The sequence below is a fragment of the Methylobacterium ajmalii genome, from assembly GCF_016613415.1.
In the GTDB taxonomy this organism is placed as follows: Bacteria; Pseudomonadota; Alphaproteobacteria; order Rhizobiales; family Beijerinckiaceae; genus Methylobacterium; species Methylobacterium ajmalii.
The window spans coordinates 1-50146 of record NZ_JACWCT010000129.1; the positions used below are offsets into that span (position 1 = coordinate 1).

Here is a 50146-nt window from a genome sequence, read left to right on the forward strand (position 1 = left end):
GCCGCCTCACGCTGTTTCCTGCCTGTGGCCTGGGCGTCTATCAACCCCAAACGACGAAGCGGGCTTCGAGCCCGCCTCTCGTCCATCAACCCCGAATGACGAATGACCAACTTCTTCTACGGCCCGTCCTACTCGGATGCGCTTCGCGCCATGCTGATGTGGGCCGCCGACGACTGGAAGGCCAAGGGCAAGACCGGCAAGCCGAAATACGTCCACATGGGCGGCAACCACCCCTATCCGAACTCGCCCAAGGAAGCCGGCGAGGCGATGGCGAAGGACCTCGGCTTCGAGGTGCTGCCGGCGATCGTCTTCGCGCTGGCGCCCGGCGACTACACCGCGCAGTGCCTCACCGCCAAGAATGCGGGTGCGAACTACGCCTATCTCGGCAATACCGGCGGCTCGAACATCTCGCTCTTGAAGTCCTGCAAGTCGGTCGGCACCGACATCCAGTTCATGGGCAACGTCTGGGGCATGGACGAGAACGCCGCCAAGGCGGCCGGCGAAGCGGCGAACGGCGTCGTCTTCCCGGTCCGCACCGCCGCGGTGAGCGGCAGCACCGCGCCCGGCATGGCGATGGCGGCCGAGATCTCGAAGGTGTCGGACGCCGCCGGCACCGCCTACCGGCCGGTGCACTACTATACCGGCATCTGCGCCGCCCTCTACATGACCGAAGCCCTGGCCTGGGCCAAGGACAATGGCGGGCTTGCCGGCCCCAACGTCCGCAAGGGCTTCTACCAGAAGAAGGACTGGGTGCCGGCCGGGATGGAGGGCGTCTGCGTCCCCTCGACCTGGTCGCCCACCGACCATCGCGGGATGATGGAGGTGCACATCTACCGCGCCAAGGTCTCGGGCCCGACCGACGGTGCGCTGCCCGACCTGATCAAGGCCGGCACGATCAAGCTCGAGCCGGTCAAGACCGTGACGCTGCCGCGCAAGAGCGAGTGGCAGGGGTGGTGAGGATCGCCGCTGGCGGGTGATCCGCCCGTAAACCCTCCCCCAACCCAAGTCGGGCTTGCCAGATTTGGGCACTTGGATGCGGAACTCGGGCTTGCCCGAGTTCCGCCGGGGGAGGTTTCGACGTCGCATCTCGCTGAAACGAAAGCCTTCCGATGTCGCAGGTCATGACCCTGGAGCGCCCGACTTCCGACGCCGCGCCGGCTCCCCTCCTCAGCTTGCGCAACGTCGAGGTCGTCTACGACGACGTGATCCTGGTCCTGCGGGGCCTGAGCCTCGACGTGCCGGCGGGCTCGATCACGGCCTTGCTCGGGGCCAACGGCGCCGGCAAGTCGACCACGCTGAAGGCCATCTCGGGCCTGCTGCGCTCCGAGGACGGCGAGGTCACCCGCGGCGAGATCGTGTTCGACGGCGCCCGCATCGACGGCATCGAGCCCGACAGGATCGTGCGCCGCGGCATCTTCCAGGTGATGGAGGGCCGCCGCATCGTCTCCGACATGACGCCGATGGAGAATCTGCGCCTCGGCGCCTTCTCGCGCCGCGACCGCGAGGTCGGCCAGGATCTCGAACGGGTCCTGACCTACTTCCCGCGCCTCAAGGAGCGCACGGGGGCCGCCGGCTACCTCTCGGGCGGCGAGCAGCAGATGCTGGCGATCGGCCGCGCCCTGATGGCCCGCCCCCGCCTGATCCTGATGGACGAGCCCTCGATGGGCCTCTCGCCGCTCCTGGTGAAGGAGGTCTTTTCCATCATCCGCCAGATCAACCGCGACCTCGGCGTCACCATCCTGCTCGTCGAGCAGAACGCCCGCGCCGCCCTCTCGGTGGCCGATCGCGGCTACATCATGGAGCAGGGCAAGGTGGTGCTCGATGGCACGGTCGAGGAGCTGCGCACCAACGAGGATGTGAAGGAATTCTACCTCGGCGGCGCCGGCGACCAGCGCAAGAGCTTCCGCAACCTGAAGAGCTTCAAGCGGCGCAAGCGCTGGATCTGACGAGGCGTCCCCCCGGGTATCGCTCGGCGGCCCCGGGGGGCGGGGGAGACGGCGTGCGCCGCCTCACGCCTGCCGCGCCAGCAGCCGTTCCGCCCGGCGCAGGTGCGGCCGGTCGAACATCTCGCCGTCGATCCCGACGACGCCCATGCCGGGCGCCTGCGCGAAGGCGGCCACGACCTTGCGCGCCTGGGCGAGTGCCGCATCGGTCGGCGTGAAGGCATCGTTGATCACCGCCACTTGCGCCGGATGGATTGCCATCTTGCCGGTGAACCCGTCGCGCCGGGCGGCGCGGCATTCGCGGGCGAGCCCATCGAGGTCGCGAAACAGGGCGTTGATGGTGTCGATCGCATCGACCTCGGCGGCGGCCGCCGCCATCAGGGTCAGGTTGCGGGCAAGCTGGAACGGCCCGGTCCAGGCGCCGTCCTCGCCCCGGTTGGTCTCGGCGCCGAGATCGGCCGAGAGATCCTCCGCCCCCCAGGTGACGCCGGAGAGCCGCCGGCTCGCCTCCGGCAGGCTCTGGAGCGCGAAGACGGCGCGCGCCGTCTCGGTGGCGATCGGCAGGATGCGGGTGGCGCCGTCGGGCAGCCCGTGTTCGGCCTCGTGGACGGCGAGGCGGGCGCCGAGCTGCGCCACGCTCGGGCCGCCCTCGGCCTTCGGCAGCATGATCCCGTCGGGCGCGTGCGGCATCACCGCGGCGAGGTCGTCCTCGGTGAGCCCGGTATCGAGGGCGTTGACGCGCACGTAGAGCTTCGGCCGGCCGGCGACCGCCCGCATCCGTGCGAGGAAGCCGGCGGCGACCTCGCGGGCCTTGCCCTTCTCGGGCAACGCGACCGAATCCTCCAGGTCGAGGATCAGGGCGTCGGCCCCGACCTCCAGGCCCTTCTCCTGCTTGCGGGGCGAATCGCCGGGGACGAACAGCAGAGAGCGCATGACGAAAAGCCTATTCGATCTCGTTGACAGGTTTTATCCCACCCGCGACCTCATCTTGAGGTGCTGCTGCTTGCAGCAGCCCCGAAGGAGGGCTCCAGCTCGCTCCGAGACTTCTGGAGCCCTCCTTCGAGGCTCGCTCCGTTCGCACCTCCGGATGAGGTCGCGGGTGGGACGGACAATGGCCGGTGCGAGCCGAACCCGCGCTCAGGCCTCCGCGACCGGCCGCTTGCGCATCATCGCCTGGCGGCGGCATTCCGCCACCAGGATGCCGTCCTGGTTGTAGGCGCGGTGGACGAGGTCGACGATGCCGGCGGTGGGCCGCGAGCGCGATTCACGCTTGGCGGCGACCTCCGTCGTCACGCTCACGGTGTCGCCCTCGAAGAGCGGGGCGGGAAAGCGCGTCTCGGTCATGCCGAGGTTGCCGATGGTGGTGCCGACGGTCGTGTCGTTGACCGAGATGCCGATCATCAGGCCGAGCGTGAACAGCGAGTTCATCAGCGGTTTGCCCCACTCGGTCTCGGTCGCGCAGAAATGCGCGTCGATGTGGAGCGGCTGCGGGTTCAGCGTCATGTTGGAAAACAGCATGTTGTCCATCTGCGTCACCGTGCGGGTGAGGCGATGGCGGAGCGTCGCGCCGACCTCGAAATCCTCGAAGTACAGCCCGCCGCGCGGGTGGGTCGAAGCCGGAATCGTGCTCACGCGGCGTCCTCCGTGGTCAGGGTGATCAGGCGGGCGCCCTCGGCGACCTGCTGGCCGGCCTCCGCCAGGACCTCGGCGACGGTGCCGTCGCTGGGGGCGGTGAGCGCGTGCTCCATCTTCATCGCCTCGACCACCGCGAGGCGCTGGCCGCGCACCACCGCGTCGCCGGGGGCGACCAGCACCGCGACGAGGCGGCCGTGCATCGGCGCCTTGATGGTGCCGCCCTGGTCGATGTGGTCGAGGTCGACCGCGAAGGGATCGGGGGGGGAGAGCGCGATCTGCCGGCCCTCGGCGAGGACCAGCACGCCGGGCGGAGCCTGCACCACCGTGACGTCATCGGGCTCGGGGCCGGCGGCGCCGTATTCCACCGCGAGGCCGGTCGGGCCCCAGTGCAGGACGGCCTCGGCCGGCTCGCCCTCGAGCACGAACGGGAAGACTTGGCGGCGAGCCTCTCCGAGCTGGAACCCGTCCGCCGCGTCCCAGGGCGAGCCGGTGCCGGCGGGGGCCTCCCGCGCCACCAGCGCCCGGAGTCCGGCCCGGATCGCGGCGTCGCGGTGCGGGCTCGGTGCCGTCAGGGTCGCGAGATCGCGGTCGATGAAGCCGGTGTCGAAGCGGCCTTCGCGAAAATCCTGCGACTCGGCCAGCGCCTTCAGGAAGGCGACGTTGGTCTTCGGCCCCGCCACCAGGGTGCGGCCGAGCGCGCCGGCCAGCCGGTCCAGTGCTTCGTCACGGGTGGCGCCGTGGGCGATCACCTTGGCGATCATCGGGTCGTAGAACGGGGTCACCCGGTCGCCGGCGCGCACGCCGGTATCGACCCGGATGCCCTCGCCCGACGGCAGGGTGAGCGCCCGCAGGGGGCCCGTCGAGGGCAGGAAGCCGTGATCCGGGTCCTCGGCGTAGAGCCGCGCCTCGACGGCGTGGCCGTGGATCGCGAGACCCGCCTGGTCGACCGGCAGCGCCTCGCCGGAGGCGACGCGGAACTGCCATTCCACGAGGTCGTGCCCGGTGATCGCCTCGGTCACCGGATGCTCGACCTGGAGCCGCGTGTTCATCTCCATGAACCAGAAGCCGTCGGGGCGCAGGCCCTCGCGGCCGTCGGCGATGAATTCGACCGTGCCGGCGCCGACATAGCCCACCGCCTTCGCCGCCTCGACGGCGGCCCGGCCCATCGCCGTTCGGACCTCATCGGGCATGCCGGGGGCGGGCGCCTCCTCGATCACCTTCTGGTGGCGGCGCTGGAGCGAGCAATCGCGCTCGAACAGGTGCACGGCGTTGCCGTGAGAGTCGCAAAAAACCTGGATCTCGACGTGGCGCGGCGACAGGACGTACTTCTCGACCAGCACCCGCGGGTCGCCGAAGGCGTTCTGGGCCTCGCGCTGCGCCGAGGCGAGGGCGTCGGAAAAGCCCTCCGGCCCCTCGACCCGGCGCATGCCCTTGCCGCCGCCGCCGGCCACCGCCTTGATCAGCACCGGATAGCCGATCGCCGCGGCTTCGGCGGCGAGGAAGTCGGGCTCCTGGCGGGCGCCGTGATAGCCCGGCACCACCGGCACGCCGGCTTCCGCCACCAGCGCCTTCGCCGCATCCTTGAGGCCCATGGCGCGGATGGCGGAGGCCGGGGGCCCGACGAAGACGATGCCGGCCTCCGCGCAGGCGTCGGCGAAGTCCGGCCGCTCCGACAGGAAGCCGTAGCCCGGATGGATGCTCTCGGCCCCGCTCGCCCGGGCGGCTTCGATGATGCGGTCGATGCGCAGGTACGAATCGGCGGCGGGGGCCGGGCCGAGCAGGAAGGCCTCGTCGGCGAGCGCGACGTGCATCGCGTCGCGGTCGGCCTCGGAATAGACCGCGATGGTGCGCATCCCGAGGGCCCGGGCGGTGCGGATCACCCGGCAGGCGATCTCGCCGCGATTGGCGACGAGGACGGAGGCGAGGCGGCGTGTGGTCATGCTGTCCTCACATCCGGAACAGGCCGAACCGGGTCTCCGGCACCGGCGCGTTGAGGCAGGCCGAGAGCGACAGGCCGAGCACCCGGCGCGTCTCCTCGGGCAGGATGATGCCGTCGTCCCACAGCCGCGCCGTGGCGTAGTAGGGCGAGCCCTCCTCCTCGAATCCGGCGCGGATCGGCGCCTTGAACGCCTCCTCCTCCTCCGGGCTCCAGGCGCCGCCCCCGGCCTCGATGTTGTCGCGGCGGACGGTGGCGAGCACGCTCGCCGCCTGCTCGGCGCCCATCACCGAGATGCGCGAGTTCGGCCAGGCGAACAGGAAGCGGGGCGAGTAGGCCCGGCCGCACATGCCGTAATTGCCGGCCCCGTACGAGCCGCCGACGATCACGGTGAGCTTCGGCACCGCGGCGGTGGCGACCGCCGTGACGAGCTTCGCCCCGTTCTTGGCGATGCCGCCGGCCTCGACCTCGCGCCCGACCATGAAGCCGGAAATGTTCTGGAGGAAGACCAGCGGGATGCGGCGCTGGCAGCACAGCTCGATGAAGTGCGCGCCCTTCAGCGCGCTCTCCGAGTACAGGATGCCGTTATTGGCCAGGATCCCGACCGGCATGCCGTGCAGCCGGGCGAACCCCGTGACCAGCGTGGTGCCGTAGAGCCGCTTGAACTCGTCGAATTCCGAGCCGTCGACGAGGCGGGCGATGAGTTCGCGGGCATCGTACTGCTTGCGCAGGTCCGTGGGCACCAGGGCGTCGAGGTCGCCCGCCCCGTAGGCCGGCTCGACCGAGGCCGCGATGTCGAGGTCGGGCCGCTTGACGGTGTTGAGCCCCCCGACGATGCGGCGCAGGATCGCGAGCGCGTGGGCGTCGTCGGTGGCGTAATGGTCGGCGACGCCCGACAGCCGCGCGTGCACGTCGGCGCCGCCGAGGTCTTCCGCGCTCACCACCTCGCCGGTCGCGGCCTTCACGAGCGGCGGACCGCCGAGGAAGATCGTGCCCTGGCGGCGCACGATCACGCTCTCGTCCGACATCGCCGGCACGTAGGCGCCGCCGGCCGTGCACGACCCCATCACGCAGGCGATCTGCGGGATGCCGGCGGCCGACATCTGCGCCTGGTTGTAGAAGATCCGGCCGAAATGCTCGCGGTCGGGAAAGACCTCGGTCTGCTGCGGCAGGTTGGCGCCGCCGGAATCGACGAGGTAGAGGCAGGGCAGCCGGTTCTGGAGCGCGATCTCCTGCGCCCGCAGGTGCTTCTTGACCGTCAGCGGGTAGTAGGTGCCGCCCTTGATGGTGGCGTCGTTGCAGACCACCATTACCTCGCGGCCCGCCACCCGGCCGATGCCGGTGATGATTCCGGCGGCGTGGATGTCGTCGCCGTACATCCCGTTCGCGGCGAGCCCCCCGAGTTCCAGGAACGGCGAGCCCGGATCGAGCAGGCGCAGGACCCGGTCGCGGGGCAGGAGCTTGCCGCGGGCGACGTGGCGCTCGCGGGCCCGCGCCGGCCCGCCCGCCGCGGCCTTGGCCCGGTGGCTCTTGAGGGCGGAGCGCAACTCGCTCCAGGCCGCGCGGTTCTGCTCCGCCGCCCCGGAGGTGAGGTCGGCGCTGGTGGGGATGACCGGCATCGGCTCGAACCTCAGGCGGACTTATTGAAGAGCTCGCGGCCGATCAGCATCCGGCGGATCTCGCTGGTACCGGCGCCGATCTCGTAGAGCTTGGCGTCACGCAGGAGCCGCCCGGTCGGGTAGTCGTTGATGTAGCCGTTGCCGCCGAGCAACTGGATCGCGTCGAGGGCGCATTGCGTCGCCCGCTCGGCGGCGTAGAGGATCGCGCCGGCCGCGTCCTCCCGGGTGGTCTCGCCGCGGTCGCAGGCCTGGGCCACCGCGTAGACGTAGGCCTTGGCGGCGTTGGTCGAGACGTACATGTCGGCGAGCTTGCCCTGGACGAGCTGGAACTCGCCGATCGCCTGGCCGAACTGCTTGCGCTCGTGGACGTAAGGGATGACCACGTCGAGGCAGGCCTGCATGATGCCGAGCGGCCCCGCCGCCAGCACCGCCCGCTCGTAGTCGAGGCCCGACATCAGCACGTTGACGCCGCGTCCGACCTGTCCGAGCACGTTCTCCTCCGGGACCTCGCACTCCTCGAAGACCAGCTCGCAGGTGTCCGAGCCGCGCATGCCGAGCTTGTCGAGCTTCTGGGCGGTGGAAAATCCCTTCATGCCCTTCTCGACCAGGAAGGCGGTGATGCCGCGGGGGCCCGCCGCCGGGTCGGTCTTGGCGTAGACCACCAGGGTCTCGGCGATGGGACCGTTGGTGATCCACATCTTGGAGCCGGTCAGCACGTAGCGGTCGCCCCGCTTCTCGGCGCGGGTGCGCATCGACACCACGTCCGAACCGGCCCCCGGCTCGGACATCGCGAGCGCGCCGACATGCTCGCCGGAGATGAGCTTGGGCAGGTATTTCCGCTTCTGCGCGTCCGAGCCGTTGCGGGTGATCTGGTTGACGCACAGGTTGGAGTGCGCGCCGTACGACAGGCCGACCGAGGCGGAGGCCCGCGACACCTCCTCCATCGCCACACAATGGGCGAGATAGCCGAGGCCCAGGCCCCCATACTCCTCCTCGACCGTGATGCCGTGGAGGCCGAGCGCCCCCATCTCGGGCCAGAGGTCGCGCGGGAAGGTGTTGGTGCGGTCGATCTCCTCGGCCCGCGGCGCGATCTTCTCCTGCGCGAAGCTGCGCACGCTGTCGCGGATCGCCTCGGCGGTCTCGCCCAGGCCGAAATTGAACTCACGCGCGGCGTTCGGGATCATCGGCGCCTCCTCCCATTTTCTCCATTCATACGAACGATCGTTTTTTAAGACAAGCGGGGAGAGAGCGAAGGACGGACGTGAGACGGATGGTCCGGCACAGCGCCCGACCCGTCGGGCGAGCCAGGGTCGAGCGCTCCCAAACTCACAGGGTCATCCCGGTGCCGCGAGGCGGGATCCGGGATCCATATCCATCAATCATGCCGGAAGATGTGGAGCGGCCTTCGCCGGCTTCTCAAGCCTCGGCGGATATGGATCCCGGGCGCCCGCCTTCGGCGAGCCCCGGGACCACCTGGAGGATTTCGGAACCTGTTTGACTTGCGGCGATATGATCGCAAGGGGATTTTCTATCCTACCCTCCACCTCAGGATGAGGTTGCTGATGGGATAGAGTATATCTATCGGTCGATCAGGCTCTCAGAAAATCGGCACGACACCGAAGTCCGGTGTTCGTGATCGCTTACCCCCGCGCCACCGCCCGGGCGATCCGGCCGGCGCCCGGCCCCGCCGCCGCGGCGTGCGTTGCCGCCCTGGCCCGCGACGCACGGTGGCTCGCATGGGTGATCGCGATGGCGAGCGCGTCCGCCGCGTCCGCCGTGTCGGCGGTGGCCTTGGGCAGGAGGAAGCGCACCATCGCGCCGACCTGGTCCTTCTCGGCGTGGCCGGCGCCGACCACGGTCTTCTTGACGAGGTTGGCGGCGTATTCGGCCACCGGCAGGCCGGCGAGGGCCGGCACCAGCAGGGCGACGGCGCGGGCGTGGCCGAGCTTCAGGGTCGCCTGCGCGTCCTTGTTGACGAAGGTTTCTTCCACGGCGGCCTCGTCGGGGAGCATCGTGGCGACGACCTTGGTCAGGCCCTCGTGCAGGCTGCACAGGCGGGTGGCGAGGTCGTCGTCGCCGTTCGACGTCACGGTGCCGCTCGCCACGAAGGCGAGGCGGGTGCCCGTCACGGTGATCAGGCCCCAGCCGGTGCGGCGCAGGCCCGGATCGATGCCCAGGATGCGGATCGGTTCGCTCATCGCCGCTCAGGTGTCCTTGCCGTGGATGCGGGCGGCGCCCGCATCATGCCGAAAAACCGTCCCGGCGCGAAGAGCGCCGGTCTCTAGCCGGGAAAACGCTGCACCGCCAGCACGGGACGTTCCGTGAACATGCCTGAAGCACCCTTGCGCCCGAGACCTTGACGAATCGTAGCCGTGGGGTGCGTGGTGACCTTATGTCACTCGATCCCGCCGCCCTCCTGCCGCTCGACGCCCGGGCCGCCACCCTGTTCCTCGCCGCGCTCGTCGGCGGGCTGGTGCGCGGCTTCACCGGCTTCGGCTTCGCGATGGTGTTCGTGCCGGTGGCCGCGGCGGCGGTCGGGCCGGCGGCGGCGGTGGGGCTGATCTGGGTGGTCGACGCGCCGTTCTCGCTGTGGTTCGGCGCCCGCTCCGCGCCGCGGGCGGTCTGGCGCGAGGTGGTGCCGCTGCTCATCGGCTCCACCCTCCTGCTGCCGGTCGGTGTCCAGCTCCTCACCCATCTCGATCCGGCGCTGACCCGCTGGATCACCGCTTGCGCCATCCTGCTGGCGCTCGCCGCGCTCGTCTCGGGTTGGCGCTACAAGGGGGAACCGTCGCTGCCGCTCTCGCTCGCGACGGGGGGCGCCTCGGGACTGGCGAGCGGCTTTGCCGCGCTCGGCGGCATGCCGCTCGCCGTGTTCTGGCTCGCCAGCCAGCGCGCCTCGGCGCGTCAGGTGCGCGACAACCTGATGGCCTATTTCGGCCTCTCGACCCTGGTCTCCGGCGTCGTCTTCACGGCCACCGGCGTCCTCACCGGCCCCCGCTTCGCGGAGGCGGTGCCGCTGCTCCTGCCCTACGGGGTCGGCCTCTGGATCGGCTCGCACGGCTTTCGCCATGCCTCCGACCGGACGTTCCGGGTGATCGCCTACGCGGTGATCCTGGTGGCGGTGTGCCTGGCGTTGCCGCTGCGCTAGACCACTTCACGATCGCATTGCGATCGTGAAGCTCTCTAAGTCATTGTTTTGTCGCATTTTTTTGCGACGAACCGGTTTCCGCTTCGTCGGAAAATGCGCTAGGCCTTGTCCCACCAGCCCTTCTCGGCGTGGAGCCCGTGCTGGCCGCGATAGGGGGCCACCTCCGGGCTCCGCCAGCCCTCGGTCAATTCGGGCGCCAGCCGGTAGACCTCGACGGCGAGCGGCCGGCAGACCTCGATCGGGTCGCGGGCGTCCGGCCCCCAGAGCGGCACCGAGAGGTCGCCGCCCGGGCAGGTCGAGAGGGCGCAGAGCAGGTCGATCTCGGCGAAGAATTCCAGGTAGTCGCCGGCTTTCGCCGGGCAGTCGCGCATGAAGTACAGGTCGTCGTGGTTGAGCCCGGTGACCTGGAACACGTTGAGCACGTCGTGGACGTCGAACTCGGTCAGGCCGAACGGCATCACCGCGCGGGTGAGGTTCGAGTGGCAGTGGAAGTGGAAGTCCTGCCCGGTCAGCAGCTTGTTGACGTAGGGGTCGCAGCGGGTGCCGAGCAGGTCGTGGACCCGGCCGCCGTATTCGTCGGTGCCGTAATGCGCCAGCGTGTCGGCCGTGATGGTGACGAGCGGGCGCAGGAACGGCAGGGTCGACCACAGCCGGTCGAAGGTCGTGACGTGGGCACCCTGGAGCTGGCGGGTGCGCGCCGCCCATAGCCGCTCGCGGGGATCGTGCCGGTTCCAGATGTTGAGGTCGCCGACCTGCGGCCCCTCCGGCGCGACGATCCGGAAGACGTGGCCCGCCGGCACGCTCCAGGCCCGCCCGGTACGGATCGGGACGGTGAACGCATCGACCAGGGTCCGCCCGCCGGTCTCGGCGGCGATCCGCTCGTAGAACGGCCGGTCGACCGACAGGGCCGAGCCCTCGCTGACCTGATAGGCGGCGGGGAAGTCCTTCATGCCGGGGGCTCCGGGTGGGTGTGACGCGTGCCAGGAGTGGCAGAGGTGGAGGGGTGGGGCAAACCGGGGAAGGACGAGCGCGGGGAACGCCTCTCCCCGCTGGGCGGGGAGAGGGCTGCGTCCCTGTTCAAGGGATGCAGCAAGCCCGAAGGGCGAGGGTGAGGGGGTATCCCCGGATGAGGCTCTTCCGGCACCACCCCCTCACCCTCGCTCCGGCTGCGCCTTCGCTTGCTGTATCGCCTGAACGGCGACACGGCCCTCTCCCCGCCCGCGGGGAGAGGAGGCAGGCGCTTACTCCGCCGCCGTCGCGAGGGGCGCCTCCTGGCTGCGGAACCGCGCCAGCAACGCCGCCTCCTCGTCCCGCACCGCCTCCAGGTTCCTCGCCTTCACCGGTCCGTAGCCGCGGATGCGCTGGGGCAGGCCGGCCAAGCCGACCGCGGCCGCGTGGTTGGCGGGCGTGAGGTTGCGGGCGATCTCCGTGAGCCGCGCCTCGAAGTCCTGGACCAGCCGCCGCTCCTCGCGCCGCTCCCGCGTGTAGCCGAACGGGTCGAGGGCGGTGCCGCGTAGACGCTTCATCCGGGCCAGCATCCCGAAGGCCGTCATCATCCAGGGCCCGAAGGTCATCTTGCGCGGCCGGCCGGTGGCGGGGTCGCGACGGGCGAGCAGCGGGGGCGCGAGGTGGAACTCGTAGCGGAGGTCGTCGCCCTCGAAGGTGCGCTGGACTTGCGCCTGGAAGCTTCCGTCGGTGTAGAGCCGCGCGACCTCGTACTCGTCCTTGTAGGCCATCAGCCGAAAGAGCGAGCGGGCGGCGGCGTCGGTCAGGGCCGACTGGCCGGGCACGATCGCGGCTTCCCGCACCCGCACGGCGGAAACAGCCTTGGCGTAGCGCTCGGCGTACGCCGCGTCCTGGTAGGCGGTCAGAAAGGCGACGCGCTTGGCGATCACCCCGTCGAGGTCCGGCGCCAGGTCCGGGGCCGGGGCCTCGACCGCCCGCATGGTCTCAGGCGAGGCCGCCGCGCGCCGGCCCCAGGCGAAGGCCGCGCGGTTCATCGCCACCGCCTCGCGGTTGAGCTCGATCGCCTTCAAGAGCGCGTCCCGCGACAGCGGCACCCGCCCGCGCTGCCAGGCGAAGCCCAGCATGAACATGTTGGCGGCGAGCGCATTGCCCAGCACCGAGACGGCGAGGCTCGTCGCGTCGGTGAAGTCCGCGTGCTCCGCGCCCGCGGCCTCGCGGATCGCCCGCTTGATCCGCTCGGCCGGCAGGGAGAAGTCGGGCCGGCGGGTGAACTCGCCGGGCATCACCTCGGCGGTGTTGACGACGAGGTGGGTGCGGCCCTTCGCGATCGCCGACAGCACCTTGCGGTTGCCGCTGACCACGAGGTCGCAGCCGAGCACGAGGTCGGCCGCGCCCGCCCCGACCCGGATGGCGTGGATGTCCTCCTGGTGGTTGGCCAGCCGCACGTGGCTGAACACCGCGCCGCCCTTCTGGGCGAGGCCGGCCATGTCGATCATGCCGAGGCCCTTGCCCTCGAGATGCGCCGCCATGCCGAGGATCGCCCCGACCGTCACCACGCCGGTCCCGCCGACGCCGGTGACGATCAGGTTGTAGGTGCCGTCGATCGCAGGAATCGCCGGCTCGGGGATCCCCGCATCCGGCGACGCCTCGGTCGCGACCGGGACACTGGCCGGCTTGCTACGGGGCTTGGCGCCGTGCACCGTCACGAAGGACGGGCAAAAGCCCTTCACGCAGGAAAAGTCCTTGTTGCAGCTCGACTGGTCGATGCGGCGCTTGCGGCCGAACTCGGTCTCGACCGGCTGCACCGCGACGCAGTTCGACTGCACCGAGCAGTCGCCGCAGCCCTCGCAGACGAGTTCGTTGATGATCACCCGCTTGTCGGGGTCGGGATAGGCGTTGCGCTTGCGCCGCCGGCGCTTCTCGGAGGCGCAGGTCTGGTCGTAGATCATCACCGAGACGCCCGGCACGGCGGCGAGTTCGCGCTGGACCGCGTCCAGCTCGTCCCGGTGGTGGATGGTGAGCCCGTGCGGCCAGCTCACGGTCGAGGGGTACTTGTCCGGCTCGTCGGTGACGAGCGCGATGCGCTCCACGCCTTCCGCCCGCACCTGCGCGGCGATGCGGTCGACGGTGAGCCCGCCCTCGTGCGGCTGGCCGCCGGTCATGGCGACCGCGTCGTTGAACAGGATCTTGTAGGTGATCGTCGTTCCGGTATCGACGGCCCAGCGCAAAGCCAGCGATCCCGAATGGTTGTAGGTGCCGTCGCCGAGATTCTGGAAGACATGGCCACGCTTGGAAAAGGCGTTCTCGCCGATCCAGTTCGCGCCCTCGCCGCCCATCTGGGTGAAGCCGTCGGTCTCGCGGTCCATCCACTGCGCCATGTAGTGGCAGCCGATGCCCGCATAGGCCCGCATGCCGTCGGGCACCTTGGTCGAGGAATTGTGCGGGCAGCCGGCGCAGAAATGCGGGACCCGGGCCGCGATATCGACGGTCTGGGCCAACCGCTCCTGCGCGCCTTTGAGCCGCGCGACGCGGCCCGCGAGGTCGTCGTTGCGGTGGTAGCGCAGCAGGCGCTCGCCCAAAGCCACCGCGATGTCGTTGGGATCGAGCGCGCCCTTCACCGGGAAGAGCCAGTGGCCCGCTTCATCCCGCTTGCCGATGCAGACCGGCTGGTTGGCCGATCCGTACAGCTCCTCGCGCAGCTGCACCTCGATCAGAGAGCGCTTCTCCTCCACCACCATCACGAGGTCGAGGCCGTCGGCGAACTCCGCCAGTTCGCGCCGCGACAGCGGCCACGGGCAGGCGACCTTGTAGAGGCGCAAGCCCATGTCGTTGGCCTTGACCTCGTCGAGGCCGAGGTCGTCCATCGCCTGGCGCACGTCGAGATAGGATTTTCCGACCGTGATGATGCCGATCTTCGGCTGGCGCCCGCCCGAGAGCACGATCCGGTTGAGCCCGTTGGCGCGCACGAAGGCCATCATGGCGTCGCGCTTGAAGTCCTGGAGGCGGGCCTCCTGCTCCAGGATGCCGTCCGGCGTGCGGATGTTGAGCCCGCCCGGCGGCATCAGGAAGTCGTCGGGCAGCACGATCTTCACCCGGTCGAGGCGGGCGTCGACGCTCGCGGTCGATTCGATGTTCTCCTTGATGCACTTGAAGGCGACCCAGGTGCCGCAATAGCGGCTCATCGCGTAGCCGTAGAGCCCGTAATCCAGGATCTCCTGGACGCCGGCCGGGTTGAGGATCGGCGACATCACGTCGACGAAGTGGAACTCCGACTGGTGCGCGACGGTGGAGGATTCCGCCGTGTGGTCGTCGCCCATCAGCGCCAGCACGCCGCCGTGGCGCGAGGTGCCGGCCATGTTGGCGTGGCGAAAAACGTCGCCGGAGCGGTCGACGCCCGGGCCCTTGCCGTACCAGAGGCCAAAGACGCCGTCGTAGCGGCCCTCGCCGCGCATCTCGGCCTGCTGGGCGCCCCACAGGGCGGTGGCGGCCAGCTCCTCGTTGAGGCCGGGCTGGAAGACGATGCCGGCCTGGTCGAGCACCTTCTTGGCCCGCACCAGGTTCTGATCGAGCCCGCCGATCGGCGAGCCGCGATAGCCCGACACGAAGCCCGCGGTGTTGAGCCCCGCCGCCCGGTCGCGGGCCTGCTGCATCAGCAGCATCCGGATCACGGCCTGGGTGCCGGTGACGAAGACCCGATCGCGGGAGAGGTCGTACTTGTCGTCGAGGCTGACCGACCGAAGGGACGGGGTGGTCGCGGGCGAACCCATCGCGTGTTCCTCCTCCTGGCGCGGTGGGGGCCGGTTCCTCCGGCCTCTCGGGACCACGCAAATATGGCAGCAAGGCTGACATTCGCGGCCGGCCCCGTCAACGCGGCCTGGAGGCATTCCAGGCAGGCGACGTCCGCTCGCGCCGCCCGGGAGAGGGAGCGCCCGTCGCATGGCTCTCGCCCGGAGGCGCCAGGTTCGGCAGCCCGACAGAGATCCTGAGATATCCCGCCCTCCCACCTCGTCCCGATGTGAGAGGGTGGGATAGTCTCGATTATTCTCTCAAAAAGGCTCTCAGTGAAATCATCAATTCAGAAATCGCTAAGATAGATGGATTTGAATTTCGTTAGATTGATATTCGATCGCCATCGCCTCAATATAAAATCGACAAATGGCGAAAATCTCGAAATCGAGCCAGGCAGGCTCCGAGGTCCGATGCTCGCCGCGGGGGAGCCGGCCATCGAGCCGCCGATCACGGCCACGCCCGGTCGCCTCGTCCGCCCTGCCCATCCGCGGCTGTCTCCCGGCGCGGCGCACCCTCGACACCGACCCCGCCGGCCGGTCCGGCCTTCGTCAGATCAGGTAATCCTTGCGCAGCATGCAGTGGACGCCCTTGTGCTGGTTGACCGTCTGGGTCACCCGGAGGTCGGCGGCGATGCTGCACAGGGCGTAGGCCTCGTCGCGGGTGATGCCGACACGGCCGACCACGAGGTCGATCATCTCCCGCAGGGCGCGCTCGGCGCAGCGGTCGAGGTCGGGGTCGAGGCCCATCGTGATCACGTGGGTCGGCGTCTCGGCCCGGGGATACGCGAGCGGCAGGTCCCGGCGCAGGACGAGTTCGAACGTCCCGGAGAGCGCCGTCTCGATCGCCGTGACGTTGACCTCGCCGTCGCCTTGCGCGCCGTGGCCGTCGCCGCAGGAAAAGAGCGCGCCCTCGGCGAGGACCGGCAGGAAGAGGGTGGTGCCGGCCACCAGCTCCTTGTTGTCGAGGTTGCCGCCGAAGGCGCGCGGCACGATCGAGGTGCAGCGGCCCCAGGCCGGCGGCGGGGCCACCGCCATCACGCCGAAGAACGGCGCGAGCGGGATCTCGAGCCCCCACGGCATCCGGGCGGTCAGGCGCTCGCGGTCGAGCGGCAGGGTCATGTGGTGGAAGGCCGGGAAGTCGTCCGGCAGGGTGCCGGCGAGCGGCCGGTGCCGGTTGTAGCCCCAGTCCTGGCGCAGCGACACGTCGAGGATCCGCACCTCCAGCACGTCGCCGGGCCGCGCGCCCTCGATCGCCACCGGTCCCGTCAGGATGTGGCCCGAGGGGATGCCGGTCTCGGCGGCGTGGATCGCCCGCAGCTCCGGTGGCACGTGGAAGCCCTCCGGCGGCAGGGCGTCGGGCCCGCCCGAGACGGTCTCGATCGTCACCCGCTCGCCGCTGCGGATCGTCAGGACCGGCGGTACGGTCGCGTCGAGGTAACCCCAGCGGCAGGTCTCGGGCGAGGCGGGGAGGCGATGCGTCATGGCTCGGGATCCGGGATCGGCGGGCGCGGAAGGAGCAGCATCGCCCGGCGCCGGCGGCGCGTCGAGCGAGGCGGACCCGGAATCGCGCCGGGACGCGCCGCCGGCCGGCGCGGTCCGTCGGGAGGCGCGAGGGGCGAGGCCCCGGGGCCGCGCCGCCCCCCGGGCCGCATCGATCCCGCCACGCCTTCCTGCCGCCGCGTCCCGAGCGTACCCTCGCGGTCCCGAGACGCCGAAGGAGGATCCCGGTGCGCACCCTTGCGGCCCGACATGGTTTCGACGCGCAGGGCGCGGTCCGGGATCTCGCCATCACCATCGCGGACGGGCGGATCGCCGCCCTCGAGGCCGCGGCGGCTCCCGGAGCCGCGGCGGTTTCGGAGGACACCGTCGTCCTGCCGGCGCTCGCCAATGCCCACGACCATGCCCGGCCCCTGCGGCCGAGCTCTGTCGGCGGCTTCAACAAGCCGCTGGAGACCTGGCTCCACCGCCTGGCGCTCCTCGCGCCGGTCGATCCCTACCTGGCGACCCTGGCGCCCCTGGCCCGGGCGGCGATCGGCGGCCAGGGCGCGGTGATGATCCATCAGGTCCGGCCGACGGGGCTGACCGACTATCCCATCGAGGCGGAGGCGATGGCCCGCGCCGCCCGCGACGTGGGGGTGCGCATCGCCCTCGGCATTGGCCTGCGCGACCGCAACCCCTTGGTCTACGGCGACCACGCCGCGGTGCTCGACGCTCTCGACCCGGCCACGCGGGCGGAGATCGAGGCGCGGTTCCTGAGTCCGATGGCGCCGCTCGCCGAGCAGCTCGCCCGGGTCGAGGCGACGGCGGACGCGGTCGGCGGACCGATGGTCGACGTGCAATACGCCCCGAACGGGCCGCAATGGGGCTCGGACGGGCTCTGGGAGGCGGTCGCCGAGGCCTCCGCCCGCACCGGTCGCCGGGTCACGACCCATCTGTTCGAGACCCGCTACCAGCGCGACTGGGCCGACCGGACCTATCCGGGCGGCCTCGTGCGGCGCTGGCGCGAGATCGGGCTGCTCTCGCCGCGGCTGACCCTCGCCCATTGCGTCCATGCGCGACCGGACGAGCTCGAGATGATCGCCGAGGCCGGCTGCGTGATCGCCGTCAACACCTCGTCCAATCTGGCGCTCCGCTCCGGGATCGCGCCGGTGGCCGAGATGGTGCGCCGCGGCTGCCGCGTGGCCCTCGGCCTCGACGGCCAGGCCTTCGACGAGGACGACGACGCCCTGCGCGAGCTGCGCCTGCTCTGGTCGCTGCATGGCGGCTGGGGCTTCGACGCCGAGATCGCGCCGCGCCGGGCCCTGGCGATGGCGCTGGAGACCGGCCGCATCGCGGTCGGCGCGCCGGAGGGCGGACGGATCGCGGTGGGCGCCCCCGCCGATCTCCTCGTCCTCGACCGCGCCGCGCTCGACGAGGACGCTCTGGCGGAAGTCGACCCCCTCGACCTGCTGTTCGCCCGTGCCACCAAGCGCCACGTCCGGGAGCTGATCGTCGCCGGGCGCACGGTCGTGCGGGACGGGGTCGTCCTCGGCGTCGACCTTGATGGCGCGCACCGGGCCCTGCGCGATGCCTGCCGGGCGGCGATGCCCGCGCGCGCGGGCCTCTGGCGGGCCATGCCGGGCTTCGAGGCGGCCGTTGCCGGCTATTACCGCCGCCTCGGCTGCTGCTGACGACCGGTGCGGGCCCGTGCCGCCGGCTCCCGCGCCCGGCATCGGAGCCCCGGGATCGCGGCCCGGTTGTGCGGTCGCCGATTTCTGCGTAAGTCGCTGGGCCCGCTCCGTTTCGGTCGAGGACGGGACGACGGATGACGGCGGCGGCACCCGCCCGGGTCGGGAGGCGGTGTGAGCGACGCGCGCGGATCCTCGGCGGATCGCAACGGGGAGGCCCGGGGAGCGGCCCTGGTCTCGCGCCTCGTGGATGCCGTGCCGCTGCGCTCGGGCGGCTTCATCGTCACCCTCTACGGCGACGTCGTCGAGCCGCGCGGCGGCCGGCTGTGGATGGGCAACATCATCGAGACCTGCCGGATGGTCGGCATCAGCGAGACGCTGGTGCGGACCGCGGTGTCTCGGCTCGTGGCCGCCGGGCAGCTCACCGGCGAGCGCCAGGGCCGGCGCAGCTTCTATCAGCTCACCGCGGCGGCGCGGCGCGAGTTCCTGTCGGCCGCCCGGACCCTGTTCGAGCCGCAGCCCGAGACCGGCTGGCTGCTCGTCTGGCTCGGGGCGGAGCCGGACGGCGAGGCAGGGCCGGCGCTGGAGCGGGCGGGCTTCGTCCGCCTCGGGCCGCAATGGCTGCTCGGGCCGGACCATCACCGGCCGGCGGATCCCGCCCTGGTGGTCTTCGAGGTCGGGCCGAAGGCCGACCGGGCGGCGGGGTCGCGGCTCGCGGACCTCGTCGCCGCGCATTGGGACCTCGCCGCCTTCGAGGCCGCCTACGCGGCCTTCCTGGCGACCTTCGCGGGCATCGACGAGGCGCTCGCGGCCGGGCTGTGCCCGACCGACGCCGAGGCGCTGCAACTGCGGCTGCTCCTCGTCCACGCCTACCGCCACGCGGCGCTCAGGGATGCGCGCCTGCCCGCCGCGACCCTGCCGCCCGACTGGAGCGGGCACCGCGCCCGCCGGCTCTTCGCCGACCTCTACCTGCGCCTCTCGCCCGCCGCCGACCGCTATGTCGGGCAGCATCTCCTGGCCGGCGACGGCCCGTTGCCTGCGCGAACGGCCGAGACCCTCGGGCGCACCGCCTCCCTGACCCGGGTCCGAGACGCCTGACCCGCCCTGCGGTACCGGCCGCCGCCCTTCGAGGCCGGATCGAGACATCACAATAAATCTGCAAAACCGCGTTGTGATGTGATGCTTTCGGTGGTAGGGATTGTCGCAGACGATCGGCCTCCATGGGCCGACGACAAGGGCCGCCGCGCCCGGGAGGACGGCTCGAAGCCCGATCGCGTCGGAGCACGCACCGGGCGGCGTCCGGAACCCCGTCACGGTCCGCAACCGGCAGGAGGGTCACGGCATGTACGCGCAGCTGGTGAAGACCGACAGCACCCATGTCCGCGGCCGCGACGAGATGTCGGCCGAGGAGCGCGCCTTCCAGGAGCGGATCGACCGCGGCGAGAAGATCGAGCCGAAGGAGTGGATGCCCGAGGGCTACCGCAAGACCCTGATCCGGCAGATCGGACAGCACGCCCATTCGGAGATCGTCGGGCAGTTGCCGGAGGGCAACTGGATCACCCGGGCGCCGACGCTGGAGCGCAAGGCGATCCTGCTCGCCAAGGTCCAGGACGAGGCCGGGCACGGCCTCTACCTCTACTGCGCCGCCGAGACGCTCGGCGTCAGCCGCGACGAGCTGATGGAACGGCTCCACGCCGGCACGATGAAGTACTCGTCGATCTTCAACTACCCGACCCTGACCTGGGCCGACATGGGCGCGGTGGGCTGGCTGGTCGACGGCGCGGCGATCATGAACCAGGTGCCGCTGCAGCGGACCTCCTACGGCCCCTACAGCCGGGCGATGATCCGGATCTGCAAGGAGGAGAGCTTCCACCAGCGCCAGGGCTACGACCTCATGATGAGGATGGCGCGCGGCACCCCGGCCCAGAAGCACATGGCGCAGGATGCCCTCAACCGGTTCTGGTACCCGGCGCTGATGATGTTCGGACCGTCCGACAAGGACTCGGTCCACTCGGCCCAGTCGATGGCCTGGAAGATCAAGATGAACACCAATGACGAGCTGCGCCAGAAGTTCGTCGACCAGACCGTGCCGCAAGCCGAGCATCTCGGTCTGACGGTCCCGGACGAGGGGCTGCGCTGGAACGAGGAGAAGGGCGGCTACGATTTCTCCGAGCCGGACTGGAACGAGTTCTACGAGGTCATCGCCGGCAACGGCCCGTGCAACCGCGAGCGGCTGGGCGCCCGGGTGAAGGCCTGGGAGGACGGCGCGTGGTTTCGCGACGGGCTCAAGGCCCATGCGGACAAGCAGGTGCGCCGCTCCGCCATGGCGGTGGCGGCCGAGTAGCCGGGCGCCCGGCACGAGCCGCCCCGCAACACGACATCCCGGGAGGATCGAGCATGTCCAGCGAATGGCCGTTATGGGAGATCTTCATCCGCGGTCAGCACGGCCTGAACCACCGCCACGTCGGCAGCCTGCACGCGCCCGACGCGGCGCTCGCGATCAAGAACGCCCGCGACGTCTACACGCGGCGCAACGAGGGCGTGAGCATCTGGGCGGTGCGGTCGAGCGACATCGTGGCGTCGAGCCCGAGCGACAAGGGGCCGCTGTTCGAGCCGGCCAACAGCAAGGTCTACCGGCACCCGACCTTCTACGACATCCCGGACGAAGTGGGGCATATGTGATGTCGTCCCTGCCCGACGTGATGACCAGGGACGCCGCCGCCCTCGCCGCGGCGGCCGGGGCTCGCCCGGCCCCCGAGGCGGCCCGGGACGCCCCGCTGGCGCCGGCCCGCGCCGCGCTGTTCGAGTTCCTGACCCGGATGGGCGACAACACCCTGGTCCTCGGCCACCGCCTGTCGGAATGGTGCGGCCACGGCCCGGTGCTGGAGGAGGATATCGGCGTCGCCAACATCGCCCTCGACCTGATCGGCCAGACCCAGTTCTGGCTCGGCCTTGCCGGCGAGGTCGAGGGGAGGGGGCGCACCGCCGACGACCTCGCTTTCCTGCGCGACGTCTGGGACTTCCGCAACATCCTCATGGTCGAGCTGCCGAACGGCGATTTCGGCCAGACGATCATGCGCCAGTTCCTGTTCGACGCCTGGCACGTCGCGATGCTGCGCGCCCTGACCGCATCGTCGGAGCCGCGCGTCGCCGAGATCGCCGCGAAGGCGATCAAGGAGGCGCATTACCATCTCGAGAAGTCGGCCGACCTGGTCGTGCGGCTCGGCGACGGCACCGAGGAGAGCCATCGCCGGATGCAGGCGGCGCTCGACATCCTGTGGCCCTATGCGGGCGAGCTCTTCTTGAGCGACGCCGCGGACGCGACCCTGGCCGAGGCCGGCATCGCCCCCGATCCGGCCAGCCTGCGCGCCGCCTTCGACGCCGCGGTGCTGCCGGTCCTGGCCGAGGCGACGCTGGCGGTGCCGCCCGGGTCGTTCGCCCAGAAGGGCGGCCGCCGGGGCGTCCACACCGAGCATCTCGGGCGCATGCTGGCCGAGATGCAGTTCCTGCAGCGCGCCTATCCCGGCGCGACCTGGTAGGGCGCCATGCAGGCTCACGCCCGGCCGGCGCCCGACGAGATCCGCGGCTGGCTCGCCGCGGTGCCCGACCCCGAGATCCCGGTGATCTCGGTGGTCGATCTCGGCATCGTCCGCGATCTGACCTGGGACGGCGACACCCTGGTGGTCACGGTGACGCCGACCTATTCGGGCTGCCCCGCGACGGCCGCGATCAACGTCGCGATCGAGATGGCGTTGCACGAGCACGGGATCGCGCGCGTGCGCATCGAGCGGTCGCTGACGCCCCCTTGGACCAGCGACTGGATCGGCGAGGCCGCCCGGGAGAAGCTGCGGGCCTACGGCATCGCCCCGCCGATCGACGGGACGGCGGCGGACGGCCGGCTGCTCGGGCGGGTCGGCCGGCTCGCCGGCGGCTCGAACCTCGCGGTCGCCTGCCCGCGCTGCGGCTCGAACCGGACCGACCGGGTCAGCCAGTTCGGCTCGACGCCCTGCAAGGCGAGCTGGCGCTGCACGGACTGCCTCGAGCCGTTCGACTACTTCAAGTGCATCTAAGCGGATTTCGCCGAAATGGTTGCCGGTTCGGCGCCGACAATCTGCGACGAAACAGGAACCTAAGCGGGCGAAGCGTTGGCCTGCCAACGCAAGTCTGCTCGGAGCGGCGCGTTCGAGCGCCGTTCCCGGCCTCGATTCGACAGCATGGTCCGCGACGACACGGTCTCGACGTCAGCGGACACTTCTCAAACCTGGGACGACCGGCGGTCATGGCACGCTTCTATCCCCTCGACGTCGCGGAGGTCCGGCGCGAAACCCGGGACGCGGTGGTCCTCACCCTCAGGCCCCGCGACGGCGATGCCGACGCCTTCGCGTTCACCCAAGGCCAGTACCTGACCTTCCGGCGCGCCTTCGACGGCGTCGAGCTGCGCCGCTCGTACTCGATCTGCGCCGGCCGGGACGAGGGGGCGCTCAAGGTCGGCATCAAGCGCGTCGAGGGCGGCGCGTTCTCGACCTGGGCCAACCAGGAGCTGAGGCCCGGCGACGTGCTCGAAGCCATGCCGCCGATGGGGACGTTCCACGCGCCGATCGAGCCGGAGGTCGCCAAGCACTATCTGGGATTTGCCGGCGGCAGCGGCATCACGCCCGTCCTGTCGATCCTCAAGACGGTGCTCGCCCGCGAGCCGCGCTCGCGCTTCACGCTGGTCTACGCCAACCGCCAGATCTCCTCGATCATGTTCCGCGAGGAGCTGGACGACCTCAAGAGCGCGCATCTCGGCCGGCTGTCGGTCGTCCACGTGCTCGAGAGCGAGACGCAGGAGATCGACCTCTTCACCGGGCGCGTCGACGCCGACAAATGCGCCGCGCTGTTCCGCCTCTGGATCGATGTCGGGTCGGTCGACACCGCCTTCATCTGCGGGCCGGAGCCGATGATGCTGGCGATTGCCGCGTCCCTGCGCGAGCACGGCCTGTCGGACGCGCAGATCAAGTTCGAGCTCTTCGCCTCGGGCCAGCCGGGCCGGGCCAGGGCGCGGGCGGCCGGGACGGCGGCATCGGCCGCGGAGGCCCAATGCGAGGCGACCGTGACCCTCGACGGTGCGACGCGCACCTTCCGGATGCCCAAGCAGGGCGAGAGCCTGCTCGACGCCGCGTTGGCGAACAGCCTGGACGCGCCCTACGCCTGCAAGGCCGGCGTCTGCTCGACCTGCCGCGCCAAGGTGCTGGAGGGCGAGGCCGAGATGATCACGAACCACGCGCTGGAAGATTACGAGGTGCGCCAGGGCTACATCCTGACCTGCCAGTGCTACCCGACGACGGACAGGCTGGTGGTCAGCTACGATCAATAGACGCGGCGGGGAGGGTGCCCGGGGCCGAGGGCGACCGAGGCTTGCCGCCCGCAGGGCAGCGTCCCGGTCGACAGCAGGCCTGGTCTCCAAGTGCGAATCCGGGCCTCGAGGATCGCGCTTCGAGACGGCCGAGCGCGGCGGGCGCGTGCTCGGCCCGACCGGATCGACGGCTCGCCGCAGCGGCGTCTACTTCTCCACCCGGCTCGGGTTCTTCACCTGCCCGTAGACCACGCCGGCGAAACTGCCGATCGTCGTCGGCCAGTCGAGGCCGGTGGCCTTGTGGTCGGCCACCTGGCAGAAGGTGGCGGTCAGCCCGTTGACCAGGTCGGCCGAGCTCGCCTGCGGCGCGGCCTGGCGCAGGGCCGGCAGCAGGGCGCTCACCCGCGGCAGCATCTGCTCGGCCTTGAGGTCCTTGAGCTGGCCCGCCGCGTCGACGCTCTTCAGTGCCTCGACCAGCGTCGGGTTCGAGACGGTCTCGCACGGGGCGTTGCCGGCCAGCATGCTCTGGGTCTCGGCGCGCAGGCTCGCCACCTGGCCGGGCTCGGCGGTCGGCGGGGCCTCGTTGCCGAAGGTCTGGCGGACGTAGTTCGTCACCGCCGCCACGTCGGCATCGGTCATGCCGACGCCCACCGCCGGCATCGCCGCGTACTCGCCCTTGGCGTCGAGGCCGCCGAGAATCACCCGGATCACCGTCTCGGGGCCCTTGGCCAGCACCGCGCCGTTGCCGGCCAGCGCCGGGATCGCTCCGGGCTGGCCCTGGCCGTCCGGCCGGTGGCAGGCGACGCAGCGGTTGAGATAGACGTCCGCCCCCGGGGCCGAGGCCTGCTTGAAGTCGGACTTCACGTCGGGCGTATAGGTGGGCTTGGGCGCCAGCGTCTTGAGGTAGACCGCGATGGCGCGCACGTCCTCGTCGGTCATCTTGCTCAGGCTCTCCTCGATCACCTGCCGCATCGGCCCGGCGACCACGCCGGCCCGGCCGGGCGCCGCACCGGTCTTGAGGTAGGTGAAGAGCTGGTCCTCGCTCCACTTGCCCAGCCCCTCCTTGTCGTCGCCCGAGAGGTTGGGCGCGTACCAGCCGTCGATCGTGCCGCCCTCGAGGTAGCCGCTCCATTGCGAGGCACCGACGAGCTTGCTGCCGTTGTGGCAGGCGCCGCAATGGCCGGGGCCTCCGACCAGGTAGGCGCCGCGGTTGACCTGTTCGCTCGCCTGCGGATCGGGCTTGAACCGCCCTTCGGTGAAGAAGGCGAGGCGCCAGGCGAGCAATCCCTCGCGGATGCTGAACGGGAAGGCGATGTCGGTCGGCTTGCGCGGCGCGTTCACCGGCTCGAGGGAGAACAGGTAGGCCTTGATCGCCTGCACGTCCTCGTCGCTCAGGCGGGTGTACCAGGGAAAGGGAAACGCCGGGTAGAGGTAGCTGCCGCTCTTGGTGATGCCCTGGTGCATCGCGCGCTTGAAGTCGTCGTCGCTCCAGCTGCCGATGCCGGTCTCCTTGTCGGGAGTGATGTTCGGGGTCGCGAGCTTGCCGATGCCGCCCGGGAAGTTGATGTAGAGCCCGCCCGCATAGGGCTTGCCTCCCGGCGCCGTGTGGCAGGCGACGCAGTCGCCGGCGGTGGCGAGATAGCGGCCCTTCTCGACGAGGTCGGAGCCGGCCGGCTGTGCCAGGGCCGCGCCGGCCGCGAGGCTGAGCGCGCCGGAGCCGGCGAGAGCGGTGAGCAGGCGGCGGGTGACGGGCTGGCGGCGCATCGGGGCTTCCTCCGGGGTTATGGGGCGGCGGAGCGCAACCGCAGCCAGAGATCGGCGACGTGGGCGGCGCCCGCCCCCGCGAGGGCGGCGGCGAGCCAGAATCCGGGAGCCCCGGCAAGGACGAGGCGCAGGGCGAGCATCAGGCAGGCCCCGGAGGCGAGATTGATCAGGAGGGCGGTCCGTCCCGGCCCGCGCCGCCACAGGGCGAGGTATCCGGCCTCCGAGGCGACGATCAGCAGCGCGACGTCGACGATGTGACCGCTGGTGAGGAGGTCAGGCACGCATCAATCCTCCTGCAGGCACCGAAGATGCGCAGTCGACCGGGAAGGTAACGTAGGAGACGACCGGTTCCAGCCCTGCAAACTCGAAAAACAGGGTGCGCGTTCACCGAAATCGCGTCGCGGTTCACGATGTCGCATCCGTCTCAATCGATCCCGTACGATCCGATTTTTCGCCAGCGAAGAACTCCGTCGAGGATTGGACAGGACGGGGCCGGGCGGCCGACCCGCCGATGCTTGCGAGATCCGATCAGAACGGTCCGTTCAGCCGCACGATCGACCGGTTGAGCAGGGCCGCGATGCCGACCCAGGCGAGGTAGGGCAGAAGCAGCGCCGCCCCGAGGCCGGAATGCCGCCCGACGACCACGATCAGCCCCAGCACCGACAGCCACAGGGCGGCGACCTCGACGAGCGCCCAGTCCGGCCGGCGCAGGCGGAAGAACACCCCGCTCCAGGCGATGTTGAGGAGACCGTTCACCCCGAAGGCGGCGATGAGCCAGGTCCGCTCGCGCCCGTCCGGGGCGGCGTTCCAGGCCAGGACCCCGGCGATGGCGGTGAGCGTGAAGATGGTGGTCCAGACCGGCCCGAACGCCCAGTCGGGCGGCTTCCAGGACGGGACCCGCAGGCTGCGGTACCAGGGACCGAGGGCGGTGAGCCACGCGCCGGCCGCCGCCACCACGATGGCGGCGAGCGCCGCCACGACGATCGGGGTCCAGCCCCCGCTCACGGCGACACCCAGCGGAAGAGATGCGCGAGGTCCTTGAAGAAGATCCGGGCATGCGCGGCGGGTTTGGCCCGCACCAGTTCCTTGTTCATGTAGGCGTCCCAGGTCAGCGACTGCACGTCGGGGTCGCGGCAGATGCTGACGAAGCGCTCGCGCAAGGCATCGTTGCGGTACCAGACCGACTGCATCAGCCGCAGGATCCAGAACACCCGGCCATGCGTCCGGAGGAAGCGGCGCCGCGCCTGGCCCAGGGCGCGGGGGTTGCCGGTGGCGAGGAAGTCGTGCGCGGCCTGCGCGGCGAGGCGCCCGCCGAACATCGCGTAGTAGATGCCCTCGCCCGAGGCCGGGGCGACGAGGCCGGCGGCGTCGCCGGTCAGCAGCACGTCGCGGCCGTTGTCGAAGCGCGCGAGCGGCTTGAGCGGCAGCGGCGCGCCCTCGCGCCGGATCGTCTCGCCGCGATCGAGCCCGGTCGCGGCGCGCAGGCGGCCGACCGCCCCGCGCAGCGAGAATCCCTTCCTCGCGCTGCCGGTGCCGATGCTCAGCGTGTCGCCGTGCGGAAAGATCCAGGCGTAGAAGTCCGGCGACAGGACGCCCTGATAGTAGACGTCGCAGCGCGTATCCTCGACGGCGCCGCCGGGCGGCGTGCGGACGATCTCGTGATAGGCGAAGACCTGCCGCATCCGGGCATGCGCGGGAACCTCCTGGCGGCCCACCGCCGAGTTGGCGCCGTCGGCCCCGATCACCAGGCGGGTGCGCAGGGACGCCTCCGCCCCGGCGGCGTCGCGGTACCGCACGGTCACCGGCCCGTCGCCGGCGCGGGTCAGGCGCAGGTAGGTGCCGGTCACCCGCTCGGCCCCGGCGAGCGCCGCGCGCACGCGCAACCACTCGTCGAACGGGCCGCGGTCGACCATGCCGACGAAGCCCTCGCCGACCGGCATGTCGACCGCGCGGTCCTTGGGCGAGACCATCCGGGCGGAGCGGATCTTCGCCACCAGGAGCTCGTCGGGAATCGCGAAGTCGCGGATCAGCCGGGGCGGGATCGCGCCGCCGCAGGGCTTGATGCGTCCGGCCCGGTCGAGCAGCACGACCCGGCGCCCGAGCCGCGCGAGGTCCGCCGCCGCCGTCGCCCCGGCCGGCCCGCCTCCCACCACCACCGCGTCGAGGATCGTCTCGTCCATGGCCGTGCCTCCCGTCCGGGCCGGCTCGCGGCCGGATCGTTTCGTGTCAGACGATTTCCGGCTGATCGCTTCGCGACGCGGAAATCGGCTTCGCTCAGACCGCGTGCCGTACCGACAAACCTTCGAGCGGCCGCGGATCCCGGGCCGGACGGCCGATCCGGGCGGCGAGCCCGGCCGCGACGAGGAACAGGGCCGCCTCGGTGACGAACACCGTCGCGTAGGCCGGCACCACCGTGCCGAAGGCGAGGCGGGCGAGGTCGACGCCCGCCGCGCCCAGGAAGCCGCCGAGCCCGAAGGCGATGCCCTGGGCCGCGCCCCACACCCCCATCCGGGTGCCGTGGCGGCTCTCGCCGTCGGGAGCCCCGCCATGGCCGGCGAGCGCCATCATCGAGCCGATCGCCGCGACCGCGAACATGCCGTTGAACAGGCCGAGCCCGGCGACGCAGGTTCGCAGCGGCGCGCCCGGCCCCGCAAGGCCGCAGGCCGCGATGGCGGCGAGCGCCGCCGCCGAGCCGAGGCAGCCGGCGACGGTCCAGAGCCGCAGCGAGGCCAGCTTCCCGCGCCCGTTGGCGGTGACGAGCGCCACCAGGATCATGCCGGCGAGCACCCCGCCGTTCTGGAGACCCGAGAGCTTGGTGGTCGCCCCAGGCGAGAGCGCGAAGACGAGGCCGGCGAAGGGCTCGAGAATCAGTTCCTGCGCGCTGTAGGCGAGCATCGCCAGGAAGACGAACACCGTGAAGCGGCGCGCCTCCGGCTCGGCCCAGACCTCGGCCAGTACCCGGGCGAAGGGCCGTGCCGGCCCGGGCGGCTGCGGGGCCGCCGGGGCGCGGGCCGGCTCGACGCCCCACACCGCCGCGAGCGCGACCAGGAAGGCGATCAGCGACACGCCGCCCGAGACCGCGACGAGGCGCTCGCCCGAGAACGGGTCGAGGAGGTGCCCGGCGGTCGGCGCGGTGACGACGAAGCCGGCGATCATCATGATCCAGACGATCGTCGCGGCCGCGCCGCGGCGGTGGGGCGCGACGCCGGTGGAGAGCAGCACCAGGAGGGAGGTGCCGGCCGCCCCGACCCCGATGCCGACGGCGAGGAAGGACACGACGAGGACGACGAAGCCGAGCGCCGGCTGCCCGGCGACGAGCGCCGTGCCGAGGGCCGCCCCGAGCCCGCCGAGCGCCAGCAGCGCCATGCCGCCGACGATCCACGGCGTGCGGCGCCGGCCGAGATCCGAGCCGTAGCCCCAGCGCGGGCGCAAGATCTGCACGGCGTAGTGCAGCGCCACGAGCCCGCCGGGCAGGGCGGCGGGGAGTGCCAGTTCCACCACCATCACCCGGTTGAGGGTCGAGGTGATCAGCACCACGATGGCGCCGAGGGCGGTCTGGACGAGGCCGAGGCGCACGATGGTACCCCAGCCGAAGCCGGTCGTCGCGCTCATGCGGCGCCTCCCTGCAGGGCGAGCGCCGCGGTGAGCATGCCGAGCACCGAGAGCAGCGTGCCGGTGCCGTTGTACCAGGCGGCCCACCGGTGCGGATCGGACAGGAAGCGGCGCATCAGGACGCCCTGGCCGGCGAGCAGGGCGGCGACGAGGGCGGCGTGCCAGGGCATTCCCCAGGCCGCCAGCGCCGCGACGACCACGACCTGCGGCGCCGCCATGACGAGGCAGGCGAGGCGGGCGGCGCGGCCGGCGCCGAGCTGGACCGGCAGCGAGCGGATGCCGGTGCGCCGGTCGCCCTCCATCGACTTGAAGTCGTTGAGGGTCATGATGCCGTGGGCGCCCAGGCTGTAGAGCGCGGCGACGAGCACGATCCGCCCGTCCGGCAGGGCGCCCGCCATCACGGCGGTGCCGGTGAACCAGGGCAGGCCCTCGTAGCAGAGGCCGCAGGCGGCATTGCCCCACCAGCCGTTGCGCTTCAGCCGGAGCGGCGGCGCGCTGTAGGCCCAGGCGAGCGCCAGGCCGAACACGCCCGCGCCGAGCACCCAGGGACCGAGCAAGGCCGCGACGGCGAGCGACAGCAGCGTCCAGGCGAGCGCGACGAAGAGGCCCCAGCGGCCCGGCATGCGGCCCGAGGGGATCGGCCGGTCCGGCTCGTTGATGGCGTCGACGTGCCGGTCGAACCAGTCGTTCGCGGCCTGGCTGGTGGCGCAGACCAGGGGGCCGGCGAGCAGGATCCCGGCGAGGATCACCGGCCAGCGCCCCTGGACCGGGACGCCGGACGAGACCACCCCGCAGGCGAAGGCCCACATCGGGGCGAACCAGGTGATCGGCTTGAGCAGTTCGAGGAGCGCGCCCGGCTCCGGCACCGCCGACGGCTTTGCCAGGAGCGGCGGCTTCGGCAGGGGCTTGAGCAGGGGCTCGGTCGACATGTCGGGAGGGTGGAACCGCCCCGCGCGAGTGTCAAGCGGACTTTACACTTCTGGCCGTGCCGTCACGCAAGCGTGCGCCGCTCAGGCGTCGGCGTCGTCGGGTTCCTCGGAGCCGTCGAGGTCGCCGAGGCCGTAGCGGCGCATCTTGGCGTAGAAGCCCTGGCGGCTCAGGCCCAGCATCTCGGCCGCCGAGGCGCGGTTGTCGTGGGTGATGCGCAAAGCCGCCTCGATGCACAGCCGCTCGATCAGGTCGGTGGTCTCGCGCACCAGCGCCTTCATCGAGACGCGGCCGACGAGCTCGGTCATGTGCTCGACCGAGCGCGGCAGCTCGCGCCCGCCCGGCAGGCTCCCGGGCATCGCGGCGGCGACGCGCCGGGGCAGGCTGCGCAGGGTGAAGCCGAAGCAGGGCCGGTCGCCCCCCGGCACCGAGACCGCCGCGACCTCGACCTCGTCCACCGCCCCGAACTCGCCCCGCACCACGGTGGCGAAGTGGCGCACCGCGCCGTGCTCGGCGAGCGTCGTGAAGAGCGCCGCGATCTCGGTGCCCTCGCGCCCCAGCCAGCGATCGAGCGATTCGCCCTTGGCCTGGTGCTCGGTGGCGAGCTGGGCGAGGTCGAGGAAGGCGGCGTTGACCCCGATGATGCGACGGTCGCGGTCGGTGACGACGAAGCCCTCGGGCATCGCCTCGATCACGTCGAGCGCCCCCGAGCGCAGGGCCGCCGGGCTCTCGACCGGCGCGAGCGGGCTGAGGCGGACGAGAACGCTCGTCCCCGCCTCCTCGCGGAACAGGGTGGCGGAGACCCGCGCCTCGCCGCGCCGCTGGGCGAGCCGGGCGGCGAGGTCCTCGGCCTGGCCGGTCAGGCGCAGGCCGACGAGCAGCGCCTGGACGGCGCGGGCGCTCTCGGGCTCGAACAGGTCGACGAGGTCGCGCCCGACGACGCGCTTGACCGCCCGGCCGAGCAGGCGGGCGGCGGCCGGGTTGACCTCGCCGATGCGGCGGGTCGCGGCGTCGACGATCAGGATCGGCTCGCCGGCGAGCTGGAACAGCACCCGGTAGCGGGTCTCGGCACCGCGCAGGCGGGCGTAGTCGCGCTCGAGCGCCTGCTGCGAGTCCGTCAGCCGCTGCTGCAGGGCCGAGAGCGCCCGCAGGTCGCGGCCGATCACGATGATGCGGTCGTCGTCGGGCACCCGCAGGGCAGCGTAGCGGATCGGCACGTCGGCGCCGCCCTGCGCCGAGGGGTGGTTGACCTGGCGCCAGCGCGTGACGGCGCCGGGCTCCGCATCCTCGATCAGGCGCAGGACCTTGGGCCGGCTCTCCACCGTCACGGTATCGATCCAGCGCCGCCCGAGCCAGGTCTCGCCGGCCTCCTCGGACAGGCCGTCGGCTCCGAAGGCGGCGTCGCGGATCACCCCGTCGCCGTCGACCACGAGGGACACGTCGCTGGCGGCAGCGACGAGGCTGCCCGTCATCCGGGGATCGAGGCGGGAGACGGCATCTCGAAGCACCGCGAAAGATTCCTTCGCAGCAGGGCTCACGGGTCTGTTCAAGGGCCACCAAAACGCCGGACCGCACCGAACAGGTCTTTCAGCAGGCTCTAATCCGCAGATCAAGCAAGCTTTGCAAGATTCCGGGCGCCTGTCGCGCATCCTCGACAGCCGCGTCGGCGCCGACGAGCCGGATCCGGTCCGGCCGGCCGGCGAAGGCGGGGCCGCCGACGACCACCCGCAGGTCGCGGTTGCGCGAGGCGCGCCGCAGCACCGGGACCGCCAGCGCCAGGCGCTCGACGTGGACGTCGCAGGACAGTGACAGGCCGAGCACGTCGAACCATTCGGCGCGCAGCCGCTCGATCGCGTCGGTGAGGCAGGGCTCGAAGCTCGTCGCCACGTCCCAGCCGGTCTCGCCGAGGAAGTGGGCGGTCAGCGTCAGCCCGAAGGTGTGAGTCTCGCCGGGAGCGGGTGCGAGCAGGACCCGCCGGCTCGCCGGATCGACCGGCCGCGGATCGAGGCAGTGCGTCTCGAGGTCGTGGACGAGGCGGCGCAGGCGGGCCATCGCGGTCGTCACCTGGACGAAGTCGCAGACGTCCTCCTCCCACAGCCGGCCGATATGCCGGGCCGTGGGGGCGAGGAGCCCGGTCAGCACCTCCTCGAGGCTCATGCCCTCGTCGAGGAGGCTGCGGACCTCGGCCAGCACGTCCCGGTCCTCGGGCAGCAGCAGCAGGGTGCCGAGGCGGAGGATGTCGTCGGCCGCGCACGGGCGTGATGAGAGCCGGCGCACCGGGCGCTCGCCGCGATGGGCGAGCATCAGTCGCGGGATGATCTCGGCCTCGACGACCTCGGCGAGGTCGTCGCGCCACCGTAGCCTCCTGCGTACTCCCCCGGAGTTTATTTCGCAGGAAGGCCTGTCGTGAGAAGACCTGTCGTGGAAGGTCTGCTCGCGGGCACCCGTCCTACCGCTGGGCCTGGTGCCGTGCTGCGCTTGATCTCCCACCAGCACCTCCCCGATGCGCAGGAAAACCGGTTCTGCTCGACCTTGTATCGGGTTCTTCTACGCTGGGAGCGCCTTAGGTCGGGTGGCGTCATCCGCTTTCCTTGCAGGATACATCTCCGGCGTGCGGCTGCAAGGCACTTTCGCGAGAGGTTCCGAGGATTGTCACGATCACTAACTGTCAACTTAGGTTGACACTCCGGGCTCGCCGGTCCTAGGCTTCCCTCATCGGCATCCGCGGTCAACGCGGGTCGGCCAGGAGGGCAGGCGCGATGGCGACGTCCACGGATCGGCCGTTTCTCTACAGCGAGGCCGAGCGCCGCCGCCGCGACGCCTCGCCCTGGACCCTGGTCCAGGGCGTGCTCGCCCCGTTGCAATTCGCGGTCTTCCTGGTGAGCCTTGCCCTGGTCTCGCGCACGCTGGCCACCGGCGAGGGCGTGGCGCTTGCCAACGCCTCGGTCGTCGCCAAGACCCTCGCGCTCTACGCCATCATGGTCACCGGCTCCCTGTGGGAGAAGGCGGTGTTCGGGCGCTACCTCTTCGCCCCGGCCTTCTACTGGGAGGACGTGGTGAGCATGCTGGTGCTGGCGCTCCACACCGCCTACCTGGTGGCGCTGGCCACCGGCGCGCTCGCCACCACCGGGCTGATGCTGCTCGCGCTCTCGGCCTACGCCACCTACCTGGTCAATGCCGGCCAGTTCCTGCTCAAGCTGCGGGCGGCCCGCCTGCAGGCACCCGCCTACGCGATGGGGGCGGCGCGATGACGGCGCTGGCGTCCGCTCACCCGTCCGCGGTCCCCTGCGGCCCCGAGATCCGCCACGAGCGCGGCCAGCGGGCGGTCTTCTGCGGGCTCACCGGCATCGTCTGGCTGCACCGCAAGATCCAGGACGCCTTCTTCCTGGTGGTCGGCTCGCGCACCTGCGCGCACCTGATCCAGTCGGCGGCGGGCGTCATGATCTTCGCCGAGCCGCGATTCGCCACCGCGATCATCGAGGAGCGCGACCTCGCCGGCCTCGCCGACGCGCACGAGGAGCTGGACCGCGTCGTGCGCCGCCTGCTGGAGCGCCGGCCCGACATCAGGCTCCTGTTCCTCGTCGGCTCCTGCCCCTCCGAGGTGATCAAGCTCGATCTCGGCCGGGCCGCGACGCGCCTCTCCGGCACCTTCGCGCCCGACGTGCGGGTCTTGAGCTACTCCGGCAGCGGCATCGAGACGACCTTCACCCAAGGGGAAGACGCCTGCCTCGCCGCCCTGGTGCCGGATCTGCCCCGGAGCCAGGATGCCTCCCTCCTCGTCGTCGGGGCGCTGGCCGACGTGGTCGAGGACCAGTTCGCGCGGCTCTTCGGCGATCTCGGCATCGGCAACGTCCGCTTCCTGCCCGGGCGCCGGGCGGCGGACCGGGCGCCGGTCGGCCCGAACACCCGCTACCTCCTCGCCCAGCCCTTCCTCACCGACACCGCCCGGGCGCTGGAGGATCGCGGTGCCGCCCGCATCCCGGCCCCGTTCCCGCTCGGCGCCGAGGGCACGACCCTGTGGCTCTCGGCCGCCGCCCACGCGTTCGGGATCCCGTCCGCCCGCCTCGCCGCGGTCACCGAGGCCGGCCGCGCCCGCGCGGCGCGGGCGCTCGCGGCCCATCGCGACCGGCTCGCCGGCAAGCGGGTGTTCTTCTTCCCCGATTCGCAGCTCGAAGTGCCGCTCGCCCGCTTCCTGTCGCGGGAGATGGGCGCGGCGCTGATCGAGGTCGGCACGCCCTACCTGCATCGCGGCCACCTCGCCGAGGACCTGGCGCTCCTCCCCGACGGCACCCGGGTGACCGAGGGCCAGAGCCTCGACGACCAGCTCGACCGCTGCCGGGCGGCCCGGCCCGACCTGACGATCTGCGGGCTCGGCCTCGCCAACCCGCTCGAGGCCGAGGATCTGGTCACCAAGTGGTCGATCGAGCTCCTGTTCACCCCGATCCAGGGCTACGAGCAGGCCGGCGACCTCGCCGGGCTGTTCACTCGCCCCCTCGCGCGCCGCGCGCGGCTGGAGGGTTGACGCCATGCAGCTCACGCTCTGGACCTACGAGGGGCCTCCCCATATCGGCGCCATGCGGGTCGCCACCGCGATGCGGGGCCTGCACTACGTGCTGCACGCGCCGCAGGGCGACACCTACGCCGACCTGCTCTTCACCATGATCGAGCGGCACGGCGCCCGCCCGCCGGTGACCTACACCACCTTCCAGGCCCGCGACCTCGGGTCCGACACCGCCGAGATCTTCAAGCAGGCGGTCGCCGCCGCCTATGGCCGCTTCCGGCCCCAGGCGATGATCGTCGGCGCCTCCTGCACCGCCGAACTGTTGCAGGACGATCCGGGCGGGCTGTCGAAGGCGCTCGGCCTGCCGATCCCGGTGATCCCGCTGGAGCTGCCCGCCTACCAGAAGAAGGAGAACTGGGGGGCGTCGGAGACTTTCTATCGCCTCGTGCGCACGCTCGCCCCCGCCGCACCCGCCCCGGAGCGGCCCAAGGCCAGCTGCAACATCCTCGGGCCGACCTCGCTCGGATTCCGCCACCGCGACGACCTGCGCGAGGTGCGCGGGCTGCTCGCCGAACTCGGCATCGCCGTCAACGTGGTGGCACCGCTCGGCGCCACGCCGGCCGATCTCGGGCGGCTCGGGCAGGCGGCCTTCAACGTCGTGCTCTATCCGGAGGTGGCCCGCAACGCGGCGCAATGGCTGGAAAAGACCCACGGCCAGCCCTTCGTCGAGACCGCGCCGATCGGCGTGAAGGGCACCACCGCCTTCGTCGAGGCGGTGGCGGCGCTCGCCGGTATCGACCCGGCGCCGGTCCTCGACGGGGAGGGCTCGCGCCTGACGTGGTACGCGCGCTCGGTCGATTCGACCTATCTCACGGGCAAGCGCGTCTTCGTCTTCGGCGACGCCACCCACGCCATCGCGGCGGCCCGGGTCGCGGCGCGCGAGATCGGCTTCTCCGTCGTCGGTCTCGGCACCTATTCGCGCGAATTCGCCCGCGAGGTCCGGGCGGAGGCCGCCGAGCACGGCATCGAGGCGCTGGTCACCGACGATTACCTCGCGGTCGAGGCGGCGATCGCCGCGGCGCAGCCGGAGCTGGTGCTCGGCACCCAGATGGAGCGCCACGTCGCCAAGCGGCTCGGCATCCCCTGCGCGGTGATCTCGGCGCCGATGCACGTCCAGGACGTGCCGGCCCGCCACGCCCCCCAGATGGGGTTCGAGGGCGCGAATGTGCTCTTCGACACCTTCGTCCACCCGCTGATGATGGGGCTGGAAGAGCACCTGTTGGCGATGTTCCGGGACGACCCGGAATTCCATGACGGCGTCGCCCCTTCACATCTCGGCGGAGCGCCGCGCGAGGAGGCCGAGACCGCGGTCGTTGCCGCGCCTGTCACCGCCGCGACGCCGGTGGTCTGGTCGATCGAGGCCGAGCGCGAACTGAAGAAGGTCCCGTTCTTCGTGCGGGGCAAGGCCCGCCACAACACCGAACGCTACGCCCGCGAGCGGGCGCTCCCGCTCATCACCGTCGAGACCCTGTACGATGCCAAAGCGCATTTCAGCCGGTGACGGACCGGGCGCGCTGCCGGAGCTGCGCGTCGTCATCGTCACCCTCGACAACCACCTCGCCGGGGCGGTGGAGCGGGCGCGCCGGGTGCTGGCCGTGAGCGCGCCCGGCCTCGTCCTCGGCTTCCACGCCGCCGCCGAGTGGGAGACCGATCCGTCGGCCGTCGAGGCCTGCCGGGCCGACATCGCCCGGGCCGACATCGTGCTCTCGGCGATGCTGTTCATGGACGAGCACGTCCGGGCGGTGCTCCCCGCGCTGCTCGCTCGCCGCACCGAGTGCGACGCGATGGTGGGCTGCCTCTCGGCCGCCGAGGTGGTGCGCACCACCCGGATGAACCGCTTCGCCATGGACGGCTCGCAGCGCGGCGCGCTCGACTTCCTCAAGCGATTGCGCGGCAAGTCGGGGCCGGGCGGCACGCAAGGGAACGGTGCGCGCCAGATGGCGCTGATCCGCCAGATCCCCCGCATCCTGCGCTTCATCCCGGGCTCGGCCCAGGACGTGCGGGCGTACTTCCTGACGCTGCAATACTGGCTCGCCGGCTCGGACGAGAACGTCGTCAATCTCGTGCGCTTCCTCGCCGGCCGCTACGCCGCCGGCCCGCGCACCGCCTGGCGCCGGCACCTCACGGCGGCCGAGCCGCTGAGCTACCCCGAGACCGGCCTCTACCATCCGCGCCTGGCGGAGCGGGTGACCGAGCGCCTCGACCGGCTGCCGGCCTCCGGCAAGGCCGGCCGGGTCGGGCTCCTGCTGATGCGCTCCTACGTGCTCGCCGGCAACACGGCGCATTACGACGGGGCGATCGCGGCGTTGGAGGCCCGCGGGCTCAGCGTCGTGCCGGCCTTCGCCAGCGGGCTCGACAACCGTCCCGCAGTCGAAAAATTCTTCCTGCGCGACGGCCGGTCGGCGATCGATGCGCTGGTCTCGCTCACCGGTTTCTCCCTCGTCGGAGGTCCGGCCTACAACGACGCCGCCGCCGCGAGCGCGATGCTGGCGCGGCTCGACGTACCCTACCTCGCCGCGCAGGCGGTCGAGTTCCAGACCCTGGAGCAGTGGGAGGCCTCGGCCCGGGGCCTGTCGCCGGTCGAGGCGACCATGATGGTGGCGATCCCCGAACTCGACGGCGCCACCGCCCCGATGGTGTTCGGCGGCCGCTCCGCCGGGGGGAGCGAGTCCCGCGACATGGCGGTGCATCCCGAGCGAACCGCGCGCCTCGCCGAGCGGGTGGCGCGTCTCGTCTCGCTCCGGGCCCGCGCGCGCGCGGAGCGCAAGGTCGCGATCGTCCTGTTCAATTTCCCGCCGAATGCCGGCGCCACCGGCACCGCCGCCTTCCTGTCGGTCTGGGACTCGCTCCACCGCGTGCTCCAGGGCCTGAACGCGGACGGTTATTCCGTCGAGGTGCCCGAAAGCGTCGATGCGTTGCGCGCCCGGGTCCTGGAGGGCAACGCCGCCCGCTTCGGCACGCAGGCCAACGTCGCCCACCGCATCACGGCCGACGACCACGTCCGGCGCGAGGCGCATCTCGCCGAAATCGAGGCGCAGTGGGGCCCGGCGCCGGGCCGGCACCAGAGCGACGGTTCGACGATCCTGGTGCTCGGCGCACATTTCGGAAACGTCTTCGTCGGGGTGCAGCCGGCCTTCGGCTACGAGGGCGACCCGATGCGCCTGCTGTTCGAGCACGGCTTTGCCCCGACCCACGCCTTCTCGGCCTTCTACCGCTACCTGCGCGAGGACTTTTGTGCCGACGCGGTGCTGCATTTCGGCACCCACGGGGCGCTCGAATTCATGCCCGGCAAGCAGACCGGGCTGTCGGCCGCCTGCTGGCCCGAGCGGCTGATCGGGGCTCTTCCCCACGTCTACCTCTACGCCGCCAACAACCCGTCGGAGGGCACGCTGGCCAAGCGCCGGGCCGCCGCGACGCTGGTGAGCTACCTGACCCCGAGCCTCGCCCAGGCCGGGCTCTATCGCGGGCTGATCGACCTCAAGGCGTCGCTCGAGCGCCGCCGTGCCCTGCCGCCGGAAGAGGCCGCGGAGCGGGGCAAGCTCGCGGCGCTCATCCACGGCCAGGCACTCGCCCTCGACCTCGCCGCGGGCGACGGCTGGGGCGAGGACGCGGAAGCGCGCATCGCCGATCTCGCGGTCCGGCTGATCGAGCTCGAACACACCCTGATCCCGCACGGGCTGCACGTGGTCGGGCAGGGGACGCCGCCCGAGGAGCGCATCGACCTGCTCCTGGCGCTCGCCGAATCGGTCCACGGCCTCGCGCCGGATCGCGCCGGCATCGCGCGGCTGGTGGCCGGTGCCACGCCGGAGGAGGCCGCCGGTCCCGGCGCCGCCGACGCGACCCTTGCGGCCTTCCGGGCGCTCGCCGAGACCGACCGGCTGCTCGCCGAGGATCACGAGATCCCGGCCCTGCTGCGCGCCCTCGACGGCCGCTTCGTCGCCCCGGTGGCCGGCGGCGACGTGCTGCGCTCGCCCGCGATCCTGCCGACGGGGCGCAACCTGCACGGTTTCGATCCCTACCGGATCCCGAGCGCCTTCGCCCTCGCCGACGGAAGGGCCCAGGTCGAAAAGCTGCTCGCCCGTCATGCCGCCGATGGCGGCGCCTATCCGGAGAGCATCGCCCTGGTGCTGTGGGGCAGCGACAACCTGAAGAGCGAGGGCGCGCCGGTCGCCCAGGCGCTGGCACTGATGGGCGCCCAGCCCCGCTTCGACGGCTACGGCCGGCTCTGCGGCGCGGTGCTGATCCCGATCGAGGACCTTGGGCGCCCGCGCATCGACGTCGTCGCGACCCTGTCCGGCATCTTCCGCGATCTCCTGCCGCTCCAGACCAAGCTTTTGGCCGAGGCCGCCTGGCTCGCCGCCAGCGCCGACGAGCCGCAGGACATGAACTTCGTGCGCAAGCACGCGCTGGCGCACCAGGCGGCGCAGGGCATCGATCTCGAGACGGCGGCGCTCCGGGTCTTCAGCAACGCGGAGGGGGCCTACGGCGCCAACCTCAACCACCTCGTCGATTCCGGGCGCTGGGAGGACGAGACCGAGCTGTGCGAGACGTTCTCGCGCCGCAAGAGTTTCGCGTACGGCCGCGACGGCCGTCCGGAGCCCCGCCGTGCCCTGATGCAGGCGGTGCTGGCGGGGGTCGATCTCGCCTATCAGAACCTCGATTCGGTCGAGGTCGGCGTGACCAGCGTCGACCATTACTTCGACGGGCTCGGCGGCATGGCCCGCGCCGTGGCGAAGGCCCGGGGGACCTCGGTCCCGGTCTATATCAGCGACCAGACCCGCGGCGAGGGCCGGGTGCGCTCGCTCTCCGAGCAGGTCGCTCTGGAGACCCGCACCCGCATGCTCAACCCGAAATGGGTCGAGGGGATGCTGGGCCACGGCTACGAGGGCGTGCGCCAGATCGACCAGCACCTCACCAACACGGTCGGCTGGTCGGCCACCACCGATCAGGTCGCGCCCTGGATCTACCAGCGCATCACCGAAACTTATGTCCTCGACGAGGCGATGCGCGAGCGCATGGCGGCGCTCAACCCCGCCGCTTCGGCCAAGGTCGCCCACCGCCTGATCGAGGCGCATCGGCGCGGCTTCTGGACCCCAGACCCCGAGACCCGGGCCGCCCTCGACCGGGCCGAGGAGGCTCTCGAGGACCGGCTCGAAGGCATCACCGCGGAGGCTGCCGCATGAACATCGCGATCCGAAACCCCGTCCCCGCCCGACGGGAAGAGGGAAGCCTCCAGGTCGCCCTCGATCCGGACATCCGCATCGAGACCGCCAAGGTCTTCGCCGTCTACGGCAAGGGCGGCATCGGCAAGAGCACGACCTCGTCGAACCTCTCCGTCGCGTTCTCGAAGCTCGGCAAGCGCGTCCTGCAGATCGGCTGCGACCCCAAGCACGATTCGACCTTCACGCTGACGAAGCGCCTGGCGCCCACCGTCATCGATGCCCTGGAGGCGGTGCAGTTCCATTCGGAGGAACTGCGCGTCGAGGACTTCGTGGTCGAGGGATACAACGGCGTGCGCTGCGTCGAGGCGGGAGGCCCGCCGGCCGGCACCGGCTGCGGCGGCTACGTCGTCGGGCAGACGGTGAAGCTCCTGAAGGAGCACCACCTCCTGGAAGATACCGACGTGGTGATCTTCGACGTCCTCGGCGACGTCGTCTGCGGCGGCTTCGCCTCGCCGCTCCAGCACGCCGACCGGGCGCTGATCGTCACGGCGAACGACTTCGATTCGATCTTCGCGATGAACCGGATCGTCGCGGCGATCCACGCCAAGTCGAAGAATTACGGCGTGCGCCTCGGCGGCGTCATCGCCAACCGCTCGGCGAAGACCGACGAGATCGACCGCTTCAACGACGCGGTGGGCTTGAAGCGCCTGGCGCATTTCCAGGATCTCGACGTGGTGCGCCGCTCGCGCCTGAAGAAGGCGACGCTGTTCGAGATGGATCCCTCGCCGGAACTGCTCGCGGTGCAGGCGGAGTACCTGCAACTCGCCGAACAGCTCTGGGCCGGTGTCGATCCGCTTCCGGCGGTGCCGATGAAGGATCGAGACCTCTTCGAATTTCTCGGGTTCGACTGATGACCAGCTCCACCTACGCCGCTCGCCGGGCCCAGCTCGAAACCTATTTCGACCGCACCGCCGTCGAGGCCTGGGCGCGGCTGACCTCCGACGCGCCGGTGAGCCGCATCCGCGCCACCGTGCGCGCCGGCCGCGACGCGATGCGGGCCGAGCTCCTGTCCTGGCTGCCCGCCGACCTCTCGGGCCGGCGCCTGCTCGATGCCGGCTGCGGCACCGGGGCACTCGCCGTCGAGGCGGCCCGGCGCGGCGCCGAGGTCGTGGCGGTGGACGTCTCGCCGAACCTCGTGGAACTGGCCCGCGAGCGCCATGCCGGCCTTCGGCTGTCCGGCCGGCTGCATTTCCAGGTCGGCGACATGCTCGACGACACGCTCGGGCGCTTCGACCACGTCGTGGCGATGGACTCGCTGATCCATTACCGCACCCCCGACATCGTCCGGGCGCTCGCTCGGCTGGCCCGCCGCACCGATGCCTCGGTGCTGTTCACGGTGGCGCCGCGCACCCCGCTGCTCACCGTGATGCACGCCGCCGGCCGGCTCTTCCCCCGCGGCGATCGGGCGCCGGCGATCGAGCCGGTCGGGGAGGGCGCGCTGCGCCGCCGCGTCGCCGCCGAGCCGGGTCTTCAGGGCTTCGCCCTCGCCCGCAGCCGCCGGATCAACTCCGGCTTCTACCTCTCCAACGCCCTGGAGCTGGTGCGCCGATGAGCGCCGCCCGCCGCCTCGCCCGGGTGCTGGCCGATCTCGGGCCCCGCTACCTGCCTTTCGCGGATGCCGCGACCAAGGAGCTGCCGCTCGGCCGGCTCCTGCGCCTGTCGCTGTTCCAGGTCACGGTCGGGATGGCGGCGGTTTTGCTGATCGGCACCCTCAACCGGGTGATGATCGTCGAGCTCGACGTGCCGGCCTGGATCGTCGCCGTGATGCTGGCGCTGCCGCTGCTGGCCGCCCCGTTTCGCGCCCTGGTGGGCTTCCGCTCCGACACCCACCGCTCGGTGCTGGGCTGGCGGCGCGTCCCCTACCTGTGGTTCGGCACGCTGCTGCAATTCGGCGGCTTCGCGATCATGCCGTTCGCGCTCCTGATCCTGTCGGGGGACACGACCGGTCCGATCGTGATCGGGCAGGTGGCGGCGGCGCTCGCCTTCGTGCTCGTCGGCGCGGGCTTGCACACCACGCAGACGGTGGGGCTCGCTCTCGCCACCGATCTCGCACCCGCGCATGCCCGCCCGAAGGTCGTGGCGCTGCTCTGCGCCATGCTGCTCGCCGGCATGATGGCGAGCGCCGTGGTGTTCGGGCTGGCGCTGCACGACTTCTCGGCCATCCGCCTGATCCAGGTGATCCAGGGCGCGGCGCTGGCGACGCTCATCCTCAACGGCATCGCCCTATGGAAGCAGGAGCCGCGCGACACCTCCCGCAAGTCGGTGCCGGCGCGCCGCTTCGCCGAGGCCTGGGAGGCCTACGCGGCCCAGCCGCAGGCGCGCCGCCGCCTCATCGCCACCGGTCTCGGCACGGCGGGGTTCAGCATGCAGGACATCCTGCTCGAGCCCTATGGCGGCCAGATCCTGCACCTGCCGGTCGCGGCGACCACCGCGCTCACCGCATTGCTCGCCGTCGGCGGCGGGATCGGGCTGCTGACGGCCGCGCGCTGGCTCAACCGCGGCGGCGATCCGTTCCGGGTCGCGGCGGCCGGCGCGGTCGTCGGCATCGCGGCCTTCTCGGCGGTGGTCTTCGCCGCCCCTCTCGGCTCCGGCGGGCTCTTCGCCTGCGGCGTCGCGCTGATCGGGCTGGGCGGCGGGCTCTTCGCCCACGGCACGCTGACCGCCTCGATGGCCGGGGCGGCCCCTGAGCAGTCCGGCCTCGCCCTCGGCGCCTGGGGGGCCGTGCAGGCGACGGCGGCCGGCGCCGCCATCGCGGCGAGCGGCATCCTGCGCGACGCGGGCTCGGCGCTCGCAGTCTCGGGCCGCCTCGGCGAGGCGATGTCCGAGGCCTCCACCGGCTACCTCGTCGTCTACCACATCGAGATCGGGCTCCTGTTCGCCACCCTGGTGGCGATCGGTCCGCTGGTGCGCCGGCCCGCTCTTCCCCCGCTCTCCGCCCGTCCGGCTCTGTCCTAGAAGGAGGCCGTCATGCCCAAGGGTGCCCTCACGAGCTATCTCGACGTCGCGCAAGTGGTGCTCTACGCGTTCTGGATCTTCTTTGCCGGCCTGGTCTTCTACCTGCGCCGCGAGGATCGCCGGGAAGGCTACCCGCTCGAATCCGAGGTCCATGGCGGCCTGAAAGGGTGGGACTGGCTGTTCGTGCCGTCCCCCAAGACCTTCCTGCTCGCCGACGGCTCGGCCGTGCTGGCGCCGCGTCCGCACGAGGGCCCGGTCGGCGAGCTCAAGGCGGTCAAGCTCGAGCCCTGGCCCGGCGCCCCGATCGTCCCGACCTCGACGGACGATTCGCGGCTCGCCGACGGCGTCGGCCCGGGTGCCTACGCGCTGCGCGCCGAGCGGCCAGACCTGACCTGGGAGGGCAAGACCCGCATCGTACCGATGCGCGTCGCCGACGAGTTCACGGTCTCGGCGGACGATCCCGATCCCCGCGGCATGCCGGTCTACGGCGCCGACCGCGTGCTCGCCGGCACCGTCACGGAGATCTGGGTCGATCGCGGCGAATCGCTGCCGCGCTACTACGAGATGGAACTGGAGGGCGCCCGCGACCGCACCGTGCTGATCCCGGTGACCTTCGCGGACGTGCAGCGCTTCAGCCGGCACAAGAAGATCATCGTCGAGGCGCTCCTCGCCCGCCAGTTCGCCGGCGTGCCGCCGCACCGCGACCCCGACAGCATCACCCTTCGGGAGGAGGAGCGGGTCATCGCCTATTACGGCGCCGGCACGCTCTACGCCACCGACGATCGCCAAGAACCGCTGTTGTGACAGGAGCCGCTGCTGTGACGGATCTGCTGCCCCACGGGCTGCCCGGCCCGCTGCCGAAGGGCGAGCGCCTGCTGTGGCAGGGCCGCCCGGCTCTCGTCAGCCTGGCGCGCCGCGCCTTCCACGTCGACCTCGTGGCGCTGTATTTCGGCGGGCTCGCGGGTTTCCAGGCCTATTCCTCCGGTCGGGTCTCGGCGGCCTGGCCGGTGCTGCTCGCCGGTGCCCTGGCGCTGGTGATCCTGTTCGCGCTCGCCTGGGGCACCTGCCGCACCACGGTCTACACCTTGACCGACAGGCGGCTGATGCTGCGCATCGGCATCGCGCTCCAGATGGACGTCAACCTGCCATTGAAGGAGATCGAGGGCGCCGCCTTCCATCGCTTCGGCGACGCCAGCGGCGACCTGCCGCTGCGCCTCAAGCCCGGCGTGCGGCTCGCCTACCTGCATCTCTGGCCCCACGCCCGGCCCTGGCGCCTGACCCGGCCCGAGCCGATGCTGCGCTGCGTGCCGGAGGCCGAGGCGGTGGCCAAGCGCATCGCCACGGCGCTGGCCGAGGCGAGCGGCCAGCCCGTCCAGGCGCTCCCGCCGGCACCCGCCGCCAGCCCCGTCCTGCCCGGCCGCCTCGCGGCCGCGGGCCACTAGGGAGAGGGTGATGGCGCACGACATCCCGATACCCCGGCCGCTCCTGCGCAATGCCGGCCTCCTCGTCGCCTTCTCGCTCGCCGCCGTGGCGGTCGGGCGCTTCGGCGGCGTCGGGATCACCCAGATGCCGCCGGCGCTCGCCGTCCAGGTCCTCGACCTCGCGGTCGAGGACCGGCCGGACGGCCGCGTTTCCCTGCGCAACGCCGGGAGCGGGCGCCTCGTCGCCGAGGTGCAGCCCGGCGAGGACGGCTTCCTGCGCGCGACCCTGCGGGTGATGGCCCAGGCCCGCCTGCGCGAGGGCCTGCCCCGCGACCCGCCGTTCCGGCTCACCCGCTGGGACAACGGCACGCTGACCCTCGACGACGTCGCATCGGGCCGGCGGATCAACCTCGAGGCCTTCGGGCTCGACAACGCGGTCGCCTTCGCGCGGCTGCTCGAACAGGGGAGGGGCGCATCGTGATGCAGTGGCTGAGCGGCAAACGCCGCATCGAGGTGCCGTGCACGGTCGAGATCGAGCAGACGGCCGAGAGCCTGCACGCCCACGTCACGCTGGACGGCGGGCTCCTGATCGCCCCGGGCGACGAGGTGACGGTGCACGACGCCCCCACCTCCGTGCCCTACGGCGACCGGATCGTGGTGCGCCGTACCGCCACCGTGGTGCGCGCCGGCGCCATCGAGCGCCTGTGGACCCGCATCGCGGGCCATTTCGAACTCACCGAACTCTACGAAGTCAGCTTCTCGGAAAGGACGCGGCTATGAGCGCGACGACCCTGAAGACCCCGAACGAGAGCACCAAGTCGGCCCAGGAAACCACGTTCCTGAGTCCGCGCTTCTACACCACCAACTTCGAGGAGCTCGACCGCACGAATGTCGAGCCGGTGCGGGCCGAGTGGGACGTGCTCCTCGCCGAGATGCGCTCGGACCCCAACAAGCGCCACTTCGTGCGCAATTCCGACTTCGACCTCGACCTGTCGGGCCTCGACCCGGAGCTGCGCAAGGAATTCCTCGACTTCCTCGTCTCGTCGATCACCGCCGAGTTCTCGGGCTGCGTGCTCTACGCCGAGATGCGCAAGCGCGCCAAGAACAAGGACATCCGCGAGCTCTTCGCCTTCATGAGCCGCGACGAGGCGCGCCACGCCGGCTTCATCAACGACACGCTGAAGGATTTCGGCGTCGGCATCGATCTCGGCTTCCTCACGAAGGCCAAGAAGTACACCCATTTCCGGCCGAAATTCATCTTCTACGCGACCTACCTGTCGGAGAAGATCGGTTACGCCCGCTACATCACGATCTTCCGCCACCTCGAGCGTAATCCGGACAACCGCTTCCACCCGATCTTCAAGTGGTTCGAGAAGTGGTGCAACGACGAGTTCCGCCACGGCGAAGCATTCGCGCTCCTGATGCGGGCGAACCCCAAGCTCCTCACCGGCATCAACTACTACTGGATCAAGTTCTTCCTGCTCGCCGTGTTCTGCACGATGTACGTGCGCGACCAGTGCCGGCCGGCCTTCCACAAGGCGCTCGGGATCGACCCGAAGGAGTACGACTTCCAGGTCTTTGCCATCACCTCCGAGATCTCGCGCCAGGTCTTTCCGCTTACCCTCGATCTCGACAATCCGGGCTTCCGGGCAGGCCTCGAACGCCTGCTCACCTGTGCCCGCGGCATCGAGGAGGCCAAGGCGCAGGGCGGCCTGATCGGCAGGATCAAGCATGCCGGCCACGCCGCCAGGGCGGCCCTGGCTTTCGGCCGGCTGATGGTGATGCCGGCGAAGGCCAACCCGATGCCAGCGCAGATCCGCCTCAGCCCCGCCTGGTAGCGCCCGCATGTCCGACTACGCCGCGCCCATCCTCTATGCCGTCGTGATCTGGTGGTTTTTGACCGGGGCGATCCTCTGGCTGAACCACCGGCCGCGCCGCACCCATGCCTGGAGCTTCGGCGCGACGACCGTGGCGCTCTTCGGAGCGCTGTGGGTGATCGGCTGGAGCACCAACCAGGAGAGCGAGGCGGGGGCCTACGCGGCCTTCACGGCGGCCCTGATCGTCTGGGGCTGGCAGGAGATGGCCTTCTACATGGGCTATGTCGCCGGCCCCCGGCGCACCCCGGGCGTTCCCACCGACCGGGGGCTCGCCCGGTTCGGCGCGGCCGCCGCGACCAACCTCTGGCACGAGGCGGCGATCATCCTCGGCTTTGCCGCCATCGCCTGGCTCACGGCGGGCGGACCGAACCGGATGGCGCTCTGGACCTACCTGGTGCTGTGGGGGATGAACCTCAGCGCCCGGCTCAACCTGTTCCTCGGCGTGCGCAACCTTCATGCCGAGTTCCTGCCCGAACACCTTCGTTACCTCGGCAGCTTCTTCCGTCGCGCGCCGATGAACGCGCTGTTTCCGGTGGCGATGATCCTCGCCACCGGCTTCCTGCTGGTGCTGCTCCACCCCGCCGTCACCGAGAGCGCCTCGGCCTTCAAGCGCTCCGGCCACACCATGATGGCGACCCTGATGGCGCTCGCCATTTTGGAGCACGGCTTCCTGATGCTGCCCTTGCCCTCCGCCGCGCTCTGGGGCTGGGGGCTGCCCGCCCGCCGCCCCGGGGCCGACGCCGCGCCGTGACCACCGAAAGAAACCGACCACAAGAACACCGCACGAGGGGACGCCCGATGGACTACGAAGCGCACTTCTCCGCCGCTCTCCAGGGTCTGCACCGCGAGGGCCGCTACCGGGTCTTCACCGATCTGGAGCGGCAGGCCGGCCGGTTCCCCTACGCCACCCAGCACGGCGCCCACGGCACCCGCGAGGTGACCGTGTGGTGCTCGAACGACTATCTCGGCATGGGCCAGCACCCGGCGGTGACCGGCGCCATGCACGAGGCGATCGACCGCTGCGGCGCCGGCGCGGGCGGCACCCGCAACATCTCGGGCACCAACCACTACCACGTGCTCCTCGAGCAGGAGCTCGCCGACCTGCACGGCAAGGAGGCGTCCCTCCTCTTCACCTCGGGCTACGTCTCGAACTGGGCCGGGCTCGGCACCCTCGCCTCGAAGCTGCCGGGCTGCGTCGTGTTCTCCGACGAGGGCAACCACGCCTCGATGATCGAGGGCATCCGCTCGAGCCGGGCCGAGCGCCACATCTTCCGTCACAACGATCCCGACGACCTCGACCGCAAGCTCCGTCTCGTCGATCCGAAGCTCCCGAAGCTCGTCGCCTTCGAATCGGTCTACTCGATGGACGGCGACATCGCGCCGATCGCCGAACTCTGCGACGTGGCCGAGGCGCACGGCGCCATGACCTATCTCGACGAGGTCCACGCCGTCGGCCTCTACGGGCCCCGCGGCGGCGGCATCGCCGAGCGCGAGGGGCTGATGCACCGGCTCACGGTGATCGAGGGTACGCTCGGCAAGGCCTTCGCGGTCTCGGGCGGCTACATCGCGGCCTCGACCGCGCTCTGCGACTTCGTGCGCAGCTTCGCCTCGGGCTTCATCTTCACCACCTCGCTGCCGCCGGCCATCGCGGCGGGCGCGGCGGCGAGCATCCGCCACCTCAAGGCGAGCGGCGCGGAGCGCGCCCGCCACCAGGACCGCGTCGCCGCGGTGCGCCGGCGGCTGTCGGCCATCGGCATCCCGCTCCTCGACAATCCGAGCCACATCGTGCCGGTGATGGTCGGCGATCCCGTACTGTGCAAGCAGATCAGCGATACGCTGCTCGACGAGTTCGGCATCTACGTCCAGCCGATCAACTACCCGACGGTGGCCCGCGGCACCGAGCGCCTGCGGATCACGCCCTCGCCGCTGCACAGCGACGCCGACATCGATCACCTGGCCCTGGCGCTCGGAACGATCTGGGGCCGGATCGGGCTCGCCCGGGCGGCGTGAGACGCGACATCTGAACCCTCCCCCCTCTGCAGGGGAGGGTTCTCTACGCGCGACCGTCTCGGCTACTCGATCGGTAGCGTGTGTCTCTGTCAGAAAAAATAGCCGTCAATTTCATTAGACAATCGCGACGTCCCGGCCGATCCTGCCCGTACTCCATCCGCGAGGACCCGCACCGTGGCCCCCACCCAATCGGCCCTGTCCCGGCGGGCGTCCAAGCCGGGCTTCCCGAAGCCGACCGTCGTGGATTCCGCCGCTCTCGCCGAGGCCGGACCGCGCCCGGCCTATCCGTTCGCGGCCATCGTCGGGCAGGAGGCGATGCGCCGCGCGCTCCTCGTCTCGGCGGTCGATCCGGCGGTCGGCGGGGTGCTGGTCTTCGGCGACCGCGGTACCGGCAAGTCCACCGCCGTGCGGGCGCTCGCCGCCCTGCTGCCGCCGATGCGGGCGGTGGCGGGCTGCCCCTATGCCTGCGATCCGGTCGAGGCCGCGGCGATGTGCCAGGCCTGCGCCGCCCGCCGGGGGCAGGGCCTCGCGGTGAGGACCGTGCCGGTGCCGGTGGTCGACCTGCCGCTCGGCGCCACCGAGGACCGGGTCGTCGGGGCGCTCGACATCGGCCGGGCGCTCGGGGCCGGCGAGAAGGCGTTCGAGCCGGGGCTGCTCGCCCGCGCCAATCGCGGCTTCCTCTATATCGACGAGGTCAATCTGCTCGAGGACCACCTCGTCGACCTGCTGCTCGACGTGGCGGCGTCCGGGGTCAACACCGTCGAGCGCGAGGGCCTGAGCCTGCGCCACCCGGCGCGCTTCGTCCTCGTCGGCAGCGGCAACCCGGAGGAGGGCGAATTGCGCCCGCAGCTCCTCGACCGCTTCGGGCTCGCCGTCACCGTGACGACGCCGACCGATCTTCCCACCCGTATCGCCATCGTGCGCCGGCGCGACGCCTACGAGCGCGACCCCGCCGCCTTCGCGGCCGAGTGGGCGGGCGAGGAAGCACGGCTGTCGGGCCAGATCCTGGCGGCGCGGGCGCACCTGCCGGAGGTCGCGGTGCCGGACGCGATCCTGGAGGCGGCGGCCCGGCTGTGCCTGGCGCTCGGCACCGACGGGTTGCGCGGCGAGCTGACCCTGATGCGCACCGCCCGGGCGCTGGCGAGCCTCGACGGCGCGGCGACCGTCACCCTCGATCACCTGCGCGAGGTCGCCCCGAGCGCCCTGGGCCACCGCCTGCGCCGCAACCCCCTCGACGAGGCCGGCTCCGAGGCGCGGATCGCCCGCGCCCTCGCCGAGGTCGTCGGGTGAGCGCCAGCCCCGACGCGACCTGGCTCCAGGCCTGCCGCGCGGCGGCGCTCCTCGCCCTCGATCCCGCAGGCACCGGGGTCGTGCTGCGGGCCCGGCCCGGCCCGGTGCGGGAGGCCTGGCTCGACCGGCTGCGCGCCCTCCTTCCCGCCGGCGCACCGGTGACGCGCCTGCCGGCGGGCATCGCCGACGACGCTCTCCTCGGCGGGCTCGACCTGCCGGCCACCCTGCGGACCGGACGCCCGGTGGCGCAGGCGGGCCTGCTCGCCCGCAGCGACGGCGGCGTGGTGCTGGTGCCGATGGCCGAGCGGCTGGCGCCCGGCACCGCTGCGCGGATCGCCCAGGGGCTCGATGCCGGCGCCGTCGAGGTCGCGCGCGACGGCGTCGCGACCCGTTGCCCGGCCCGCTTCGGCCTCGTGCTCCTCGACGAGGGGGAGGGCGACGACGAGGCCGTGCCGGCCGGCCTCGCCGACCGGATCGCCCTCCATCTCGACCTCGACGCGGTGCCCGTCGGTGCGCTGACGGCCGCCCTACCGCTCCGCGACCTTGCGGCTGCCCGTGCCGCCGACCCCGATACCCCGCCCGACGCGTCCGAAACCCTCTGCGCCCTCGCGACGCGCCTCGGGATCGCCTCGTTGCGCGCACCGCTCCTCGCCCTGCGCGTCGCGCGGCTGCACGCGGCCCTGGAGGGCCGCGCGGTGGGCGAGGCCGACCTCGCCGCCGCGGCCGCCCTCGTGCTCGCCCCCCGCGCCCGGGCCTGGCCGCAGGAGGAGGAGCAGGACGAGCGGACGGGAGAGGACGCGCCGCCCGCCGAAGAGGCCGAGGGCGACGACGACCGGCACGAGGGCCGGCAGGAAGGTGAGGACCGTCTCCTCGCCGCGGTCGCCGCCAGCCTGCCGCCCGGCCTCCTCGCGCGCGTGCTCGCCGGGGACGGACCGCGCATCCGCAGCGCCGGTGCCGGCCGCGCCGGGGC

At 71.7% G+C, this 50146-nt stretch carries 41 protein-coding genes and 2 pseudogenes; 26 read left to right on the plus strand and 17 right to left on the minus strand.

From position 1 onward, the window contains the following. Window positions 1-108: 108 nt before the first annotated feature. Window positions 109-957, plus strand: a pseudogene (locus HPY23_RS24245) (ABC transporter substrate-binding protein); the annotation flags it as partial. A gap of 152 nt (window positions 958-1109) precedes the next feature. Beyond that, window positions 1110-1946 (plus strand): ABC transporter ATP-binding protein, encoded by an 837-nt coding sequence (locus tag HPY23_RS24250; protein ID WP_060845425.1) that lies wholly within the window; start codon window positions 1110-1112, stop codon window positions 1944-1946. Window positions 1947-2009: 63 nt separating this feature from the next. Here the strand turns inward: HPY23_RS24250 and HPY23_RS24255 are convergent, their stop codons facing one another. The 6 genes from HPY23_RS24255 to ruvC all read right to left on the minus strand — a co-directional run bounded on the left by HPY23_RS24255 (window position 2010) and on the right by ruvC (window position 9331). Then, a complete protein-coding gene (locus tag HPY23_RS24255; RefSeq protein ID WP_091883132.1) occupies window positions 2010-2876 on the minus strand; it encodes an HpcH/HpaI aldolase/citrate lyase family protein in 867 nt (288 codons plus the stop codon). Window positions 2877-3080: 204 nt separating this feature from the next. Further along, entirely contained in the window at window positions 3081-3575 is a 495-nt protein-coding gene (locus tag HPY23_RS24260; protein ID WP_244533420.1) for a MaoC family dehydratase, read from the minus strand. Further along, window positions 3572-5518: an acetyl-CoA carboxylase biotin carboxylase subunit gene (locus HPY23_RS24265; RefSeq protein WP_091883135.1), complete on the minus strand. Its 1947-nt coding sequence runs from the start codon at window positions 5516-5518 to the stop codon at window positions 3572-3574. The genes HPY23_RS24260 and HPY23_RS24265 overlap by 4 nt, the downstream gene beginning before the upstream one ends. Before the next feature lie 7 nt (window positions 5519-5525). Then, window positions 5526-7133, minus strand: a complete 1608-nt coding sequence (locus HPY23_RS24270) for a carboxyl transferase domain-containing protein (RefSeq protein WP_091883138.1) — start codon at window positions 7131-7133, stop codon at window positions 5526-5528. An 11-nt stretch (window positions 7134-7144) separates the two neighbouring features. Then, the gene (locus tag HPY23_RS24275; protein ID WP_060845429.1) at window positions 7145-8317 is read right to left on the minus strand and encodes an isovaleryl-CoA dehydrogenase; all 1173 of its coding nucleotides are present in this window, start codon (window positions 8315-8317) and stop codon (window positions 7145-7147) included. Between the two features lie 456 nt (window positions 8318-8773). Beyond that, a complete protein-coding gene (ruvC, locus tag HPY23_RS24280; RefSeq protein WP_060845430.1) occupies window positions 8774-9331 on the minus strand; it encodes a crossover junction endodeoxyribonuclease RuvC in 558 nt (185 codons plus the stop codon). Between the two features lie 194 nt (window positions 9332-9525). Between ruvC and HPY23_RS24285 the strand changes: the two genes are divergently transcribed. Next, window positions 9526-10281: a sulfite exporter TauE/SafE family protein gene (locus HPY23_RS24285; protein ID WP_091883141.1), complete on the plus strand. Its 756-nt coding sequence runs from the start codon at window positions 9526-9528 to the stop codon at window positions 10279-10281. Window positions 10282-10379: 98 nt separating this feature from the next. On the opposite strand, the gene HPY23_RS24290 is transcribed toward HPY23_RS24285, so the two are convergent. From HPY23_RS24290 to HPY23_RS24300, 3 genes are all read right to left on the minus strand, one after another. Beyond that, the gene (locus tag HPY23_RS24290) at window positions 10380-11231 is read right to left on the minus strand and encodes an urea carboxylase-associated family protein (RefSeq protein WP_060845432.1); all 852 of its coding nucleotides are present in this window, start codon (window positions 11229-11231) and stop codon (window positions 10380-10382) included. A gap of 291 nt (window positions 11232-11522) precedes the next feature. Further along, window positions 11523-15014, minus strand: a complete 3492-nt coding sequence (locus HPY23_RS24295; protein ID WP_091883144.1) for an indolepyruvate ferredoxin oxidoreductase family protein — start codon at window positions 15012-15014, stop codon at window positions 11523-11525. A 570-nt stretch (window positions 15015-15584) separates the two neighbouring features. After that, window positions 15585-16517 (minus strand): acetamidase/formamidase family protein, encoded by a 933-nt coding sequence (locus tag HPY23_RS24300; protein ID WP_060845434.1) that lies wholly within the window; start codon window positions 16515-16517, stop codon window positions 15585-15587. 245 nt (window positions 16518-16762) lie between these two features. Here HPY23_RS24300 and HPY23_RS24305 point away from each other — a divergent pair, with 245 nt between their 5' ends. The 7 genes from HPY23_RS24305 to paaE all read left to right on the plus strand — a co-directional run bounded on the left by HPY23_RS24305 (window position 16763) and on the right by paaE (window position 23558). Next, window positions 16763-18205: an amidohydrolase family protein gene (locus tag HPY23_RS24305; protein WP_091883148.1), complete on the plus strand. Its 1443-nt coding sequence runs from the start codon at window positions 16763-16765 to the stop codon at window positions 18203-18205. A 171-nt stretch (window positions 18206-18376) separates the two neighbouring features. Next, window positions 18377-19300 (plus strand): PaaX family transcriptional regulator C-terminal domain-containing protein, encoded by a 924-nt coding sequence (locus tag HPY23_RS24310; RefSeq protein WP_244537504.1) that lies wholly within the window; start codon window positions 18377-18379, stop codon window positions 19298-19300. Between the two features lie 244 nt (window positions 19301-19544). Next, window positions 19545-20546, plus strand: a complete 1002-nt coding sequence (gene paaA / locus HPY23_RS24315) for a 1,2-phenylacetyl-CoA epoxidase subunit PaaA (RefSeq protein ID WP_060845436.1) — start codon at window positions 19545-19547, stop codon at window positions 20544-20546. Window positions 20547-20599: 53 nt separating this feature from the next. Continuing rightward, window positions 20600-20884, plus strand: a complete 285-nt coding sequence (gene paaB / locus HPY23_RS24320; protein WP_060845437.1) for a 1,2-phenylacetyl-CoA epoxidase subunit PaaB — start codon at window positions 20600-20602, stop codon at window positions 20882-20884. Further along, a complete protein-coding gene (gene paaC, locus HPY23_RS24325) occupies window positions 20884-21741 on the plus strand; it encodes a 1,2-phenylacetyl-CoA epoxidase subunit PaaC (protein ID WP_091883151.1) in 858 nt (285 codons plus the stop codon). The genes paaB and paaC overlap by 1 nt, the downstream gene beginning before the upstream one ends. A 6-nt stretch (window positions 21742-21747) precedes the next feature. Next, window positions 21748-22272: a 1,2-phenylacetyl-CoA epoxidase subunit PaaD gene (gene paaD, locus HPY23_RS24330; protein ID WP_091883154.1), complete on the plus strand. Its 525-nt coding sequence runs from the start codon at window positions 21748-21750 to the stop codon at window positions 22270-22272. Between the two features lie 209 nt (window positions 22273-22481). Beyond that, on the plus strand, window positions 22482-23558 hold the full coding sequence (gene paaE / locus HPY23_RS24335; protein ID WP_091883157.1) for a 1,2-phenylacetyl-CoA epoxidase subunit PaaE: 1077 nt from the start codon (window positions 22482-22484) through the stop codon (window positions 23556-23558). 186 nt (window positions 23559-23744) lie between these two features. Here the strand turns inward: paaE and HPY23_RS24340 are convergent, their stop codons facing one another. From HPY23_RS24340 to HPY23_RS24375, 8 genes are all read right to left on the minus strand, one after another. After that, complete coding sequence (locus HPY23_RS24340) at window positions 23745-25301, minus strand: c-type cytochrome (protein WP_060845440.1); 1557 nt, start codon at window positions 25299-25301, stop codon at window positions 23745-23747. A gap of 17 nt (window positions 25302-25318) precedes the next feature. Continuing rightward, window positions 25319-25582, minus strand: a complete 264-nt coding sequence (locus HPY23_RS24345) for a hypothetical protein (RefSeq protein WP_091883160.1) — start codon at window positions 25580-25582, stop codon at window positions 25319-25321. 247 nt (window positions 25583-25829) lie between these two features. Continuing rightward, on the minus strand, window positions 25830-26318 hold the full coding sequence (locus HPY23_RS24350; protein WP_091883283.1) for a TspO/MBR family protein: 489 nt from the start codon (window positions 26316-26318) through the stop codon (window positions 25830-25832). After that, the gene (locus HPY23_RS24355; protein ID WP_091883163.1) at window positions 26303-27481 is read right to left on the minus strand and encodes a geranylgeranyl diphosphate reductase; all 1179 of its coding nucleotides are present in this window, start codon (window positions 27479-27481) and stop codon (window positions 26303-26305) included. The genes HPY23_RS24350 and HPY23_RS24355 overlap by 16 nt, the downstream gene beginning before the upstream one ends. 94 nt (window positions 27482-27575) lie before the next feature. Beyond that, entirely contained in the window at window positions 27576-28913 is a 1338-nt protein-coding gene (locus HPY23_RS24360; protein ID WP_091883165.1) for a BCD family MFS transporter, read from the minus strand. Then, window positions 28910-29842, minus strand: a complete 933-nt coding sequence (gene chlG, locus HPY23_RS24365) for a chlorophyll synthase ChlG (RefSeq protein WP_091883168.1) — start codon at window positions 29840-29842, stop codon at window positions 28910-28912. The genes HPY23_RS24360 and chlG overlap by 4 nt, the downstream gene beginning before the upstream one ends. Before the next feature lie 81 nt (window positions 29843-29923). Beyond that, window positions 29924-31348 carry a transcriptional regulator PpsR gene (gene ppsR / locus HPY23_RS24370; RefSeq protein ID WP_060845445.1) on the minus strand — a complete coding sequence of 475 codons (1425 nt, stop codon included), beginning with the start codon at window positions 31346-31348 and terminating at the stop codon, window positions 29924-29926. Window positions 31349-31427: 79 nt separating this feature from the next. Next, window positions 31428-32144 carry a cobalamin B12-binding domain-containing protein gene (locus HPY23_RS24375; RefSeq protein ID WP_091883171.1) on the minus strand — a complete coding sequence of 239 codons (717 nt, stop codon included), beginning with the start codon at window positions 32142-32144 and terminating at the stop codon, window positions 31428-31430. 455 nt (window positions 32145-32599) lie between these two features. On the opposite strand from HPY23_RS24375, the gene bchF reads away from it, so the two are divergent. From bchF to bchD, 16 genes and pseudogenes are all read left to right on the plus strand, one after another. Further along, a complete protein-coding gene (gene bchF, locus HPY23_RS24380; protein WP_060845447.1) occupies window positions 32600-33091 on the plus strand; it encodes a 2-vinyl bacteriochlorophyllide hydratase in 492 nt (163 codons plus the stop codon). Continuing rightward, the gene (locus HPY23_RS24385) at window positions 33088-34362 is read left to right on the plus strand and encodes a ferredoxin:protochlorophyllide reductase (ATP-dependent) subunit N (protein WP_091883174.1); all 1275 of its coding nucleotides are present in this window, start codon (window positions 33088-33090) and stop codon (window positions 34360-34362) included. The genes bchF and HPY23_RS24385 overlap by 4 nt, the downstream gene beginning before the upstream one ends. A gap of 4 nt (window positions 34363-34366) precedes the next feature. Next, the gene (gene bchB, locus HPY23_RS24390; protein WP_200601641.1) at window positions 34367-35902 is read left to right on the plus strand and encodes a ferredoxin:protochlorophyllide reductase (ATP-dependent) subunit B; all 1536 of its coding nucleotides are present in this window, start codon (window positions 34367-34369) and stop codon (window positions 35900-35902) included. Beyond that, entirely contained in the window at window positions 35877-39584 is a 3708-nt protein-coding gene (locus HPY23_RS24395) for a magnesium chelatase subunit H (RefSeq protein WP_091883178.1), read from the plus strand. Before bchB ends, HPY23_RS24395 begins: the two co-directional genes overlap by 26 nt. Next, complete coding sequence (bchL, locus tag HPY23_RS24400) at window positions 39581-40474, plus strand: ferredoxin:protochlorophyllide reductase (ATP-dependent) iron-sulfur ATP-binding protein (RefSeq protein ID WP_048451562.1); 894 nt, start codon at window positions 39581-39583, stop codon at window positions 40472-40474. Before HPY23_RS24395 ends, bchL begins: the two co-directional genes overlap by 4 nt. Next, window positions 40474-41175: a magnesium protoporphyrin IX methyltransferase gene (bchM, locus tag HPY23_RS24405; RefSeq protein WP_091883181.1), complete on the plus strand. Its 702-nt coding sequence runs from the start codon at window positions 40474-40476 to the stop codon at window positions 41173-41175. Before bchL ends, bchM begins: the two co-directional genes overlap by 1 nt. Further along, a complete protein-coding gene (locus tag HPY23_RS24410; RefSeq protein WP_091883184.1) occupies window positions 41172-42578 on the plus strand; it encodes an MFS transporter in 1407 nt (468 codons plus the stop codon). Before bchM ends, HPY23_RS24410 begins: the two co-directional genes overlap by 4 nt. A 12-nt stretch (window positions 42579-42590) precedes the next feature. Next, a complete protein-coding gene (gene puhA, locus HPY23_RS24415; protein WP_091883187.1) occupies window positions 42591-43382 on the plus strand; it encodes a photosynthetic reaction center subunit H in 792 nt (263 codons plus the stop codon). A gap of 14 nt (window positions 43383-43396) precedes the next feature. After that, on the plus strand, window positions 43397-44020 hold the full coding sequence (puhB, locus tag HPY23_RS24420; RefSeq protein ID WP_244533421.1) for a photosynthetic complex putative assembly protein PuhB: 624 nt from the start codon (window positions 43397-43399) through the stop codon (window positions 44018-44020). Window positions 44021-44030: 10 nt separating this feature from the next. Further along, window positions 44031-44480 (plus strand): photosynthetic complex assembly protein PuhC, encoded by a 450-nt coding sequence (puhC, locus tag HPY23_RS24425; RefSeq protein WP_060845456.1) that lies wholly within the window; start codon window positions 44031-44033, stop codon window positions 44478-44480. Then, a complete protein-coding gene (locus HPY23_RS24430; RefSeq protein ID WP_060845457.1) occupies window positions 44480-44779 on the plus strand; it encodes a hypothetical protein in 300 nt (99 codons plus the stop codon). Before puhC ends, HPY23_RS24430 begins: the two co-directional genes overlap by 1 nt. Next, on the plus strand, window positions 44776-45837 hold the full coding sequence (acsF, locus tag HPY23_RS24435; RefSeq protein WP_091883194.1) for a magnesium-protoporphyrin IX monomethyl ester (oxidative) cyclase: 1062 nt from the start codon (window positions 44776-44778) through the stop codon (window positions 45835-45837). The genes HPY23_RS24430 and acsF overlap by 4 nt, the downstream gene beginning before the upstream one ends. A 7-nt stretch (window positions 45838-45844) precedes the next feature. Then, complete coding sequence (gene puhE, locus HPY23_RS24440; protein ID WP_091883197.1) at window positions 45845-46627, plus strand: putative photosynthetic complex assembly protein PuhE; 783 nt, start codon at window positions 45845-45847, stop codon at window positions 46625-46627. 47 nt (window positions 46628-46674) lie between these two features. Then, window positions 46675-47886, plus strand: coding sequence for a 5-aminolevulinate synthase (gene hemA, locus HPY23_RS24445; RefSeq protein WP_091883199.1), 1212 nt, complete (start codon window positions 46675-46677; stop codon window positions 47884-47886). Window positions 47887-48201: 315 nt separating this feature from the next. After that, a complete protein-coding gene (gene bchI, locus HPY23_RS24450; protein ID WP_236012582.1) occupies window positions 48202-49176 on the plus strand; it encodes a magnesium chelatase ATPase subunit I in 975 nt (324 codons plus the stop codon). Beyond that, a pseudogene (gene bchD, locus HPY23_RS24455) lies at window positions 49173-50146 on the plus strand (magnesium chelatase subunit D); the annotation flags it as partial. The gene bchI and the pseudogene bchD, both read left to right, overlap by 4 nt.

Bases quoted from the DNA above. Each gene is read 5' to 3' on its own strand.
- HPY23_RS24250 (WP_060845425.1), top strand. From the start codon at position 1,110: ATGTCGCAGGTCATGACCCTGGAGCGCCCGACTTCCGACGCCGCGCCG.
- HPY23_RS24255 (WP_091883132.1), bottom strand. From the start codon at position 2,876: ATGCGCTCTCTGCTGTTCGTCCCCGGCGATTCGCCCCGCAAGCAGGAG.
- HPY23_RS24265 (WP_091883135.1), bottom strand. From the start codon at position 5,518: ATGACCACACGCCGCCTCGCCTCCGTCCTCGTCGCCAATCGCGGCGAG.
- HPY23_RS24270 (WP_091883138.1), bottom strand. From the start codon at position 7,133: ATGCCGGTCATCCCCACCAGCGCCGACCTCACCTCCGGGGCGGCGGAG.
- HPY23_RS24275 (WP_060845429.1), bottom strand. From the start codon at position 8,317: ATGATCCCGAACGCCGCGCGTGAGTTCAATTTCGGCCTGGGCGAGACC.
- ruvC (WP_060845430.1), bottom strand. From the start codon at position 9,331: ATGAGCGAACCGATCCGCATCCTGGGCATCGATCCGGGCCTGCGCCGC.
- HPY23_RS24285 (WP_091883141.1), top strand. From the start codon at position 9,526: ATGTCACTCGATCCCGCCGCCCTCCTGCCGCTCGACGCCCGGGCCGCC.
- HPY23_RS24290 (WP_060845432.1), bottom strand. From the start codon at position 11,231: ATGAAGGACTTCCCCGCCGCCTATCAGGTCAGCGAGGGCTCGGCCCTG.
- HPY23_RS24295 (WP_091883144.1), bottom strand. From the start codon at position 15,014: ATGGGTTCGCCCGCGACCACCCCGTCCCTTCGGTCGGTCAGCCTCGAC.
- HPY23_RS24300 (WP_060845434.1), bottom strand. From the start codon at position 16,517: ATGACGCATCGCCTCCCCGCCTCGCCCGAGACCTGCCGCTGGGGTTAC.
- paaA (WP_060845436.1), top strand. From the start codon at position 19,545: ATGTACGCGCAGCTGGTGAAGACCGACAGCACCCATGTCCGCGGCCGC.
- paaB (WP_060845437.1), top strand. From the start codon at position 20,600: ATGTCCAGCGAATGGCCGTTATGGGAGATCTTCATCCGCGGTCAGCAC.
- paaC (WP_091883151.1), top strand. From the start codon at position 20,884: ATGTCGTCCCTGCCCGACGTGATGACCAGGGACGCCGCCGCCCTCGCC.
- paaD (WP_091883154.1), top strand. From the start codon at position 21,748: ATGCAGGCTCACGCCCGGCCGGCGCCCGACGAGATCCGCGGCTGGCTC.
- paaE (WP_091883157.1), top strand. From the start codon at position 22,482: ATGGCACGCTTCTATCCCCTCGACGTCGCGGAGGTCCGGCGCGAAACC.
- HPY23_RS24340 (WP_060845440.1), bottom strand. From the start codon at position 25,301: ATGCGCCGCCAGCCCGTCACCCGCCGCCTGCTCACCGCTCTCGCCGGC.
- HPY23_RS24355 (WP_091883163.1), bottom strand. From the start codon at position 27,481: ATGGACGAGACGATCCTCGACGCGGTGGTGGTGGGAGGCGGGCCGGCC.
- HPY23_RS24360 (WP_091883165.1), bottom strand. From the start codon at position 28,913: ATGAGCGCGACGACCGGCTTCGGCTGGGGTACCATCGTGCGCCTCGGC.
- chlG (WP_091883168.1), bottom strand. From the start codon at position 29,842: ATGTCGACCGAGCCCCTGCTCAAGCCCCTGCCGAAGCCGCCGCTCCTG.
- HPY23_RS24375 (WP_091883171.1), bottom strand. From the start codon at position 32,144: ATGCTCGCCCATCGCGGCGAGCGCCCGGTGCGCCGGCTCTCATCACGC.
- bchF (WP_060845447.1), top strand. From the start codon at position 32,600: ATGGCGACGTCCACGGATCGGCCGTTTCTCTACAGCGAGGCCGAGCGC.
- HPY23_RS24385 (WP_091883174.1), top strand. From the start codon at position 33,088: ATGACGGCGCTGGCGTCCGCTCACCCGTCCGCGGTCCCCTGCGGCCCC.
- bchB (WP_200601641.1), top strand. From the start codon at position 34,367: ATGCAGCTCACGCTCTGGACCTACGAGGGGCCTCCCCATATCGGCGCC.
- HPY23_RS24395 (WP_091883178.1), top strand. From the start codon at position 35,877: ATGCCAAAGCGCATTTCAGCCGGTGACGGACCGGGCGCGCTGCCGGAG.
- bchL (WP_048451562.1), top strand. From the start codon at position 39,581: ATGAACATCGCGATCCGAAACCCCGTCCCCGCCCGACGGGAAGAGGGA.
- bchM (WP_091883181.1), top strand. From the start codon at position 40,474: ATGACCAGCTCCACCTACGCCGCTCGCCGGGCCCAGCTCGAAACCTAT.
- HPY23_RS24410 (WP_091883184.1), top strand. From the start codon at position 41,172: ATGAGCGCCGCCCGCCGCCTCGCCCGGGTGCTGGCCGATCTCGGGCCC.
- puhA (WP_091883187.1), top strand. From the start codon at position 42,591: ATGCCCAAGGGTGCCCTCACGAGCTATCTCGACGTCGCGCAAGTGGTG.
- puhC (WP_060845456.1), top strand. From the start codon at position 44,031: ATGGCGCACGACATCCCGATACCCCGGCCGCTCCTGCGCAATGCCGGC.
- HPY23_RS24430 (WP_060845457.1), top strand. From the start codon at position 44,480: ATGCAGTGGCTGAGCGGCAAACGCCGCATCGAGGTGCCGTGCACGGTC.
- acsF (WP_091883194.1), top strand. From the start codon at position 44,776: ATGAGCGCGACGACCCTGAAGACCCCGAACGAGAGCACCAAGTCGGCC.
- puhE (WP_091883197.1), top strand. From the start codon at position 45,845: ATGTCCGACTACGCCGCGCCCATCCTCTATGCCGTCGTGATCTGGTGG.
- hemA (WP_091883199.1), top strand. From the start codon at position 46,675: ATGGACTACGAAGCGCACTTCTCCGCCGCTCTCCAGGGTCTGCACCGC.
- bchI (WP_236012582.1), top strand. From the start codon at position 48,202: ATGCGCCGCGCGCTCCTCGTCTCGGCGGTCGATCCGGCGGTCGGCGGG.